Origin of the sequence: Salmonella sp. SAL03688 (assembly GCF_046551895.1) — a bacterium.
GTDB classification, from domain to species: domain Bacteria; phylum Pseudomonadota; class Gammaproteobacteria; order Enterobacterales; family Enterobacteriaceae; genus Salmonella; species Salmonella enterica.
Genome location: NZ_JBGDVI010000006.1, coordinates 77,227 through 134,897, shown reverse-complemented (window position 1 = coordinate 134,897; position 57,671 = coordinate 77,227). Strand labels below are relative to the sequence as shown.

General features: G+C 52.8%; 48 protein-coding genes, 2 other RNA genes and 1 pseudogene (1 of these 51 running past the window's edge). 21 read left to right on the top strand and 30 right to left on the bottom strand.

The annotated features are described in order from the left end of the window. Both dsbB and nhaB read right to left on the bottom strand, forming a co-directional pair. A protein-coding gene (dsbB, locus tag ACLJR2_RS08450; protein WP_000943475.1) for a disulfide bond formation protein DsbB crosses the window boundary here: on the bottom strand, positions 1–497 show its 5' portion. It extends 34 nt beyond the left edge of the window; only the first 497 of its 531 coding nucleotides appear in the window; it begins with the start codon at positions 495–497; its stop codon lies off the left edge, out of view. A gap of 141 nt (positions 498–638) precedes the next feature. Further along, positions 639–2,183 (bottom strand): Na(+)/H(+) antiporter NhaB, encoded by a 1,545-nt coding sequence (gene nhaB / locus ACLJR2_RS08445; RefSeq protein WP_000406436.1) that lies wholly within the window; start codon positions 2,181–2,183, stop codon positions 639–641. 219 nt (positions 2,184–2,402) lie between these two features. Between nhaB and fadR the strand changes: the two genes are divergently transcribed. Further along, positions 2,403–3,122 (top strand): fatty acid metabolism transcriptional regulator FadR, encoded by a 720-nt coding sequence (gene fadR, locus ACLJR2_RS08440; protein WP_000234826.1) that lies wholly within the window; start codon positions 2,403–2,405, stop codon positions 3,120–3,122. Positions 3,123–3,168: 46 nt separating this feature from the next. On the opposite strand, the gene ACLJR2_RS08435 is transcribed toward fadR, so the two are convergent. Next, on the bottom strand, positions 3,169–4,701 hold the full coding sequence (locus ACLJR2_RS08435) for a SpoVR family protein (protein WP_000190832.1): 1,533 nt from the start codon (positions 4,699–4,701) through the stop codon (positions 3,169–3,171). Between the two features lie 322 nt (positions 4,702–5,023). On the opposite strand from ACLJR2_RS08435, the gene ACLJR2_RS08430 reads away from it, so the two are divergent. Together ACLJR2_RS08430 and dadX are read left to right on the top strand one after the other, a co-directional pair. After that, on the top strand, positions 5,024–6,322 hold the full coding sequence (locus ACLJR2_RS08430) for a D-amino acid dehydrogenase (protein ID WP_001266935.1): 1,299 nt from the start codon (positions 5,024–5,026) through the stop codon (positions 6,320–6,322). A 13-nt stretch (positions 6,323–6,335) separates the two neighbouring features. Next, complete coding sequence (gene dadX / locus ACLJR2_RS08425) at positions 6,336–7,406, top strand: catabolic alanine racemase DadX (protein WP_000197909.1); 1,071 nt, start codon at positions 6,336–6,338, stop codon at positions 7,404–7,406. A gap of 61 nt (positions 7,407–7,467) precedes the next feature. Here the strand turns inward: dadX and ACLJR2_RS08420 are convergent, their stop codons facing one another. Both ACLJR2_RS08420 and ldcA read right to left on the bottom strand, forming a co-directional pair. Next, on the bottom strand, positions 7,468–9,201 hold the full coding sequence (locus tag ACLJR2_RS08420; protein ID WP_000338376.1) for a potassium/proton antiporter: 1,734 nt from the start codon (positions 9,199–9,201) through the stop codon (positions 7,468–7,470). 96 nt (positions 9,202–9,297) lie between these two features. After that, positions 9,298–10,212 carry a muramoyltetrapeptide carboxypeptidase gene (gene ldcA / locus ACLJR2_RS08415; RefSeq protein ID WP_000051613.1) on the bottom strand — a complete coding sequence of 305 codons (915 nt, stop codon included), beginning with the start codon at positions 10,210–10,212 and terminating at the stop codon, positions 9,298–9,300. 170 nt (positions 10,213–10,382) lie between these two features. Between ldcA and emtA the strand changes: the two genes are divergently transcribed. Continuing rightward, a complete protein-coding gene (emtA, locus tag ACLJR2_RS08410) occupies positions 10,383–10,994 on the top strand; it encodes a membrane-bound lytic murein transglycosylase EmtA (RefSeq protein WP_000776974.1) in 612 nt (203 codons plus the stop codon). Between the two features lie 13 nt (positions 10,995–11,007). On the opposite strand, the gene ycgR is transcribed toward emtA, so the two are convergent. Further along, positions 11,008–11,742, bottom strand: a complete 735-nt coding sequence (gene ycgR, locus ACLJR2_RS08405; RefSeq protein WP_000017423.1) for a flagellar brake protein YcgR — start codon at positions 11,740–11,742, stop codon at positions 11,008–11,010. A 168-nt stretch (positions 11,743–11,910) separates the two neighbouring features. On the opposite strand from ycgR, the gene ACLJR2_RS08400 reads away from it, so the two are divergent. Next, positions 11,911–12,165: a GlsB/YeaQ/YmgE family stress response membrane protein gene (locus tag ACLJR2_RS08400; protein WP_000511323.1), complete on the top strand. Its 255-nt coding sequence runs from the start codon at positions 11,911–11,913 to the stop codon at positions 12,163–12,165. 62 nt (positions 12,166–12,227) lie between these two features. On the opposite strand, the gene ACLJR2_RS08395 is transcribed toward ACLJR2_RS08400, so the two are convergent. From ACLJR2_RS08395 to hyaA, 11 genes are all read right to left on the bottom strand, one after another. Then, complete coding sequence (locus ACLJR2_RS08395; protein ID WP_000612830.1) at positions 12,228–13,940, bottom strand: alpha,alpha-trehalase; 1,713 nt, start codon at positions 13,938–13,940, stop codon at positions 12,228–12,230. A gap of 213 nt (positions 13,941–14,153) precedes the next feature. Beyond that, positions 14,154–15,428 (bottom strand): Glu/Leu/Phe/Val family dehydrogenase, encoded by a 1,275-nt coding sequence (locus ACLJR2_RS08390; RefSeq protein WP_001534310.1) that lies wholly within the window; start codon positions 15,426–15,428, stop codon positions 14,154–14,156. A 394-nt stretch (positions 15,429–15,822) separates the two neighbouring features. Next, complete coding sequence (gene cbdX / locus ACLJR2_RS08385) at positions 15,823–15,912, bottom strand: cytochrome bd-II oxidase subunit CbdX (RefSeq protein ID WP_000270301.1); 90 nt, start codon at positions 15,910–15,912, stop codon at positions 15,823–15,825. 12 nt (positions 15,913–15,924) lie between these two features. Further along, on the bottom strand, positions 15,925–17,061 hold the full coding sequence (appB, locus tag ACLJR2_RS08380) for a cytochrome d ubiquinol oxidase subunit II (protein WP_000888108.1): 1,137 nt from the start codon (positions 17,059–17,061) through the stop codon (positions 15,925–15,927). Between the two features lie 11 nt (positions 17,062–17,072). Next, complete coding sequence (appC, locus tag ACLJR2_RS08375) at positions 17,073–18,617, bottom strand: cytochrome bd-II oxidase subunit 1 (protein WP_000263617.1); 1,545 nt, start codon at positions 18,615–18,617, stop codon at positions 17,073–17,075. A 74-nt stretch (positions 18,618–18,691) separates the two neighbouring features. After that, positions 18,692–19,540 (bottom strand): hydrogenase expression/formation protein, encoded by an 849-nt coding sequence (locus ACLJR2_RS08370; protein ID WP_000063377.1) that lies wholly within the window; start codon positions 19,538–19,540, stop codon positions 18,692–18,694. Continuing rightward, the gene (gene hyaE, locus ACLJR2_RS08365) at positions 19,537–19,941 is read right to left on the bottom strand and encodes a hydrogenase-1 operon protein HyaE (RefSeq protein ID WP_001262580.1); all 405 of its coding nucleotides are present in this window, start codon (positions 19,939–19,941) and stop codon (positions 19,537–19,539) included. Before hyaE ends, ACLJR2_RS08370 begins: the two co-directional genes overlap by 4 nt. Then, positions 19,931–20,527 carry a hydrogenase 1 maturation protease gene (gene hyaD / locus ACLJR2_RS08360; RefSeq protein ID WP_000993806.1) on the bottom strand — a complete coding sequence of 199 codons (597 nt, stop codon included), beginning with the start codon at positions 20,525–20,527 and terminating at the stop codon, positions 19,931–19,933. The genes hyaE and hyaD overlap by 11 nt, the downstream gene beginning before the upstream one ends. Beyond that, positions 20,524–21,255 carry a Ni/Fe-hydrogenase b-type cytochrome subunit gene (gene hyaC / locus ACLJR2_RS08355; RefSeq protein WP_000147031.1) on the bottom strand — a complete coding sequence of 244 codons (732 nt, stop codon included), beginning with the start codon at positions 21,253–21,255 and terminating at the stop codon, positions 20,524–20,526. Before hyaC ends, hyaD begins: the two co-directional genes overlap by 4 nt. Before the next feature lie 18 nt (positions 21,256–21,273). After that, a complete protein-coding gene (hyaB, locus tag ACLJR2_RS08350; protein ID WP_000070982.1) occupies positions 21,274–23,067 on the bottom strand; it encodes a Ni/Fe-hydrogenase large subunit in 1,794 nt (597 codons plus the stop codon). Further along, the gene (gene hyaA, locus ACLJR2_RS08345) at positions 23,064–24,182 is read right to left on the bottom strand and encodes a hydrogenase 1 small subunit (RefSeq protein WP_001058307.1); all 1,119 of its coding nucleotides are present in this window, start codon (positions 24,180–24,182) and stop codon (positions 23,064–23,066) included. The genes hyaB and hyaA overlap by 4 nt, the downstream gene beginning before the upstream one ends. Positions 24,183–24,676: 494 nt before the next feature. On the opposite strand from hyaA, the pseudogene ACLJR2_RS08340 reads away from it, so the two are divergent. Beyond that, positions 24,677–25,941, top strand: a pseudogene (locus tag ACLJR2_RS08340) (DUF4427 domain-containing protein). Positions 25,942–26,430: 489 nt separating this feature from the next. Here ACLJR2_RS08340 and ACLJR2_RS08335 read toward each other — a convergent pair. The 3 genes from ACLJR2_RS08335 to pth all read right to left on the bottom strand — a co-directional run bounded on the left by ACLJR2_RS08335 (position 26,431) and on the right by pth (position 29,877). After that, positions 26,431–27,198, bottom strand: a complete 768-nt coding sequence (locus tag ACLJR2_RS08335) for a hypothetical protein (RefSeq protein ID WP_001137289.1) — start codon at positions 27,196–27,198, stop codon at positions 26,431–26,433. A gap of 886 nt (positions 27,199–28,084) precedes the next feature. Beyond that, positions 28,085–29,176 carry a redox-regulated ATPase YchF gene (ychF, locus tag ACLJR2_RS08330; RefSeq protein ID WP_000505850.1) on the bottom strand — a complete coding sequence of 364 codons (1,092 nt, stop codon included), beginning with the start codon at positions 29,174–29,176 and terminating at the stop codon, positions 28,085–28,087. 116 nt (positions 29,177–29,292) lie between these two features. Next, positions 29,293–29,877 (bottom strand): aminoacyl-tRNA hydrolase, encoded by a 585-nt coding sequence (pth, locus tag ACLJR2_RS08325; RefSeq protein ID WP_000985595.1) that lies wholly within the window; start codon positions 29,875–29,877, stop codon positions 29,293–29,295. A 275-nt stretch (positions 29,878–30,152) separates the two neighbouring features. Between pth and ychH the strand changes: the two genes are divergently transcribed. After that, positions 30,153–30,431, top strand: a complete 279-nt coding sequence (ychH, locus tag ACLJR2_RS08320) for a stress-induced protein YchH (RefSeq protein WP_000823879.1) — start codon at positions 30,153–30,155, stop codon at positions 30,429–30,431. 44 nt (positions 30,432–30,475) lie between these two features. Here the strand turns inward: ychH and dauA are convergent, their stop codons facing one another. The 4 genes from dauA to lolB form a co-directional block, all read right to left on the bottom strand. Beyond that, positions 30,476–32,161: a C4-dicarboxylic acid transporter DauA gene (dauA, locus tag ACLJR2_RS08315; protein ID WP_001037180.1), complete on the bottom strand. Its 1,686-nt coding sequence runs from the start codon at positions 32,159–32,161 to the stop codon at positions 30,476–30,478. 124 nt (positions 32,162–32,285) lie between these two features. Continuing rightward, complete coding sequence (gene prs, locus ACLJR2_RS08310) at positions 32,286–33,233, bottom strand: ribose-phosphate diphosphokinase (RefSeq protein ID WP_001518537.1); 948 nt, start codon at positions 33,231–33,233, stop codon at positions 32,286–32,288. A gap of 265 nt (positions 33,234–33,498) precedes the next feature. Continuing rightward, positions 33,499–34,350, bottom strand: a complete 852-nt coding sequence (gene ispE, locus ACLJR2_RS08305) for a 4-(cytidine 5'-diphospho)-2-C-methyl-D-erythritol kinase (protein WP_000988253.1) — start codon at positions 34,348–34,350, stop codon at positions 33,499–33,501. Further along, positions 34,347–34,970 (bottom strand): lipoprotein insertase outer membrane protein LolB, encoded by a 624-nt coding sequence (gene lolB, locus ACLJR2_RS08300; protein WP_000174484.1) that lies wholly within the window; start codon positions 34,968–34,970, stop codon positions 34,347–34,349. The genes ispE and lolB overlap by 4 nt, the downstream gene beginning before the upstream one ends. Positions 34,971–35,283: 313 nt before the next feature. Between lolB and hemA the strand changes: the two genes are divergently transcribed. Genes hemA through kdsA form a run of 6 tightly spaced genes read left to right on the top strand, consistent with a single transcriptional unit; the run spans position 35,284 to position 40,587 of the window. After that, positions 35,284–36,540: a glutamyl-tRNA reductase gene (gene hemA / locus ACLJR2_RS08295; protein WP_000173208.1), complete on the top strand. Its 1,257-nt coding sequence runs from the start codon at positions 35,284–35,286 to the stop codon at positions 36,538–36,540. Positions 36,541–36,580: 40 nt separating this feature from the next. After that, a complete protein-coding gene (gene prfA / locus ACLJR2_RS08290; protein ID WP_000804703.1) occupies positions 36,581–37,663 on the top strand; it encodes a peptide chain release factor 1 in 1,083 nt (360 codons plus the stop codon). Beyond that, a complete protein-coding gene (gene prmC / locus ACLJR2_RS08285; RefSeq protein ID WP_000347310.1) occupies positions 37,663–38,496 on the top strand; it encodes a peptide chain release factor N(5)-glutamine methyltransferase in 834 nt (277 codons plus the stop codon). Before prfA ends, prmC begins: the two co-directional genes overlap by 1 nt. Then, complete coding sequence (sirB2, locus tag ACLJR2_RS08280; protein ID WP_000150667.1) at positions 38,493–38,882, top strand: invasion regulator SirB2; 390 nt, start codon at positions 38,493–38,495, stop codon at positions 38,880–38,882. The genes prmC and sirB2 overlap by 4 nt, the downstream gene beginning before the upstream one ends. A 3-nt stretch (positions 38,883–38,885) precedes the next feature. Continuing rightward, the gene (sirB1, locus tag ACLJR2_RS08275; protein WP_001257065.1) at positions 38,886–39,695 is read left to right on the top strand and encodes an invasion regulator SirB1; all 810 of its coding nucleotides are present in this window, start codon (positions 38,886–38,888) and stop codon (positions 39,693–39,695) included. 37 nt (positions 39,696–39,732) lie between these two features. After that, complete coding sequence (gene kdsA / locus ACLJR2_RS08270) at positions 39,733–40,587, top strand: 3-deoxy-8-phosphooctulonate synthase (RefSeq protein ID WP_000811046.1); 855 nt, start codon at positions 39,733–39,735, stop codon at positions 40,585–40,587. A gap of 53 nt (positions 40,588–40,640) precedes the next feature. Here the strand turns inward: kdsA and chaA are convergent, their stop codons facing one another. After that, positions 40,641–41,741: a sodium-potassium/proton antiporter ChaA gene (gene chaA / locus ACLJR2_RS08265; protein WP_000148418.1), complete on the bottom strand. Its 1,101-nt coding sequence runs from the start codon at positions 41,739–41,741 to the stop codon at positions 40,641–40,643. A gap of 266 nt (positions 41,742–42,007) precedes the next feature. On the opposite strand from chaA, the gene chaB reads away from it, so the two are divergent. Then, positions 42,008–42,238 carry a putative cation transport regulator ChaB gene (chaB, locus tag ACLJR2_RS08260; RefSeq protein WP_001146392.1) on the top strand — a complete coding sequence of 77 codons (231 nt, stop codon included), beginning with the start codon at positions 42,008–42,010 and terminating at the stop codon, positions 42,236–42,238. Positions 42,239–42,317: 79 nt separating this feature from the next. Here the strand turns inward: chaB and ACLJR2_RS08255 are convergent, their stop codons facing one another. Next, positions 42,318–42,671, bottom strand: coding sequence for a DsrE/DsrF/TusD sulfur relay family protein (locus ACLJR2_RS08255; protein WP_001179794.1), 354 nt, complete (start codon positions 42,669–42,671; stop codon positions 42,318–42,320). Positions 42,672–42,847: 176 nt separating this feature from the next. Here ACLJR2_RS08255 and ACLJR2_RS08250 point away from each other — a divergent pair, with 176 nt between their 5' ends. Continuing rightward, positions 42,848–44,272, top strand: a complete 1,425-nt coding sequence (locus tag ACLJR2_RS08250) for a YchO/YchP family invasin (protein ID WP_001116346.1) — start codon at positions 42,848–42,850, stop codon at positions 44,270–44,272. On the opposite strand, the gene narL is transcribed toward ACLJR2_RS08250, so the two are convergent. Both narL and narX read right to left on the bottom strand, forming a co-directional pair. Further along, positions 44,273–44,923, bottom strand: a complete 651-nt coding sequence (gene narL, locus ACLJR2_RS08245; protein ID WP_001064598.1) for a two-component system response regulator NarL — start codon at positions 44,921–44,923, stop codon at positions 44,273–44,275. Next, a complete protein-coding gene (gene narX, locus ACLJR2_RS08240) occupies positions 44,916–46,712 on the bottom strand; it encodes a nitrate/nitrite two-component system sensor histidine kinase NarX (protein WP_000476244.1) in 1,797 nt (598 codons plus the stop codon). The genes narL and narX overlap by 8 nt, the downstream gene beginning before the upstream one ends. A 340-nt stretch (positions 46,713–47,052) precedes the next feature. Here narX and narK point away from each other — a divergent pair, with 340 nt between their 5' ends. The 6 genes from narK to ACLJR2_RS08210 all read left to right on the top strand — a co-directional run bounded on the left by narK (position 47,053) and on the right by ACLJR2_RS08210 (position 57,268). Next, a complete protein-coding gene (gene narK / locus ACLJR2_RS08235; RefSeq protein ID WP_000019848.1) occupies positions 47,053–48,450 on the top strand; it encodes a nitrate transporter NarK in 1,398 nt (465 codons plus the stop codon). 387 nt (positions 48,451–48,837) lie between these two features. After that, complete coding sequence (locus tag ACLJR2_RS08230) at positions 48,838–52,581, top strand: nitrate reductase subunit alpha (protein ID WP_000032871.1); 3,744 nt, start codon at positions 48,838–48,840, stop codon at positions 52,579–52,581. Continuing rightward, complete coding sequence (gene narH, locus ACLJR2_RS08225; RefSeq protein WP_000702629.1) at positions 52,578–54,113, top strand: nitrate reductase subunit beta; 1,536 nt, start codon at positions 52,578–52,580, stop codon at positions 54,111–54,113. The genes ACLJR2_RS08230 and narH overlap by 4 nt, the downstream gene beginning before the upstream one ends. Continuing rightward, complete coding sequence (gene narJ, locus ACLJR2_RS08220; protein ID WP_000571667.1) at positions 54,110–54,820, top strand: nitrate reductase molybdenum cofactor assembly chaperone; 711 nt, start codon at positions 54,110–54,112, stop codon at positions 54,818–54,820. The genes narH and narJ overlap by 4 nt, the downstream gene beginning before the upstream one ends. Next, positions 54,820–55,497 carry a respiratory nitrate reductase subunit gamma gene (gene narI, locus ACLJR2_RS08215; RefSeq protein WP_000545594.1) on the top strand — a complete coding sequence of 226 codons (678 nt, stop codon included), beginning with the start codon at positions 54,820–54,822 and terminating at the stop codon, positions 55,495–55,497. Before narJ ends, narI begins: the two co-directional genes overlap by 1 nt. Positions 55,498–55,738: 241 nt before the next feature. Then, complete coding sequence (locus tag ACLJR2_RS08210) at positions 55,739–57,268, top strand: tetratricopeptide repeat protein (protein WP_001212708.1); 1,530 nt, start codon at positions 55,739–55,741, stop codon at positions 57,266–57,268. Between the two features lie 102 nt (positions 57,269–57,370). Here ACLJR2_RS08210 and ACLJR2_RS08205 read toward each other — a convergent pair. Both ACLJR2_RS08205 and ACLJR2_RS08200 read right to left on the bottom strand, forming a co-directional pair. Beyond that, positions 57,371–57,501: non-coding RNA, RtT sRNA (locus ACLJR2_RS08205), on the bottom strand. A gap of 50 nt (positions 57,502–57,551) precedes the next feature. Continuing rightward, a non-coding RNA gene (locus tag ACLJR2_RS08200) (RtT sRNA) lies at positions 57,552–57,671 on the bottom strand.

Sequence of the window (57,671 nt, the reverse complement as noted above, 5' to 3'; positions counted from 1 at the left end):
AATGCCTGGGCTATGACGACGGCTATCGCCACCACAAGGTAAGCGGCAAAGATCCCCAACAGCCATTGCGGCATCTCCAGCGTTAAAAACGACCACTGGCGCTCGGCGCAATCACCGGATGCCACAAACACCTGCGGCAGCCATTTACCCAACGGTAACCAGTCTGGAAAGCGCGCCATAAAGTCACAGGTCATGAACGGCGAGGGATGCAACTGAATCATCGTATGTTCATACGCCAGTTGTAGACCCCGCCAGGCGCTGTAAATCCAGATAACCATTGCCACGTATCGCAGCGGCGTTTTCGGCGCTATTGCGCCGACCAGACCCGCGCCCATCACGCCAAACAGGGCGCAACGTTCGTAAATACATAGCACGCAAGGTTTAAGTAACATGACGTGCTGGAACCACAGCGCCACCATTTCCAGCGCCAGGGCGGTAAACGCCATCAGTAACCATGCGCCCCGACCCCGTGAGCACTGGTTTAAAAATCGCAACATAATAATTTCCCTGCAACATGCGTAGAGACCGCAGTGTAAACCAATTCAATTCGTGCGCCACTAGCGGGAAATGAAATAATGTGTAATTGGATAATTATCAGGCAAAAATCGGAGCCGGGCGGTGTATTGCCCGGCCAAACGTTACGAAAGCGTTGCTAACCATCCTGCCTGAGTCATCCATTCGGTGGCCGGCGCAAGAGTGAATTCGACGCACAGTAGCCCTATCAGGGTCAGTACGATAGTGTACGGTAACGCCATCCAGACCATACGGCCATAGGAGAGACGGATTAACGGCGCCAGCGCGGAGGTCAGCAGGAATAAGAATGCCGCCTGACCATTTGGCGTCGCTACCGATGGCAGGTTAGTACCGGTATTGATGGCCACGGCTAAAAGCTCAAACTGTTTTAAGCTGATAGCGCCGTTTTCCATTGCCGCCTTCGCTTCGTTGATATAAATGGTGCCGACAAAGACGTTATCTGAGATGGAGGACAACAGGCCGTTAAAGAGATAGAACAGCGTTAGCTGCGCGTGTTCAGAGGCTTGCAAGACGAACTGAATAATCGGCGCGAAAAGATGTTGATCGATAATAACCGCCACAATAGAGAAGAAAACGGTTAACAGCGCAGTAAACGGCAGCGACTCGGTAAACGCTTTGCCGATGGCGTGTTCATCGGTGACACCCGTTAACGCGGTGGTCAGAATAATGACCGACAGACCAATCAGTCCCACCTCCGCGAGATGGAGGGCGAGGGCGGTAACCAGCCAGACGCCAATAATCGCCTGGACTATTAGTTTAATTTTATCCTGGCGGGTGCGCTTCTTACGGCTTTGATCGTCGAATTGCTGCAAGACGTCGCGGACTTTTTCGGGCAACGTTTCGCCATAGCCAAACCAGCGCATTTTCTCGACCAGCATACAGGTTAACAGTCCACATACCAGTACCGGGACGGTGACAGGCGACATCCGTAAAAAGAAGTCGCCGAAATGCCAGCCAGCCGCTTTAGCGATGATCAGGTTTTGCGGCTCCCCGACCATGGTCATGACGCCGCCCAGCGCCGTCCCCACGCCTGCATGCATCATCAGACTACGCAAGAATCCGCGGAATTGCTCCAGCACCGTTTTGTAATGCGGATCGATATGGCTGTCGTCCAGCATATCGTTCTCTTCGCCGCGCGATGAGGCCACACGATGGTAAATCCCGTAAAAACCGACGGCGACGCTGATCACCACCGCAACGACGGTAAGCGCGTCAAGGAAAGCCGACAAGAATGCAGCGGCGACGCAAAAGGCCAGCGACAGAACCATCTTCGAGCGGATACTGAGTAACAGACGGGTAAAAATAAACAGCAATAACTGCTTCATAAAGTAGATGCCTGCCACCATAAACATCAGCAGCAGCAAGACTTCCAGGTTGGCGGCAACCTCTTCACGTACATGGGCGGCGCTGGTCATGCCGATGATAACGGCTTCAATGGCCAGTAACCCGCCGGGCAGCAGGGGGTAACACTTTAACGCCATCGCCAGAGTGAAGATAAACTCTGCCACCAGCAGCCAACCGGCAATAAAGGGATTAGCTAAGAAAATGAATGGGTTAACAATTAAAAAGACAAGTAGTGCCAGTTTGTACCAGTCGGGCGACTGGCCTAAAAAGTTGCGCCACATGGCGCGACCCCATGAGATCTCCATGAAATTTTTCCTTACCTAGAAAAATGAAATAGCGTTTTTATGTTTAAACACAGAGAGTAGCGAGCGCGACGAATGCAAGCAAGTCCTTAACGATATTGGCAGGCGATATCAGAAATGGTGCCTTGATCCCCTTTTTCTTCATTGCGTCCGCTATCAGGTGTTACGCCCGTCTGGTATGATGAGTCCAACTATGTTTTGCTGTGTAATGGAAATCTCACTATGGTCATTAAGGCGCAGAGCCCGGCGGGTTTCGCGGAAGAGTATATTATTGAAAGTATCTGGAATAACCGCTTTCCTCCTGGCACGATCTTACCGGCAGAACGAGAACTCTCCGAACTGATCGGCGTGACGCGCACGACATTACGCGAGGTGTTACAGCGGCTAGCGCGAGATGGCTGGCTGACCATTCAGCATGGCAAACCGACAAAGGTTAATAATTTTTGGGAAACGTCAGGGCTGAATATCCTTGAAACGCTGGCCCGCCTTGATCATGAAAGCGTTCCGCAACTGATTGACAATTTGTTGTCGGTGCGTACCAATATTTCTACTATCTTTATTCGTACCGCGTTGCGTCAACACCCGGATAAGGCGCAGGAAGTGCTGGCCACTGCCCACGAAGTGGCCGACCATGCCGATGCATTCGCCGATCTGGACTATAACATCTTTCGTGGTCTGGCATTTGCCTCCGGCAATCCTATTTACGGCTTGATCCTGAACGGCATGAAAGGGTTATACACCCGCATTGGTCGCCACTATTTCGCCAATCCGGAAGCGCGCAGTCTGGCACTGGGTTTCTATCATAAATTATCGTCGTTATGCGAACAGGGCGCGCACGACCAGGTGTATGAAACGGTGCGGCGTTATGGGCATGACAGCGGCGAGATTTGGCATCGGATGCAGAAAAATCTGCCCGGTGATTTAGCGATTCAGGGACGATAATCCCGCGATGCCCGGTAGACGCAAACACTACCGGGCAGCATCTCGATTACAGCGTGTTCATGCGCGGCGGACAACGCTCCAGCAGTTCTACGCTGCCATCCTCATTTTGTTGCTCCAGCATCACATCAAAGCCCCATAACCGATGCACATGTTTCAGCACCTCTTTGCGGCCTTTATCCAGCGGCGCGCGGTTATGCGGGATATAACGCAACGTCAGCGATCTGTCGCCGCGTAAATCCACATTCCAGACCTGAATATTCGGCTCCAGGTTGCTCAGGTTATACTGTGACGACAGTTTTGATCGAATCTCCCGATAACCTTCTTCGTTATGAATGGCGGAGATCTCCAGATAATTATGCCTGTCATCATCAAGTACCGTGAAGAAACGGAAATCACGCATCACTTTTGGCGACAGGAACTGGCTGATAAAGCTTTCATCTTTAAAATCGCGCATGGCGAAGTGCAGCGTTTCCAGCCAGTCGGAACCGGCAATATCCGGAAACCAGTATTTATCTTCATCCGTGGGCGACTGACAAATACGTTTGATATCCTGGAACATGGCAAAGCCGAGCGCATAGGGGTTAATTCCGCTATACCAGGGGCTATTATAGGGTGGCTGAAATACGACATTGGTATGGCTGTGTAAAAACTCCAGCATAAAGCGTTCCGTCACTTTGCCTTCATCATACAGATGGTTCAGGATGGTGTAGTGCCAGAAGGTCGCCCAGCCCTCGTTCATGACCTGCGTCTGTTTCTGCGGATAAAAATACTGGCTGACTTTACGCACGATGCGCAGAATTTCGCGCTGCCACGGCTCGAGCAACGGGGCGTTTTTCTCCATAAAATAGAGCAGGTTTTCCTGCGGTTCAGCGGGAAAGCGGCGTGCTTCGGCGACAGTTTTTTCTTCCTCGCGTTTTGGCAGCGTGCGCCACAGCATATTCACCTGGCTTTGTAGATACTCCTCCCGGCTTTTTTGTCGCGCTTTCTCTTCCTGCAACGAGATTTTCTGCGGGCGCTTATAGCGATCGACGCCGTAATTCATCAGCGCGTGGCAGGAGTCGAGCAGTTTTTCTACTTCATCCACTCCGTAGCGTTCTTCACAGCGGGTAATGTAATTTCGGGCGAAAATCAGGTAGTCGACGATAGAGCTGGCATCCGTCCAGCTCCGGAAGAGATAATTATTTTTAAAAAAGGAGTTGTGGCCGTAACAGGCGTGCGCCATGACCAGCGCCTGCATGGTGATGGTGTTTTCTTCCATCAGGTAGGCAATGCAGGGATTAGAGTTGATCACAATTTCATAAGCCAGTCCTTGTTGACCATGCTTATACAGACGTTCCGTCTCAATGAACTTTTTGCCAAACGACCAGTGCGGATAGTTGATCGGCATCCCGACGCTGGAGTAGGCGTCCATCATCTGTTCGGAAGTGATGACTTCAATTTGGTGCGGGTAAGTATCCAGTTGGTAGAGTTTCGCCACGCGGTCTATCTCTGCCAGATAGACATCCAGCAGATCAAATGTCCAGTCGGGTCCATCGCTCAAACGTGTGGTGTCCTTGTTCATGGAATCAATCGTTGCCATTCGCGCACCCTCATTGTTGGCGACGCTCTCTGTATGGAGCGCCTCCTTTCAAGCATAGAACACCATGTTAAAAAACGACTTGATCGTGAAAACTTTTCTTTGCGATTTCCTCCACTCTGAACGGCAAAAAAACGGGTATTGGCATCATTTTATGCTGTATAGCCATGCCGCGTAGCAGGAGATCCCAAACCAGTGGGATCGCTTGTCTTTAGGGTATATGTGAAGCACGTCACCATAAAAAAGTCATATGTTGAATAATATTTTCATCTGGGTTATCAAGATGTAATCAGAAGATTGTTCTTTTACTATTAACGGAGTGGCTATGCGAGTTGTCATCCTGGGGAGTGGCGTAGTTGGCGTGACCAGCGCCTGGTATTTGAGTCAGGCGGGGCATGATGTCACCGTCATCGATCGCGAATCCGGCCCGGCGCAAGAAACCAGCGCGGCGAATGCCGGACAAATTTCACCGGGATATGCGGCGCCCTGGGCGGCCCCTGGCGTACCGCTGAAGGCGATAAAATGGATGTTCCAGCGCCATGCGCCGCTGGCGGTGCGTCTGGATGGCACCCCGTTTCAACTGAAGTGGATGTGGCAAATGCTGCGTAACTGCGATACCCGGCATTATATGGAAAATAAAGGCCGCATGGTGCGTCTGGCGGAATATAGTCGCGACTGTCTGAAAACGCTACGCGCCGCGACCGGTATCGAATATGAAGGCCGCCAGGGGGGAACGCTGCAACTCTTCCGCACCGCGCAACAGTATGAGAACGCCACCCGTGATATCGCCGTGCTGGAAGATGCCGGGGTGCCGTATCAGCTCCTGGAAGCCAGCCGACTGGCGGAAGTTGAACCCGCTCTGGCTGAGGTTGCGCATAAATTAACCGGCGGACTGCGCTTACCGAATGATGAAACCGGGGACTGTCAGCTCTTTACCCAGCGTCTGGCGCGCATGGCGGAGCAGGCGGGCGTAACCTTTCGCTTTAATACTCCCGTGGAAAAATTACTGTACGAAAATGATCAGATTTACGGCGTGAAATGCGCCGATGAGATCATTAAAGCAGATGCGTATGTCATGGCGTTTGGATCGTATTCGACGGCGATGCTTAAAGGCATTGTTGATATCCCGGTGTATCCGCTGAAAGGCTATTCATTAACCATCCCAATCGTCGAGCCAGACGGCGCGCCGGTATCGACGATTCTTGATGAAACCTACAAAATCGCTATTACGCGTTTTGATAAGCGTATTCGCGTGGGGGGAATGGCGGAAATCGTGGGCTTTAATACCGACTTACTGCAACCACGCCGCGAGACGCTGGAGATGGTTGTGCGCGATCTTTTTCCGCGCGGCGGTCATATTGAGCAGGCCACATTCTGGACCGGCCTGCGCCCCATGACGCCGGACGGCACGCCGGTAGTAGGACGCACCCGTTATAAAAATCTGTGGCTTAATACTGGACACGGTACCTTAGGCTGGACGATGGCCTGCGGTTCAGGCCAGTTGTTAAGCGATATCTTGTCGGGTCGTACGCCAGCGATACCCTACGACGATCTGAGCGTGGCGCGATACCGTTCCGATTTTACGCCCACCCGCCCGCAACGTTTGCATAGCGCGCATAACTGATAAAGGAAGTGAAATGACCCGCCCTATACAGGCCAGCCTTGATTTACAGGTAATGAAACAAAATTTGGCTATTGTGCGCCGGGCGGCCCCAGAGGCGCGCGTCTGGTCGGTAGTGAAAGCCAACGCCTACGGCCACGGTATTGAACGCGTCTGGAGCGCGCTGGGCGCCACAGATGGTTTCGCTATGCTCAACCTTGAAGAGGCGATTACCCTGCGTGAGCGCGGGTGGAAAGGGCCGATATTAATGCTGGAGGGGTTTTTCCATGCGCAAGACCTGGAGGCGTATGACACTTATCGGCTGACCACCTGCATCCACAGTAACTGGCAGTTGAAAGCGCTGCAAAATGCGCGGCTTAACGCGCCGCTGGATATCTATGTCAAAGTCAACAGCGGCATGAACCGACTCGGTTTTCAGCCTGAGCGGGCGCAGACCGTCTGGCAGCAATTGCGGGCAATGCGCAATGTCGGTGAAATGACCCTGATGTCACATTTTGCTCAGGCCGATCATCCGGAAGGTATCGGGGAGGCGATGAGGCGTATTGCGCTGGCGACGGAAGGCCTTCAATGTTCATACTCGTTATCAAATTCGGCAGCGACGCTGTGGCATCCCCAGGCGCATTATGACTGGGTCAGGCCGGGCATTATTTTGTACGGCGCGTCGCCGTCAGGACAATGGCGGGATATTGCCGATACCGGGCTAAAACCCGTGATGACGCTGAGTAGCGAAATTATTGGCGTGCAGACGCTGAGCGCGGGTGAAAGAGTAGGCTATGGCGGAGGGTATTCTGTGACTCAGGAACAACGCATTGGCATCGTCGCGGCGGGTTATGCCGATGGCTATCCACGCCATGCGCCGACCGGGACGCCTGTGCTGGTGGACGGTATCCGTACCAGAACAGTAGGCACCGTTTCAATGGATATGCTGGCGGTGGATTTGACGCCGTGTCCGCAGGCGGGAATCGGCACGCCGGTTGAATTATGGGGCAAAGAAATTAAGGTCGATGATGTCGCCTCTGCGGCAGGCACGCTGGGCTATGAGCTACTGTGCGCCGTAGCGCCGCGCGTGCCGTTTGTGACAACGTAACCTAACTCAGGCTAAGGCGTCGACCGGTCCACCGGGGGCGGGTCGACGTTGTCCGGCGACCTTATTCTGCTTCGTCTTCGGCGACGCGTACCCCAATCTTGCGTACCACGTTATCTTCTTTTTCAGCTACCGTCCAAATCATGCCGCCAAACTCCACCTGATCGCCAACGACCGGCGCAGCACCCAGCAGCTGCTGTATGATTTCACCCAGAGTTTGTTGTTTATCCCGGTATTCCGTTCCTTCTTCCAGCCCGTAGATAAGCGCCACGTCGGCGAATTTCGCATTCGCTTCGAGGATAAAATCGCCAAAGAAACGCTGATCTAACGAAACCGGCGGCGACTGGCTAAACAATTTGCCCAGCGCTGGCAGATCGCGCTCCCGGCCAATCACGCAGAGTACGTCGCCTTCCTGCAGGCGAGTGCTACCCGTGGGGTGAAACAGTTCATTATTGCGAAATAGCGCGGCAATGCGGGTTTCGTTCGGCATATGCAGGTCGCGCAACGCCGCGCCGACGCACCATTTGTCGGCGCTCAACTGATAGATGAATTGCTCCCACGGATTATCAGGATGGATGTCAAGCCCCACGCGCGATACTGGCCAGCCAACCGGAGGCACGACCACTTTGGCTCTTTTCGCCGCCCATGACAGCGATGTTCCCTGCAGGAGCAGCGACACCAGTACCACAAAGAAAGCGACATTAAAGAACAGGCGAGCGTTTTCAAGCCCGGCCATCATCGGGAAAACGGCGAGAATAATCGGCACCGCACCGCGCAGTCCGACCCAACTGATGAAAATGCGCTCCCGAAGATTGAAGCCGCGAAATGGCAGCAGGCCGGTAAACACCGACAGCGGGCGGGCGAAGAAAATCATCCAGATAGAGAGAATAAGCGCAGGGACGGCAATCGGCCACAGATCGGAAGGCGTCACCAGCAGCCCCAGGACCAGGAACATCGCGATCTGCGCCAGCCAGGCCAGTCCGTCAAAGTTTTGCAGGATGCCGTAACGGTTGCGAATCGGGCGGTTTCCTAACAGGAATCCGCACAGATAGACCGCGAGAATGCCGCTGCCTTCAAGCGCGGTCGTCAAGGCAAAAATCAGAATACCGCCGCTGAGCGCCAGCATCGGATACAGGCCGCTGGGCAGAGAAATACGGTTGATCATCTGCTGTAGCAGGTAACCGCCGCCCAGGCCAAAAACAATACCAAGACCGAACTGCTGGATAATATGGACGGCAAACATCCAGTCCAGGCCGGTTTCATGTTTCTGGATCATCTCAATTAATGTAATGGTCAGAAAAACGGCCATCGGGTCGTTACTTCCCGATTCGATCTCCAGCGTGGAGCCTACACGTTCGTTTAGCCCTTTGCCGCCAAGCAGAGAAAAGACCGCTGCGGCGTCAGTGGAACCGACTATCGCGCCGATAAGCAGACCTTCGATAAGATCCAGATGAAACAGCCAGGCGGCCATCATACCTGTTAACCCCGACGTGATCAGTACGCCGAGCGTCGCCAGCGACAGCGCGGGGCCCAGCGCTACCCGGAAAGAGCTGGCCTGGGTGCGCATGCCGCCATCGAGTAAAATAATCGCCAGCGCCAGGTTACTGACCATATAAGCGAAAGGATAATTATCGAAAGGAATACCGCCAATGCCATCCACACCCGCTAACATCCCAATGGCGAGGAAAATGACCAGAATCGGGATACCCAGTCGCGATGAGAATGAACTTAACAGGATACTGCTGGTTACAAGGATGGAACCTAAAATAAATAGACTAATAATTGTTGCAGCATCCAACGTTTTATATCTCCTGACTCACACGACTTCGTATTATTTAACATTAACATAATAACGGCCAGGGCAGCGTTTTACTTAGCCTGTCGGGGACTTTTTTTACAATTGCAGCGTAGGATGTCCAGATAAAGTGAGTTGAGTCCCCTGGCGCGTATTTTTAAGCGTCGCGTTTGCCCCGATAGGGAGCGTTACCGTACGCTGTTCATGCCCGAAGTCGAGACCGGTAATCAGCGGAACGGACAGACGGGAACGTAAAAACGCGTAGACGCTCTCCAGAGAATAGCCGGCGTCATACTCGTTGGGCGCCGCGCCGCTAAAGCTGCCGAGAACGATGGCGCTCTGACGGTTTAGAATTCCGGCGTACTCCAGTTGCAAAAGCATACGCTCCACCCGGAAAGGATGCTCATTGACATCTTCCAGCACTAAAATTCCTTTATCGATAGTCGGCATCCAGGGCGTACCGATAAGGGAAATCAACATCGCCAGATTTCCGCCCCATAAGGTGCCCTGTACGTCGCACTGAGGGCCGTCGCCTTGCCACTCTACGGTAAATTGCGCCTTGCGTAGCGCCAGCCAGAAATGTTGCTCGGTGAACGTATTCAGCGTTTCGGCGCCAAAATTTGCCGCCAGCATAGGACCGCTAAAGGTGATGACATTGGCCTGCGCCAGGAGTCCAGCCTGAATCGCCGTAAAATCGCTATGACCGCAAATCAGTAAGGGATCGCGCTGTTGCCGGGAGGCGAGCGCCTGCCAGTCGATACGATCCAGCAAGCGGCTGGCGCCATAGCCGCCGCGAACCGGCATGACGATCGTATCCGGCGAAGTTAGCGAGGCCAGCGAATTAACATCGGCCAGCCGTTCCGCGTCCGTACCGGCAAAACGCTGATAGCGGCGACGAATCACCTCGTCATTCTCCACCTGATGACCCGCGTCAGTCAGGCGCTGAACGCCGCGTAACGCGGCCTGTTGGTTAATACAGTAGCCCGAGGGGGCGATTAAATGAAACAGAGACATGGTAATTCCTTGCTGACAATAGAATGCAAATGTATATCATGCCGCATATATTAGGCGATGTCCCTCGTTGTGCGACGTTTCTGGATGCGTACCAGGGAGGCAACCTAAGTACCTGGCCGGGGCGGTATGACCTCTTCGGCAGATAAGTTACGGCTATAAGGATAGATGACGTGAAATTAAGATGGTTTGCTTTTTTGGTAGTAATACTGGCTGGCTGTAGCTCAAAACAGGATTACAGGAATCCACCGTGGAATGCCGAAGTGCCTGTAAAGCGTGCGATGCAGTGGATGCCCATCAGTGAAAAAGCCGGGGCGGCATGGGGGGTTGATCCGCATTTAATCACCGCGATTATCGCCATTGAATCCGGCGGCAACCCTAACGCGGTCAGTAAGTCCAATGCGATTGGCCTGATGCAGTTAAAGGCGTCGACCTCCGGGCGCGACGTTTACCGTCGTATGGGCTGGCGTGGCGAACCGACCACCAGCGAGCTGAAAAACCCTGAGCGTAACATCTCAATGGGCGCGGCGTATCTGAGCATTCTGGAAAATGGGCCGCTGGCCGGCATCAAAGATCCGCAGGTGATGCAATATGCGCTGGTCGTCTCTTATGCTAACGGCGCAGGCGCGTTATTGCGTACTTTTTCATCCGACAGGAAGAAGGCGATAGAAAAAATTAACGATCTGGATGCGGACGAGTTTTTTGAGCATGTTGTTGATAATCATCCCGCGCCGCAGGCGCCGCGCTATATCTGGAAGCTTCAGCAGGCGCTGGACGCCATGTAGTTTAGCGTGAAGATTATTCTCGCACTTTATTCGCTCTTTCTCGGGCCTCGCGCTCAAGCGAAAAAATAATCCGCTGCAACTCCCGCTCCACCGCCGGGCTAACGTTAAGGAAACGAAAGCTCAGGCGGGGAGTGGTGATCGTTTCATTTTTCCCATCAATCACCTTACGCTCGCTGATGGCGATAAGCTGGGCGTCAACGTGAAAAATCCCCCATTGCCCCATGTTCAGTTCAACCTGCGAAAAGCGCGCGCCTTCTGTTAGCCCGTCGGGGATGGCGGATTCCAGTAGCGCGCCCATGCCGCCCAGGGAAAGATCAAACAGGCGAAAACGTAACGTACGGGTGTCCGGTAGCGTGGTGACGCCGTAATAAGGCGGATACAGCGGCGCGCCAATGCGAAAATACTCCCGGCGCTGGACAAACCACAGTGACGACGGCAGGGGCGTGATAAAGGCCGGCAGCCGCTGATATTCGCCTGTAACGAGTTGCGGCAACGTGAACTCGACTTTTGCGCCCTGCGTTTCTGCGATAATGGCTACCTGCCCGGCACGTAATACGGCGCTATTTTCGTATTCCTGGCTGCCGTAATCCACGATGAGTTTTTCCGGGTCTACCGCCAAAATTTTACTAATGAATTGACCATGCGCCCATGAAATACGCAGTGGAACCTGATTTTTATTTAAATCCCGTAGCACGCCTAATATCGCTAATGGATTTTTTTTCAGGAACTGCTCATTGTAACCACTCACACGAAATAACCCCTGATACGCAGACTATCGTTGGGTTATCGGCATCGGTAGAAAGAACTTAATAGCGATAAATAAATTTTTATGTCCGCGAGATAAATCAGTGTTCAGAAATGCGACGCTCGACTTTGCCTATACTTAAAACGTTTTTACTGGAAAGAGGGTTCGCAAATGGGAATTATCGCCTGGATTGTTTTTGGTTTGATTGCCGGCGTTATCGCCAAATTGCTTATGCCGGGGCGCGATGGCGGGGGATTTATCCTGACCTGTATTCTCGGTATCGTCGGGGCGGTCGTTGGCGGATGGCTGGCGACGATGTTTGGTATTGGCGGCAGTATCAGCGGCTTTAATCTGCACAGTTTCCTGGTCGCCGTGGTGGGCGCGATCGTGGTGCTGGTGATTTTCCGCCTTCTGCGACGCGGTTAACCGCTGCAAAACGTTTAAGCGTTGACCCGGTCAGCGCCGGGTCAACCTACTATAAACACGCGTTACTGCGTCGCTGCAGACGGCGTTTTTGTCGGCGTTGCGCTTAACGATGCCGGACGAGTAGACGGTACGCTATCGCACGGTTTTTCCTGCGAACAAATCAGATCGAGCATTTTCAGCGTCACGCCGTTGGTCCAGCCAAAGCCGTCCTGAAGGGGATATTCGCCGCCGCCACCGCCGGTTCCGGTACTGCTGACGTCATATTTTTCGACCAGTTTTTTCTCGCGATCGTAGGTGTGCTGCACATTGGTTAAAAAGCGCCAGGTGACTTCCATTGCCACGTCATCCTGCCCATAATTTTGCAATCCTTCGGCAGCGACCCATTGTAACGGCGCCCAGCCATTTGGCGCATCCCACTGCTGTCCGCTTTTAACCGAGGTGGTAGCCAGCCCGCCAGGCTGTAGCAGATGCGCCTGGGCCGCCGCTGCCACTTTCGCGGCGCGATCTTTCGCGGCGGCGTTTACATAGAGCGGGAACAGCGCGGCAGCGGTGAGTTGGTCACGGATTTTATTGTTCTGCAGATCGTAGTCGGCATACCAACCCTCTTTGTTATTCCACAGATGCATTTCAATGGCTTTTTGCCGCGCGTTGGCCAGCGCGTCATATTGCGAGGCTTTGGCCCGATCGCCCGCCGCAGCGCTGGCGCGGGCGAGGGTTTTCTCCAGCTGATACAGCAGAGCGTTAAGATCGACAGGGACAATCGTGGTGGTACGAATGGTACTGAGCTGCTGCGGATTATCCATCCAGCGGGAGCTGAAATCCCAGCCGGAGGCGGCGGCAGAGCGGAGGTCCCGATAGATCTCCGTTGCCGGGCGGTTGGGGTTGCTTTTGGCGGTAGCGATATCTTCAACCCAGGATTCAGGGCGGGGCGTATCCCGATCGTCCCAGTAGCGGTTGAGAACGCTACCGTCTTCCAGTTTGACGACGCGTTGGTTTTGTTGCCCTGGCTGCAATGTCTCAACGCCCTCCATCCAGTAGGCGTACTCTTTTTGCAGTTGCGGCAGGTATTCTTTCAGCGCATCGTCACCTTCATGTTGCGCCAGTAACTCAACCATAAACGCAAAGAAAGGCGGCTGCGAACGACTCAGGTAGTAGGTACGGTTGCCGTTAGGAATATGCCCCCAGGCGTCAATTTCGTAACCAAAGTTCGCCACCATATCCGCCACTTTATCCCAGTGCCCGCTTTCCGCCAGCCCCAGCATCGTAAAATAGCTGTCCCAGTAGTAAATCTCTCTGAATCGCCCACCCGGCACGACATAGGATTCAGGCAACGGCAAGAGCGAGTCCCACTTTTCGACGTTTTTAGTTGAACGGGTCAGCACCGGCCACAGGCCATCAATATGTTCACGCAATGACTGCCCGGCAGGTGGGACATATTTTTCACCCGCTTTCGGCAGGGTGAAGTTAACATCAACAAAATGACGCAAATCGAAGCCGGACTGGTTCCGCTGCATACGATAATCCGCAAGAATCATGAGCGGATCGCTATTAGGTATGGCGTCAGCAAAGGTTTTCTGGTCGGGGAAGAGTTTTGCATTCTGGACATCATTAAAGAGCGGGCCAAGCAAAATATCCGGCGGCTGCGGAGTTTCAGTGTCGGAAGACGGGTCTGCGGCAGTCGCCGAAAACGATGCAAACGTCAGCAGCGTCCCTGCCAGCGCCAGTTTTATGGCTTTCTGCAGTAGAACAGAACGGCGAATCTCTGGGGGTATCATCAAGTTATCTCCTTAGCGGTGAGCCAAAGCCAACGGCATTTACCATGACAAAACCTTAGTCTACGATGACCAGATACGCGTGATTGAACCGCTATTTTGCGAACAAACAGACATTTTATTGAGACAGAATTTATCGGCGCGCGCGTGGAAAACGGGGGATACAGACAAAAAATCCACGCCGGGACGTGGATTTTAGCGCAATAACTTGTAGCCTTAACCCGGATAGATACCGCGATCTTTACGGGCCAACAGAATGCGCTCACAGGCGACAATATAGGCTGCGGTGCGCAGAGAACAGGATTTCTCAGCCGCTTTCTCCCAGACATGGACGATAGCGTCGGTCATGATTTTGTCCATGCGCGCGTTGATCTCTTCTTCGCTCCAGAAGAAGCTGGCCATATCTTGTACCCATTCGAAGTAGCTGACGGTTACGCCGCCTGCGTTACAGACCACGTCAGGCACCACAAGGATACCACGGCTGGCCAGAACATCATCAGCATCCGGATAGGTCGGGCCGTTAGCCCCTTCCAGCACCAGCTTACACGTCAGGGCTTCCGCGCGCTGACGAGTTATCTGGCCTTCAAGCGCCGCCGGGATCAGAATATCCATCTCCAGACGCCAGAACGCATCGCTGGCGATAGTTTCCGCGCCCGGGAAACCGGCTATCTGTTTGTGTTCTGTCTGCCATGCCGTGAGCGCCTTCATGTCAATACCGGTGGCGTTAAACAGCGTCGCGGTATGATCCTGAATCGCCACGACACGGGCGCCAGCGCCGGCAAACAGACGCGCGGCTTCGCTGCCGACGTTACCAAAACCCTGAACCGCAACGCGAGCGCCTTCAACGGCGATATTCGCCCGACGCGCGGCTTCCAGCCCGCTGACGAAAACGCCGCGTCCCGTCGCTTTTTCACGGCCCAGCGAACCGCCAAGATGGATAGGCTTACCGGTGACGATGCCAGTGACCGTCGTGCCATGATTCATGGAATACGTATCCATCATCCAGGCCATCACTTTACCGTTGGTGCCGACATCCGGCGCAGGAATATCTTTCTGCGGCCCGATGATAATGCCGATCTCGCTGGTATAGCGGCGGGTCAAACGCTCCAGTTCACCTTCCGACAGCGAGAACGGATCGACGCGGATGCCGCCTTTGGCGCCGCCGTATGGCAGGTTCAGCGCGGCACATTTGATGGTCATCCATGCTGACAGGGCCATCACTTCATTGAGATCAACGTCAGGATGGTAGCGAACACCGCCTTTACCCGGACCTCGGGAGAGGTTGTGCTGCACGCGATATCCTTCGAAATGACGAATAGTGCCATCATCCATTTGTACCGGAATATCGACGATCAGAGCGCGTTTTGGGTGGCGCAGAGTATCCACCCAGGGGGATAACTCGCCCAGATAAGGGGCCACACGCTCGATTTGTTGCAGGTAGGTATTCCAGGCAGATGTGCTGCTATCTGAAGCGTAAGATAACTTATCCATGATAAACCTTAGTGATAAAAGTAATATGTTCTTTAATTGACCGTGGTACATAGTAGATCACACCATGTAGCGATAAATTTAACACTTTTTTAAACAATTAACTCAGATCAAAAATGGCAGGCAGTTGGATTTTCGTTATGATTTTGGATGGGAAGTGGTTAACTATCCGCTATAAGAGGTGATATATTGCTAATTATGCAATTAATTGCTTAAATATGCGAAATATGTGCAAGGCGGCTATTTGTCATAATTATGACGCACCTCTAAAAGTAAACGTTATGATAACGACATGTATCAATGTTATGTCGTCCTGTCGGCGGGGAAACGTCTTCGCCAGGCGCGTAAAAAGATAAAAATAACCGGAGTCAGACGGCGCTGGCCCCGGTTTACCTCTTTATTGTTGACGCGACTCAAGCCATACCAGCGCCAGTGTCGACAGTGAGCACATCAGCAGAATGCCGACAAACCACAGTAAATACCACATCGCTTCCGCTCCCTAATAAAGTTCATGATCGTTGCGGCGGAGGGTCTCCAGGTTGATACGCCCCAACATTTTGTAATAGCTCCATAGCGTATAGAGCAGTACGATCGGCAGAAAAATCAGCACAATCACCAGCATGATTTCGAGCGTCATCTGGCTGGAGGTGCTGTCCCACACCGTCAGGCTGGAGAGAGGACTAACACTCGACGGCATCACAAAAGGAAATAGCGTTATTCCGGCGGTAAAGATGACGCAGGCCTGGGTCAGGGAAGCGAACAGAAATCCACGAATAGTCTGACCGCGAAGGCAGGCATAGAAAGCCAGAATCGGCAGGATCATACCGAGCAACGGGATGATGAGCAGTAGCGGCGAGCCTATAAAGTGGTTCATCCATGCGCCAGGGAGTATCGCCACGCCTTTTAAGAGTGGGTTGGAAGGACCATTGGCATCCTGCGTGAGTAAGACAAAGCCATCAACGCCGGCCCACAGCCAGTAACCGGCCAGCAGGAAGCAGATCACGATCAGCAGCGCGCTGTGGCGGGTGGCCGACAGAGCCCGTTGACGAATAACGCCCTCCGTTTTCAACTGTAACCAGACGCCTCCTTGCATAATCACCAACGACAGACTCAATAATCCACACAGTAGGGCAAAGGGCGAGAGTAACTGCCAAAAGGTGCCAAAATAGTCAACATGAAGCTGCGGCGTGAAGGCAAACGGCACGCCTAAAAACAGGTTGCCGAACGCGATACCGAATACGACTGGGGGAACCAGGCTGCCAATAACCAGACCGGTATCCCACAGCGCGCGCCAGCGGGCATTGGCGATTTTTCCCCGATAATCAAAGGCCAGCGGGCGAAAGAAGAGGGCACACAGCACCAGGATCATCGCCACATAAAAACCGGAAAACGCGGCGGCATAGACCCGTGGCCAGGCGGCGAATAATGCCCCGCCCGCGAGAATCAACCATACCTGGTTTCCTTCCCAGTGGGCGCCCACGCTATTGATCAACACCCGGCGTTCGTCATCGTTGCGCGCTATCAGCGGGAGCAGGCAACCGACACCCATATCAAACCCGTCAGTTACCATAAATGCCACCAGGATGACGCCGATCAGCAGCCACCAAATGAACCGCAACGTTTCATAATCCAACATGATTGTCTCCTTTATCCCTGTTGTTGCGCTTGTTGTTGATGTTGCATGGCGCTCGGCCCAAGACGCGCGTACTTCTGCATCAGATAGACTTCCGCGATTAAAAACAGGGTGTAAAGTCCGAGGATAAGCCCCATTGAGAAGGCCAACTGGCCCGGCGTCAGCGCGGAGTGAGCGTACCAGGTCGGCAGAATGTCCTGAATCGCCCAGGGCTGACGGCCAAACTCCGTCATAAACCAACCGGCTTCAATGGCAATCCACGGTAACGGCAGGCTCCACAGCGTCATACGCAATACCCAGCGATGCTGGTCGATACGCATTCGCAGCGTCTGTATCAACGCAATCAACATCACCACTAACAGCAGCGAACCGCAGCCGACCATAATACGGAAACTCCAGAACACCGGCGCCACCTGAGGAATAGCGCCACGCTGGGCCGCACGATACTGCTCCGGCGTCACATGGTTCATATCCGGGGCATATTTCGCCAGCAGAATGCCGTACCCCAGATCGCCCTCAACGGCGTGAAACGCATTCAGTACCTGCGGCGAGCGATTGCCTTGCGCTATCTCCTGCATGAGTAGCCAGGCCTCCCGGCCACGCTTCAGGCGCGGCAGAGCGTCGTCCATCAGGTTTTTTAACCCCGGAACCGGCGTATCCAGCGAATGGGTGGCCAGAATACCCAGCAGAGCAGGGATCTTCACGGCAAATGCATTACGCTCCTGTTCCTGCTGCGGCCAGGCAATCAGATGAAACGGCGCGGGCGCGGGTTCGGTTTGCCATTCGCCTTCCATCGCCGCCAGTTTCACCGGCTGAATTCGGGCGACTTCGTAGGCCGAACTGTCCCCCAGTTGCAGGGTTCCCAGAATGGCCAGGGTGCCGAATACTGAGCCGATAGCAAACGAGCGCAAGGCCACCTCACGCTCGCGGCCACGTAGCAGATACCAGGCGCTGATGGACATAATAAACATGGCGCCGGTGACATAACCGGACATGACGGTATGGACGAATTTCACCTGGCTCACCGGGTTAAAGACCAGATCGCTGAAGCTGCTCATTTCCATCCGTAACGTATCGATGTTGAAATGAGCGCCGGTAGGATACTGCATCCAGCCATTGGCATTCAGAATCCATAATGCTGAAATATTGGAGCCGAAGGCCACCAGCCAGGTGACCAGCAGGTGTTGGTATTTATTCAGCCGCTGCCAGCCGAAAAAGAACAGACCGACAAAAGTGGATTCGAGAAAAAAGGCCAGTAACGCTTCCATCGCCAGCGGCGCGCCGAAAATATCGCCCACATAGTTGGAATAGAGCGACCAGTTAGTCCCGAACTGAAACTCCATGGTCAGGCCGGTAGCCACACCGAGAGCAAAATTGATCCCGAAGAGCTTGCCCCAGAAACGCGTCATATCGCGGTAGACGGTTTTCCCCGTCACCACATAGATCGTCTCCATGACGGCCAGCAAAAAAATCAGCCCAAGCGTAAGAGGAACAAATAAAAAGTGATACAGCGCGGTCAGCGCAAACTGCCAGCGCGATAAGTCAATGACATCCCACATGCTAACTCCTGTAGGCAGAAAGAGAGTAAAAAGCTAATCAGTACCGGACACCGGTGACGTTCCTGTTGAGAGCGTTAGCGCGTCTCCAGCCATCGGCAGACTTCATCCAGGCGCTGGCGCGAATCGGCCAGATCTTCCGGGGCCGCCAGTACCAGCTCCGGCAAAGGACAAATCTCATAGCTATCGAGCAACGGCCCTTTAAGGGCGTCCAGACAGCGCACATGCCAGAGATGGCGCAATGCTGTGGCGTTGATTTGGCTTTCGCCATACCCGGAGATGCGAATCTGGATGTTCCCGTGTCCGCATAAACGCGCCAGAAAAAGACGATCGGCCTCGCTGAGCGGCAGTTGGGTCAAATTGATGCTGTGAGGTTGCAACGCCGGATCGCGTACGTGCGCCAATAACTCATGGGCCAGCGGCAGTCCATTCATCAGACCAGCGACAGGCGGAGGCAGCAGAGAGTCGTCAGGCAGCGTATCGGCGGTAGCCGCTTGCCATAATGTCAGGGGCGCGCTACCCGCTTCCAGACGATCCGTCAGCAGACGTCGGTTATGCAGATGGCGTACCCGCCACAGGCCGCAGAAGATGGTCTCCTGGATCTCGCTTTCACTCCCGTCCGGATGCTGAATGCGTACCGAGACTTCGCCTTCGCCCAATAGCGTATTGAGGAATGAGAGATCATCGGCATTCAGGGGAGATAACTCCCATCCCAGCACGTCGCCGACTTCCGGAATGCGCCGGGCAAGCTGACCTCGCAGATCGGTCAACAATGCCATCACCGCCGGGCTGTGAGCGCAGCGCTCCAGCGCCGCCATACTTGGGTCGCCATTGACCTGACAGGTGAGCGGTAAGGGATTCATCGAGAAACTGGCGTCATCAGGCTGCGTACCTGGCCCCAGCAGATGAAAAAAGGCGTTGCTCATTGTACTGTCTCCTGCGCTGCGGGAGTGTCAACCATCGAACGCATCAGCGTGAGCAGTTCAGCCCAGGGATGAATGCCGCTGAGCGCGCCGCGTAGCTCGCCGTCTGTAAAAACCAACGTCGCCGGAAACCGACGTACATTAAAGCGATCGCCGATAGCTTCGCTTTGTTCAAGGTCGGCCACCGCCACCTGCCAGTCAAACTGCGGGAACTCACGCAGGAGTTCGGCAATCATCACCGGGTTATCGCTGACTTCCGGCGTACGCCGCGGATCGCTACTTAACAGGATGACGCCATCTCCAACCCGTTTGATCCAGTCGTCTACCGTGGAAGCCTCTACCGGTTGCCATCCACGGGTTAACAGGCGTTGCCATAGCGCAGAGAACGGGGTGTCATTCGCCACTTCTTTTGCCCTCCAGACGTGTCTGATACTGACGTATGCGCACTCCCTCATAATTTTCCATCGACAGGCATTTATAGTTCAGGCAGCGTGCGACCTCGTTTGCCTGCGGTACGATCCCCCAGGCGGCCAGTTGCGCCAGGGCGGCCTGTTCCGCCGCCGGTAGCTGGTCGCGAGCTATTTCGCTCAGGCTACCGCCATAGTCGTCCAGTTGCGCCGGTTGCAGACCGACCAGCGCTATGTGACAGGGCAGATGCCCGCGGATGTCGGCCAGCGCCAGAACTTCGGAAAAACTGTTTTGATGCAGGCTCATTTTTTTGGCGCTGAGATACGCGGGGATTTTCTCGCCGGCATAGGTTCGCAGGCTGCCCGGCGCCAGGCCGTAATCGATCGCGTCAAGGAGCAGGAGATGGCTGGCTTGCTCAACATAACCTAACAGGTTTAGCCCTTGCGTACCGCCGTCCACAATTTCTACCTCTTCAGGCCAGTGATATCGGGCATACAAACGCTCCGCGACCCGGATACCGAATCCTTCATCGGCCCACAGCAGGTTTCCTAACCCCATCACCACTACGCGTTGCGCATTCATGAGGGCTCCTTGTCGTGCGGTTTGGGGAATTTGTGGCTGCGATAGCCATTGATCATGGTGGAGATCACCGTATCGTCGGACATAATGTCTTCCCGGATAGCAAGGTAAACGTGCCCGACGATGAAGGCGGCGATCAGCCACATGCCCAGTCGGTGCCAGCTGTGAATATCGATGGAGTTGCCGCCGGTCCAGTAGAAAAATTCAACCACATAGCGGAACGGCGCAAAGATGGCGTACTGGCTATGCTCGCCAAACAGAGCGAAACCGGTGAGGATCATAAATACCGACAACAGGAAATAGCCGAACATCGCGGCCTGCGCGACAGGGTTATGTCCGATGTCGCTCCCCGGTTTTTTCTCCAGAAACAGATACCAGCGGACCACGGAGAAAGCGCCTTGCCACCAACTGCGACGCCAGACCGGGACGATAAACAGCTCTCGCGAATAGCGGTTGCCGACACAGGCCCAATAAATCCGCCCCAGCAGTAACACGGTAAAGATCATCGCGGCGGCAAAGTGGATCAGCCGGATATAGCCCATGTAAAACAGATAGGTCGCCTCGCCACTCACCGAGGGCAGCGGTCGGCCAATAAAGTAGCCTGTTACCATCAGTACCAACATGCAGGCCACCGTTAGCCAGTGCCACAGGCGTACCGGCGCTTCAAACACATAGTGGCTGACGGCAGTATCACGCGCCTCCCCGACGCGTGGAGATAGCTTTCCAGTCATCGTTCTTTTCCTTAACGCTTAGCGTACCTGGACGGCAATCAGTTCGCTGCCGTCGTCGCCGAGCACGTGGGTTGAGCAGGCGAGGCAGGGGTCGAAGCTGTGCAGCGTCCTCAGGATTTCTAACGGTTGGTCGGGAATCGCCATTTGCGTTCCCATCAATGCCGCTTCATAGGCGCCGATCTGTTTTTTAGGATCGCGCGGGCTGGCGTTCCAGGTGGTGGGAACCACGCACTGATAGAGTTCAATCTTCTGATCGCGTATTGACGCCCAGTGTCCCAACGCTCCGCGAGGCGCTTCGGTAAAACCGATGCCGCGGCAGTGCTGCGGCCAACTGGCCGGTTCCCATTTCTCGGTATTGGCGGTGGCCAGGTCGCCGTTTTTCAGGTTGGTCATAAGCCTGTCGAAAAAATACTGCAGCTTACCGACGGCCCATTGCGCTTCGTGCGCGCGGCATAAAATACGGCCAAGCGTAGACTGGATACCGGAGAGCGGCAGTTTAAGGGCGGACATCATGCGATCTACCGACTCTATGGTGGCGGCATCCCCTTTGTGATACGCGATAAGCGTTCGGGCAAGCGGGCCGACTTCCATGGCATGACCCCGCCAGCGCGGCGCTTTAATCCAGGAGTAGCGTTCCTGCTCGTTGAGCTGCTGGATATGCGTATCGCTGCCTTTGACATCACCGGGGTTGTACCAGGGATCGGTAATGCCGTCAAAAGGATGACGCCCCAGCCGATCGTCCGGATAGCGGTACCAGGCGTGATCCACAAACTCCTGTATCTGCTGCGGATCGGCCAAATCTACCGGCATGACATTTTTAAAATCGCCATTGACCACCGCGCCGCCCGGCATTAACAGGCTTTGCTGGCTGAAGTCGTTGGCAATGTCCGGAAATGCGCCGTAGCTCAGCACGCATTTATCCGACAGACCGGTGCCAATTTGACTCCATGCTTTATTGAACTGGCCGATAGCCAGCGCGTCCGGAACCATCACGTTGTTAATGAAGTCGGCGGTGCGGGTGATGATCGACTGCACCAGGTTGAGGCGCTCCATATTGATAGCCCCGACCGCGCCGCTTTGATCGAGATTGATCGCGCACGGCATCCCGCCGACGATCCAGTTAGGATGGGGGTTCTTACCGCCAAATATGGTATGGATTTTGACGATCTCTCGCTGGAAGTCGAGGGCTTCAAGATAGTGGGCAAAACCCATCAGATTAGCCTCTGGCGACAGTTTGTACTGTGGATGTCCCCAATAGCCGTTACGGAATATCCCAAGCTGGCCGCCATCGACAAATTTCTTCAATCGATTTTGTACGTCAAAGAAGTAGCCCGGCGATGACATCGGCCAGGCGGAAAGGCTTTGCGCCAACTGCGAGGTGGCGCGCGGATCGGCTTTCAGCGCATTCAGAACATCAATCCAGTCCATACCGGCTAACTGATAAAAATGGACCAGATGATCGTGACACCACAACGTAGCCAGCATGATGTTACGTATAATATTGGCGTTATCCGGCACCTGGATACCAATCGCATCTTCGATAGCGTACACCGATGCCAGAGCATGTACCCCGGTACATACACCACAAATACGTTCAACAAACGCCCAGGCGTCACGCGGGTCACGGCCTTGCAGAATGATCTCCAGCCCGCGGAACATCGTGCCGCAGGAAACGGCATTGGTAATGACGTTTTGCTCATCAATGTTCACTTCGCAGCGCATATGCCCTTCGATGCGGGTAATCGGGTCCACGATCAGACGACGGCCGGCGTCGTTAACGGTATAACCCTGGGTTTGATACTGGTTACTCATGCCTGTTTATCCTCATTGTCCGGCTGTTGTTCGGCTTGCGCTAACTGTTGTTTGTGGCGTTTACGTTGGTTGAGCGCGCTGGCGACAGCGTGACCGCCAACGCCCGCCGCGACCACGCCCAGCGCGGTCAGCCCCACCGTATCGGCGGTTGAATGGGTACCCATCTGGGGAATATCCACCACGCGGCTATAAAACGAGCCGCGATCCCAGAAACCATTTTCTGAACATCCCAGACATCCGTGACCGGACTGGATAGGAAAGGAGACGCCGTCATTCCAGCGTGTGGAGGAGCAGGCGTTATAGGTGGTTGGCCCTTTACAGCCCATCTTGTACAGGCAGTATCCCTTGCGGGCGGCGGCGTCATCCCAGCTCTCGACAAATTCACCGGCGTCAAAATGGGCGCGACGGTAGCATTTATCGTGGATACGCTGACCGTAGAACATCAGTGGACGGCCCATGCGATCGAGTTCCGGCAGACGATCAAACGTCACCATATAGGTGATAATGGCGCTCATGACATCCGGGATTGGTGGACATCCAGGGACTTTCACGATCGGCTTGTCGGTGATCACTTTATCGATAGGCGTTGCCTGGGTCGGATTGGGGCGGGCGGCCTGGACGCAACCCCAGGAGGCGCAGTTTCCCCAGGCGATAATAGCGCTGGCGCCCGCGGCGGCTTTCTTCAGTTTTTCAATAAACGGGCGGCCGCCGCTGATACAGAACATTCCTTGCTCTCCTAACGGCGGATTGCCTTCCACCGCCAGAATGTATTTCCCGGCGTAGCGAGTGGTAATATCGTCAAAGACTTCTTCGGCCTGTGCGCCGGCGGCGGCCATCAGGGTGTCGTCATAATCAAGGGAAATCAGCGAGAGGATCACATCTTTGGCTAGCGGGTGCGAGGAACGGATAAAGGATTCGGTACAGCAGGTGCATTCCAGTCCATGAATCCAGACCACCGGAATCCGCGGTTTATTCTCCAGCGCCCAGGCGATCTTTGGCGTCATTCCGGCGCCCAGCCCCAGCGATGTGGCGGCAAGGCTACAGAATTTGAGAAAGCTGCGTCGGGTCACTCCCTTACGACGCATGGCTTGATAAAAGGTCTCCTCGTTATTCATAACGCGTATTTTTTCTCCTTTTTGCACCACGCTCCGCCAGGGGCATAAGGCGCTTTTGCGGGTCCGTTGACGTTCCGCCAGCAAGGTAAATCATTGTGTTACGCGCGAGCGCGGAAACGAGCCCGATTCACTTTGCACCGGCGTATACCGTCAGAAATAATGTGAAAAAAGCGTATCGGATTAATGATAAGAAACAATGTGAAGTGTGTGGGTATAGCTTATAGCGGTATATTTATACCCATTATCGATTTTTCGGCGAAAGGGCCGTGGCGGAGAAGGGCGGTTGAGCTTGTTCCAGGATGAGGTTTTCAGCGAGTGACCTCGGGTAGATTTAGCCTGGTCTCGCCATTTCAGGGATACGTAAGTTGATGCAAAAGGAGGGAGGATTTGATGTCATCGTTAAAAGAAGCATACTTCGTGATGATTTTTATATAAAATAATAGTGCTGGTTTTAAAGGAATGCAAAAAAGAGACCGTTTGAAAGAGGGCGTCCCATGAAAAATAACATCAGATTTGACTTGTCCGATTATTTGATTCATTTTTTTCGGGACGTTAATTTAGAGACCGGTAGCCATATTTATTTGCCTGAACACTGTGGTTTTAATAATCAGCACCACGCCTGTTTCATTGATGCTAAATATTTACTTCGATTATCTTTACGCAGTCATAAAATTTTCTCGTCCTGGTCATACCGAAATGGGCAACGAACCGTATATGGTGACTCCCCGGTGGTATGCTTTACAGATATGCCGATTGCAGCTTATTTAGAAACTGGTGTTCGCCGATTAGAACGAAATGAAAAAATCGGTTTATATGCAATCGTTTTACCTAAAGAGCAAATGTTTAATTATGGGGCAAGGCCAGTCATATATGGGTTGGATGAGCATAACAATGCTCGATGCTCGCAAGGCAGAAACGGGGAACGTATTCTTGATGAAACGGCTCTTCCTTTGATTGAACAATATAGATATGTTACTTATGTTCCAGGTAAGATTGACTGGACACATGAACGCGAATGGCGATGGCCATATCGTGGCGATATTAAAAGTTTCCTTAATCATATTAAAGAGTATGGTATTCCGGAAAACATTGAAAGCACCCCAGGGTTTGATTTTAAATCAAGCGAAATAAGTGGTGCGGGAATAATTGTCCCATTTGTAGAAGATATTCCTACCGTAGCTCACGATATTTTAACTTTAATTGACCGGGGTATCATTGGAAGAAATACTTTCAAATTCATTATAGCTGTAGAGAGTTTACAATCATGGACCCAGCTCTCGGAACCGGGCGCGTTACTGACTTGTATTAATGATAATACTTTCGGATTTGAATCTTTTTTTGATTTATCTGCATCTAAAGTAAAAAATTATGCTGATTCTATCAATGATTATGTAAATGAATTATACTCAAAAAAGATTTTCTAAATGATAGCTATGCAATGGAATTTGGAAATGCCTGGGTCTGGATTCATGATAACCAATCCCAGGTGGTACGGGCGTTACTGCAGGTTGGAATGATCGAGGTTAATAAAGAAGGGCGGTACTTATTAGATGTTAATTTGGCTTCTGTTGATTGGCCATTAAGAAGGAAACAAGCTTTCGCAAGTCATGTTGCGGGATGGCTCAAACATCGTTTTAATATCGAAGCGGGAGGGTATTCCGTTCAGGGAAAAGATGATTATGATGCCATCCCAGGTTATGAGACGCCGCTAAAGGATCAGCATCCTTTTTATAATCATACAGTGAATGTCGACTGGTAATTAAGAAAAGAACTTACCCTGTTAGATCTGCGTTAATTTAACGCATTGATTTTTATAGATGAATGAAAGGCATTAGAGTCTATTATAAAATAGACTGTAATTAAAATTGCACATCTGTCTGTTTTTGATATGTGTATTCCAACAACAGAGTCAGGCAGCTTGTGGACGAATTAAAATTCTGCGGCTCGCTACGAAAGTTGCTACAGCCCTTAAAAACTATAGGCGCTGTCGAATCGCTATGGACAGCCTTTGAGAAACGCAAAGTATTTCTGACGAAGGCAAGATTATTTATCCGGCGATCAAGGATGCGTCGAAAAATGGAGTGTGTTGCTCTGGAGTGCTGGCGAAGAACCGTTTTATTATCGGAGTTTGGTGACCGTCTGACGATCACCTTCAAGAAAGCAGGCAGTTACAGAGAATTACTAGTAACCTCTGATAACAGGCACTTTTCATACTCTTTTATGCATCATAAAATGCTGTCTGAACTTGTTAAGCTCTTTCCATAGCATTTGTAAAATAACTATTTTCAAGATATTGATACCAGTGCTCGAAAGATTCATCTTCACCTTTTGGTGCATAGCAATTACCATTCTTATAGAGTTGACCACCAATTAGATAGTGAGATACTCTTAATGTCAATATACCATTTTTAATAGAAAGACTATTTAGTTTTGATTTTTTGTTTCCTTCATCTATAAAATAAAAATAAACGTGGTGATTTGTTTTTGAAAGCTCAAGGAGTTTCTGAAAGGTATCCCTTTCTGGGTAGTGAGTACGAATTACTTCAATGATAATGTTTGGATAGGCTGAGCGGGGGAAAAATTTGTTTCTATCCCTTCCTCCAATATCGGGTTGAATATAAGAATCCTCATGAAATGCAATACGTGCGTCCTTTTCTTTATACCACCCAAAATCACTATCTTTCAGCGGACTAAAAATTACTTGCTCTTCATATGTTCGATTCTCTGCAAAAACATATGTAGAGAACTTAACAGCTTCAATATTTTTATTATTTAACTCATCATATAAATAATTTACGCAATTATCGTGAGTTGGATTATCTTCGGCTCTACCTAACCTTTTGCCGAAAGATGGATTTCCTACTCTTCTGAAATGGGGAGTAATCTCATTTCTTACAGGGACAACAATACAGTCATCTTCATTAAGAAGAGGTTCCTCCTTCATTCTTGGATATAAAGTATGGTCAAAGATATCGCATTCCGAATAGTCTCGGCCTGAGATTAGTCCTCTTGGCATATGTGCTCCTTAAGCTTAGATGTTTAAACCTTGTAATAAAATTTATCTGAAAAATTAAATGTTCTTTTATGATATATTATAATGAACATATGAAGTTTACCACAGGATATTACTGTAGCTTGATAATAATCAATATAATTATCGTTAATCCGCACTCAGTGGTGATTAGATTGCTTGAATTAATCTATTCTCAGCTTGCATAAAATTGATGAATAATATCAATCTGGATAGTTATAAATGATATCTTTAAAGTACTTTATGGTTTCGCAACGCTGTGATAGCTATTATGGTTGGTTGTTAAATTCGTGACCAAATTTTAATATTTACCAATGCTGATATGCGAAAATCGAATGAAGTTTCCCTTTCAACGGACAGTAAATTCTTCGGGGACCTAAAGAATGCAGGGGCGGACACCGTTTTGAAGCCTGTTAGAAGGCGCTTTTAGAAATCTACCGATACTGAAGTTCCTAATATTTATAATATGGGTGATAATGGTGGTAAAAATTCACCTCATAGATATTCCATTGATAGAAAATATCGTATCATTTTGGTGTAAATATACAATTCGTGAACATTATTCCCTAAATTATGTAGTCGTTGGTGGCGAGTCTATCTGTTCTGGAACCAGTCATTCAGACAATTCACTGCCATTTTGAAAACGTTAACTGTAGTGAGCTTCTGGATGCTCAGCTAATTTGAGTGGGCGGACTTATCATGTGTGAAAATAGCTGCTTATTGTACTCACTGGAATGCTCAGTTTTAGTCGCGTTTCTACGCTCTCATCTGAGATACTATAAAAGATAAAATCCACGCAATGGCGTGGATTTTATAGGGTTTTACCGCTGTCATGAGATTCAGCGAAACCTCATGAGGCAACAGAAACTAATTAGACGTTGAACAGGAAGTTCATTATATCGCCATCTTTAACGATGTAATCTTTGCCTTCCGCTCGCATCTTACCGGCTTCTTTCGCGCCTTGTTCACCTTTATACGTAATAAAGTCGTCAAAGGCGATAGTTTGGGCGCGGATAAAGCCTTTTTCGAAGTCGGTATGGATTTTACCTGCTGCCTGCGGCGCGGTTGCGCCAACCGGAATGGTCCATGCGCGAACTTCTTTCACCCCGGCGGTAAAGTAGGTCTGGAGGTTCAGCAGGCGATAACCTGCGCGAATAACGCGGTTCAGCCCCGGCTCTTCCAGACCCAGTTCAGCCATAAATTCGTCGCGCTCGTCATCATCCAGCTCAGCAATATCAGCTTCGACGGCGGCACACACCGGAACCACGACCGAACCTTCTTTCGCGGCGATTTCGCGAACCTGGTCCAGATACGGGTTATTTTCAAAACCGTCTTCATTGACGTTAGCGATATACATTGTCGGCTTCAGCGTCAGGAAGCTTAAATAACGGATAGCCGCTTTATCTTCGTCCGTTAGGTCCAGCGAACGCAGCATCCCCGCTTCGGCCAGGTGCGGCAGGCATTTTTCCAGCGCGGCCAGTTCCGCTTTGGCGTCTTTATCGCCGCCTTTGGCTTTCTTCTGTACGCGATGGATCGCGCGCTCGCAGGTATCGAGGTCAGCCAGCGCCAGTTCGGTATTGATAACATCAATATCTTCTGCCGGATTTACTTTACCCGCCACGTGGATGATATTGTCGTTCTCAAAGCAGCGAACCACGTGACCGATAGCTTCGGTTTCACGGATATTGGTCAGGAACTGGTTGCCCAACCCTTCGCCTTTGGACGCGCCTTTTACCAGACCGGCGATATCCACGAACTCCATCGTGGTTGGTAGAATGCGTTGCGGTTTAACAATCTCAGCCAACTGGTCCAGACGCGGATCGGGCATCGGCACGACACCGGTATTCGGTTCGATAGTGCAGAACGGAAAGTTTGCCGCTTCAATACCGGCTTTTGTCAGCGCGTTGAACAGGGTGGATTTCCCGACGTTGGGCAGACCGACGATACCGCATTTGAATCCCATGATTTAACTCACCTTAATATCTTAATAATCAACCTGTTATAGAAAACAGATTGCAGAAATGGAAATAACTTCGCCTATTATACACGGCGTGCGGCAAAAATGCCGCACATCACTGGTTATTGCGCCTTAAAGGTATGCAAACGGCTTGTTGCTTTGGCCAGACCCTCTTTGAACCACAATTCCGTACAGCGCGCCGCTTCGTCAATGGCCTCATCAATTAATTTTTGTTCAGAAACAGGGGGTTTACCCAGCACGAAACCAACAACTTTATTTTTATCGCCTGGATGACCAATTCCAACGCGTAAGCGGTGAAAGTTGGGATTATTGCCCAGCTTGCTGATGATGTCTTTCAGACCATTGTGGCCGCCGTGGCCGCCGCCAAGTTTAAATTTCGCCACGCCCGGAGGGAGATCCAGCTCGTCGTGAGCGACCAAAATTTCGTCCGGCTGAATACGGTAAAAACTGGCCATTGCACCAACTGCTTTACCACTGAGGTTCATGAACGTGGTGGGTACCAGCAGGCGAACATCTTCCCCTTCCAGCGTGATGCGTGAGGTATAGCCAAAGAATTTAGGCTCTTCACGCAACGGCGCGCGCAGGCGCTCCGCCAGTAAATCGACGTACCATGCGCCTGCATTGTGTCGCGTCGCGGCATATTCCGCACCGGGATTCGCCAGACCAACAATCAATTTAATTGCCACGTTTTTTGTCCTGAGTAGATCCATAACTGGCGCGTAGTTTACTGTCTGTCTGCCCGCTTGACAAAACACAGCGGCACTCTGAAGTAAATTAAATAATTTCCAGCATTGATTATTAAAAATGTAAACTGTTCAGTGTGTTATTTGTAAAGTTTTGTTAAATGAAACTTTACATTTGTGATCACAGCCGCACTTACAAATGGAAGTGTTGTCTATACTTTACACATAAAGTTTAGGGGGATTTCCTAAAAACAACCCAAAAGTTCCGGAGGTGACATATGAAACGCAAAAACGCTTCGTTATTCGGTAACGTGCTGATGGGGTTGGGGCTGGTCGTGATGGTTGTCGGCGTGGGTTACTCTATTTTAAACCAACTGCCGCAGTTTAATTTGCCGCAATTTTTTGCGCATGGCGCAATACTGAGCATTTTTGTCGGTGCAGTTCTTTGGCTGGCGGGGGCTCGTGTAGGGGGGCATGAGCAGGTGAGCGACAAATATTGGTGGGTACGTCACTATGACAAACGTTGCCGCCGTAGCGACAATCGTCGTCATAGCTAACCGGTTCAGGCCCGGTAAGCGTTATCGCCACCGGGCATTGTCCATTAACTGAGTAAATCCGCTAACGCCTCCGTCCTGTTCGGGAAGAAGGTCAGACGCCCAGGAATAGGTTTGATACCGGCACGCGCCATTGTGCGCAGCGGTTGGAACTCCAGATTACTGATACGCAATTCGCAACCCTCCGGCAGACGCTTCACAAAACGCTGAAAAGCATCAAGCCCGCCTGCATCCAGCACTGGTACTGCGTCCCATTTCAGAACGACGATACGTTTGCCCTTAATACGTGACTCAAGGTCAGTAAACAGCCCTTCCGCCGCGGCGAAAAAGAGCGGACCGATAACACGCAGCACCAGCACATCATCAGGCACATCGACATTGACCGGCGCAAGTCGAGTCATTCGCGCAATACGGCGCATAAACAGCAGGGAAGCAAGGACAATCCCCACGCTGATGGCGATGACCATATCAAACAGAACCGTTAATGACATGCACAGCAGCATAACGATGATGTCGTCTTTCGGCGCATGGCGTAACAGATCTACCACTTTATGGGCTTCACTCATATTCCATGCCACTATCAGCAGTAGCGCCGCCATCGCGGAAAGCGGCAGCCAGGAGAGTAGCGGGGCCAAGACCAGTAGCGCCAGAATGACCAGGATAGCGTGAATTACCGCCGAGATGGGAGAGGTCGCGCCAGCGCGGACGTTGGCGGCAGAGCGGGCAATCGCGGCGGTGGCGGTGATGCCGCCAAAGAACGGCGCGACCATATTCCCCAGTCCCTGGCCGATAAGTTCGCTGTTAGCTTTATGTTTGGTGCCGGTCATGCCGTCCAGCACGACGGCGCAGAGCAATGATTCGATTGCCCCCAGCATTGCCATCGAGAAGGCCGCTGGCAGCAGCGCGCGCAGTGAATCCCAGCTTAGCGTGAAATCGGAGCCAGGAAGACTCCACGGCAGCATCAGTTGCGGCAGGAGCTGCGGGATGCCGTTGCCCTGAGTGCCGTCAGCCAGAACATAATGGAACTGTGAGCCGATAGTCGCCACATTGCCGCCCAGCAGATTAACGATCCCCATCACGGCGCAACCAGCCAGCAGCGCGGGAAGATGTCCTGGCAGACGAATACCGAGACGCGGCCAGAAAATCAACGTTCCCAGCGTTACTACGCCAATGGCGGCATCGCCAATATTGACGGTGGGCAACGCCATAAACAGCGCGCCGACTTTCTGCAAATAGTGCTCTGGCACATGGGCCATCTGCAGACCAAGAAAATCTTTAATCTGCATGGTACCGATGGTAATACCAATCCCTGAGGTAAAACCCAACGTGACCGACACCGGGATATATTCAATCAATCGCCCCAGTCTCGCCAGGCCGAAAAGGATCAGGAAGAAGCCCGACATCAGCGTGGCGACCAGTAGGCCCGCCAGACCAAACTGTTGCGATACCGGATACAAAATCACCACAAACGCGGCGGTAGGGCCGGAAACGCTAAAGCGCGAGCCGCCGGTTAGCGCGATCACGATCCCGGCGACAGCGGAGGTATAGAGGCCATACTGCGGCGCAACGCCACTGCCAATTGCCAGCGCCATCGCCAGCGGGATAGCAATAATCCCGACGGTGATCCCGGCTATCACATCACGGGTGAACCGGGAGGCGGTATATTTTTCTTTCCAGCAAGCATCGATGAGAGCGCGGAAAGGCATCACATGTGAGGAAAATAATTTGTTCACAATAATGTTTCATCCATGAGCGCATCATCTGTCAACTAAATGGCAGGTGAAGGAGGCATAAGTCATACAAAAGGGTGTTACAGACAAAAAAACCCGCCGCAGCGGGTTTCAGAACCGGGTTCGATCAATGCTCGAACATGGCGGAAATCGATTCTTCGTTGCTGATACGGCGAATCGCTTCGGCCAGCATACCTGACAGGGTCAAAGTACGCACGTTCGGCAGCGCTTTGATTTCGTCGGTCAGCGGAATGGTGTCGCAGACAACGACTTCATCAATGACGGAGTTGCGCAGGTTGTTTGCCGCATTGCCTGAGAAGATCGGGTGCGTCGCGTAGGCAAACACGCGTTTAGCGCCACGTTCTTTCAATGCTTCTGCTGCTTTGCACAGAGTACCGCCGGTATCGATCATATCATCAACCAGCACGCAGTCACGGCCAGCGACGTCGCCGATGATGTGCATCACCTGAGAAACGTTCGCGCGCGGACGACGTTTATCAATGATAGCCATATCGGTATCGTTCAGCAGCTTAGCGATAGCGCGGGCACGAACCACGCCGCCAATATCCGGAGAAACCACGATCGGGTTATCCAGATTCAGTTGCAGCATATCTTCGAGCAGGATTGGGCTACCGAACACGTTATCAACCGGAACGTCAAAGAAGCCCTGGATCTGTTCAGCATGCAGATCTACGGTGAGAACGCGGTCAACGCCGACGCTGGACAGGAAGTCAGCGACAACTTTTGCGGTAATCGGCACACGGGCGGAACGTACGCGACGGTCCTGACGTGCATAGCCAAAGTAGGGGATAACGGCGGTGATACGACCTGCGGAAGCACGACGCAGGGCATCAACCATAACGACCAATTCCATCAGGTTGTCGTTGGTTGGGGCACAAGTGGACTGGATGATGAAAATATCACCACCGCGTACATTTTCGTTGATTTGTACGCTGACTTCGCCGTCGCTAAAGCGACCTACGGCGGCGTCGCCGAGAGAAGTGTACAGGCGGTTGGCAATACGTTGTGCTAGTTCCGGGGTGGCGTTACCAGCAAAAAGCTTCATATCAGGCACGAGAAGAACCTCAGGCATGCGTCCATTGGTGGAAAGAATCTGCCGAAAACTGTGCGGGCCAGGCAAAATCCTATCCAGGCGGTGTATTAAAGAGCGCGATGCAACGTCTGGAACAAGGTGACGTTGTCACCGAAGCTCAGCTTGCCCGGCTTACTCGTCTTCATTCACGTTTCATGTGCGCTGGTATCGATGCCTCACACCGGTCAAATACGGCATATATGACCGGCGATTCGTCATTTCGCCATCTTCCTGAAACCCGAATGCGTTAGAGTAACTCTCGATGCAATGGGGAGAGGTTGACACCCTTCGCCACAAAAGCATTGAGCCATTCCGGGGCTTGCTCAAGCACCTGGCGAGCACAAGACTCTGTATCGAATTCAGCAAAGACACAGGCCCCTGTCCCAGTCAGGCGCGACGGCGCGTATTCTAACAGCCAGGAAAGCGCCGCATCAACCTCGCGAAAACGTTTTCTTGCGATAACCTCGCAATCATTGCTGAATTCACATTTTAGTAACGTATCTATTGACCTTTTTGGCGTATTACGCGGCAATTGGGGATCTTTAAAGATAACCGGCGTCGGAATGCTTACGCCAGGGTGCGCGACCAGATACCATTTTTCCGGCGGATTCACCGGCGTTAATATTTCGCCTACGCCTTCGGCAAACGCGGCGTGGCCACGAACAAAGACCGGGACGTCGGCGCCGAGCGTCAGGCCGAGCGTCGCCAGTTCATCAATGGAAAGCCCGCATTGCCAAAGATGATTGAGCGCCACCAGAACGGTCGCGGCGTTAGACGAGCCGCCACCCAGACCGCCGCCCATGGGAAGGCGCTTCTCAATGCTGATATCCGCACCGCTTCCGGCGGGCAGGCGTCCACTCTCCGAGGCGACTTTCATCAACAGCCGCGCGGCGCGGACGATCAGATTGTCTTCATTTTCAACGCCGGTAACCGGCGTTAATAAATGGATTTCGCCATCGTGACGCGGTTCGATGTGGAGTGTGTCGCCATAATCCAGAAACTGAAACAGCGTCTGCAGCGTGTGGTAGCCGTCTGCACGCTGTCCGGTGATATATAAAAACAGGTTTAATTTTGCCGGAGAAGGCCAATGGGTCATCATTTCACAATCCAGTTATCCATTTTCAGCTTAATGCGCTGACTGCCGTCTGAAAGCTCCATATTGGCAGGCATGGCAGGCTGCGTTTTGCTGTCATAGCCACCGTAAACCACTTTCCAGTTTTTACCATCCTGGCGATAGTTCACTTCGCTCAGGCGATACTGGTCGTCCAGTTTGTAGTCGGTGGCATCGCCAGGCAGACCAAGGATCCACTGCCGCAGGCTGTTTAACGGAATCGGCATCCCGGTGAGTTTGCCGATCATCTCTTCGGCGTCATCGGCGGTATAACGCTGGCCTTTGTTATCCACCAACTGGACGTTGCCCGGCTGGGCGTTAAGCTCCAGCTCGGTGCTGCCCAATGGGTTGGTAAGCAGCAGACGGTAGCGATCCTGTCCGGTCTGTTGCCAGAAGAAGCGCGCATAGACTTTCTGATCATCTGAGATGTAAGCAAAGGCGCCGCGCGTCTGGTATTGATTCAGATGACGCACCTCTTGCTGATGCTGGCGCCACTGAGGGGAATCCGGGCTCTTGCCCGGGCCTTTATGCCCAGGAAGCGTACAGGCGGTGAGAACCAGGCTTGCTAACGGCAGTAGACGAATCAGGCGAAAATCGGGCAGGGTCATAGTGATGACGAATCCTTGTGATACGGTGCAATAATTGCCTGATGGCGTTACGCTTATCAGGCCTGAAAACTGAACCTGCAGGCTGTAAAAACGTTCGCGCCGCGATTCGGCAAATTTTTGCTATCGGTTACAGTTATAGCCTTTAATGCTAGCGCCGCCTGGTGACATCGTCTACTTTCAAGTTGTCTTAAATCATCAAATTAGCGAGCACTGCCAATTACTCCAAAAGGGGGCTCTCTCTTTTATTGACCACGCGCATCCTGTATGATGCAAGCAGACTAACCATATCAACGCTGGTACTACTCCCGCAGACATGACCCTTTTAGCGCTCGGTATTAACCATAAAACGGCACCTGTATCGCTGCGAGAACGCGTAACGTTTTCGCCGGACACGCTTGATCAGGCGCTGGACAGCCTGCTTGCGCAGCCAATGGTGCAGGGCGGGGTCGTGCTGTCAACCTGTAACCGTACAGAACTGTATTTGAGCGTGGAAGAGCAGGATAACCTGCAAGAAGCGCTGATCCGCTGGTTATGCGATTACCATAACCTGAATGAGGACGATCTGCGCAACAGTCTGTACTGGCATCAGGACAATGACGCCGTCAGCCACCTGATGCGCGTCGCCAGCGGTCTGGATTCACTGGTGCTGGGCGAACCGCAAATCCTCGGTCAGGTGAAAAAAGCGTTTGCGGATTCGCAAAAAGGCCACCTTAACGCCAGCGCGCTGGAGCGAATGTTTCAGAAGTCGTTTTCCGTCGCCAAGCGAGTGCGGACTGAAACCGATATCGGCGCCAGCGCCGTCTCCGTCGCGTTTGCCGCCTGTACGCTCGCCCGCCAAATCTTCGAATCGCTCTCGACGGTCACTGTACTGTTAGTTGGCGCGGGCGAAACTATTGAACTGGTGGCGCGTCACCTGCGCGAGCATAAAGTACAAAAGATGATTATCGCCAACCGAACCCGCGAGCGCGCGCAAGCCCTGGCGGATGAGGTTGGCGCTGAGGTTATCTCGCTCAGCGATATCGACGCCCGCTTGCAGGATGCCGATATTATCATCAGTTCGACCGCCAGCCCGCTGCCGATTATCGGTAAAGGCATGGTGGAGCGCGCATTAAAAAGCCGTCGCAACCAGCCGATGCTGCTGGTGGATATCGCCGTACCGCGCGACGTTGAGCCGGAAGTCGGCAAACTGGCGAACGCTTATCTTTATAGCGTCGATGATTTACAGAGCATCATTTCGCATAATCTGGCGCAGCGTCAGGCTGCGGCGGTAGAAGCGGAAACGATTGTTGAGCAGGAAGCCAGCGAGTTTATGGCCTGGCTACGCGCCCAGGGGGCTAGCGAGACCATTCGGGAATACCGTAGTCAGTCGGAGCAGATTCGTGACGAACTGACTACCAAAGCGCTGTCGGCCCTTCAACAGGGCGGCGATGCGCAAGCCATCTTGCAGGATCTGGCATGGAAACTGACCAACCGCCTGATTCATGCGCCAACGAAATCACTTCAACAGGCTGCCCGTGACGGGGATGACGAACGCCTGAATATTCTGCGCGACAGCCTCGGGCTGGAGTAGCAGCACACACCACACTTTTTTACAGGGTGAATTTACGCCTATGAAGCCTTCTATCGTTGCCAAACTGGAAGCCCTGCACGAACGCCATGAGGAAGTTCAGGCGTTGCTGGGCGATGCGGGAATTATCGCCGACCAGGACCGCTTTCGCGCATTGTCGCGCGAATATGCGCAATTAAGCGACGTTTCTCGCTGTTTTACGGACTGGCAACAGGTTCAGGACGATATCGAGACGGCTCAGATGATGCTCGACGATCCTGAAATGCGGGAAATGGCGCAGGAAGAACTGCGCGAAGCGAAAGAAAAAAGCGAACAACTGGAGCAACAGTTACAGGTACTGCTGCTGCCGAAAGATCCGGACGATGAACGAAACGCGTTCCTTGAGGTTCGCGCCGGCACAGGCGGCGACGAAGCCGCGCTGTTTGCCGGCGATCTGTTCCGCATGTACAGCCGTTATGCCGAAGCGCGCCGCTGGCGCGTGGAGATCATGAGCATGAGCGAAGGCGAGCATGGCGGTTATAAAGAGATCATCGCCAAAATCAGCGGCGACGGCGTGTATGGCCGACTGAAATTTGAGTCCGGCGGACACCGCGTACAGCGTGTTCCGGCGACCGAGTCGCAGGGGCGTATCCATACCTCCGCCTGTACCGTCGCCGTGATGCCGGAGCTGCCGGAAGCCGAGCTGCCGGATATTAACCCGGCGGATCTGCGCATTGATACGTTTCGTTCTTCCGGCGCGGGCGGTCAGCACGTTAACACCACCGACTCCGCTATCCGTATTACCCACTTGCCGACCGGCATCGTGGTGGAATGCCAGGACGAGCGTTCGCAGCATAAAAACAAAGCGAAAGCGCTTTCGGTGCTCGGGGCGCGCATTCACGCCGCCGAAACGGCAAAACGCCAGCAGGCCGAGGCGTCAACGCGCCGCAACCTGCTTGGCAGCGGCGATCGCAGCGATCGTAACCGGACCTATAATTTCCCGCAGGGGCGCGTGACCGATCATCGTATTAATCTGACGTTATATCGCCTTGATGAAACGATGGAAGGTAAGCTGGATATGCTGATTGAGCCGATTGTTCAGGAACACCAGGCTGACCTGTTAGCCGCCTTATCCGAGCAGGAATAATGGATTTTCAGCACTGGCTGCATGAGGCGGTAAACCAGCTCCGGGACAGCGACAGCCCCCGGCGCGACGCCGAGATCCTGCTAGAGTACGTTACGGGCAAGGGGCGGACGTATATCATGGCCTTTGGCGAAACGCCGCTTACCGACGTCCAGCAACAACAGCTCGCGGACCTGCTGCAGCGGCGTAAACAGGGCGAACCTATTGCGTACCTGACGGGCTTACGCGAATTCTGGTCGCTGCCGCTCTTCGTTTCTCCCGCCACGCTAATCCCGCGCCCGGATACCGAATGTCTGGTTGAACAGGCGTTGGCGCGATTGCCGGTAAAAACCTGTCGTATTCTGGATTTAGGCACCGGAACCGGCGCGATTGCGCTGGCGCTGGCCTGCGAGCGACCGGATTGCGAGGTGACTGCGGTCGATCGTATGCCTGATGCGGTTGCGCTGGCGATACGCAACGCGGAACATTTGGCTATCCGGAATGTGCGTATACTGCAAAGTTGTTGGTTCAGCGCGCTATCGGGGCAGCAGTTCGACATGATTGTCAGCAATCCGCCCTACATTGACGCGCAGGACCCGCACCTTAGCGAAGGCGATGTACGCTTTGAACCGCGCTCGGCGTTGGTGGCGGACGAAAACGGTATGGCGGATCTTACGCATATTATCGATAACGCCCGCCAGATGTTAACGCCCGGCGGCTTCCTGCTGCTGGAACACGGTTGGCAGCAGGGCGAAGCGGTAAGAGCGGTTTTCAGGCGGTCTGGTTACTCGGATGTAGAAACGTGTCGTGATTATGGTGGTAATGAACGCGTGACCTGCGGACGTTTTACGCCATGACAATTGCAATGTTGCTCACGCTTCATCTTATCTGTGTTGCGCTCTCCGTCAGTTTGTTTGTCGCTCGTTACTGGTGGCGCTATTGCGGCCATGCGTTGGCCGCCGCGCGCTGGACACGAATCGTGCCTCCCGTCATAGATACCCTGTTACTGCTTAGCGGTATTGGGTTAATCGTTAAAACGCACATCCTGCCATTCACGGAGTCGGGCTCATGGCTGACTGAAAAACTGTTTGGCGTTATCATCTACATCGTTTTGGGTTTTATTGCGCTTGATTATCGTCAGGCGCGCAGCCAGCAGGCGCGTTTTATCGCTTTCCCGCTGGCGCTGGTGGTGCTGTACATCATCATTAAACTCGCCACCACAAAAATACCGTTACTGGGGTAAGTCATGAGGTCGTTAGCTGATTTCGAATTTAACAATGCGCCGCTGTGTGATGGCATGATCCTGGCATCAGAGATGATTCGCCTGGATTTTCCCACGCAGTTTGTCTACGACGAACTGGAACGTCTGGTCAGTCTGGCGCAGGAAGAAATTAGCCAGCTCCTGTCTCAGGATGAGCAACTGGAAAAATTGCTGGCACTTTTTTACGGCGAGTGGGGGTTCACGGATTCCCGCGGCGTCTACCGTCTTTCTGATGCTTTATGGCTCGATAAAGTCCTGAAAAAACGCCAGGGGAGCGCGGTATCGTTGGGCGCTATTTTATTATGGATAGCAAACCGTCTTGATTTGCCGTTGGTGCCCGTTATCTTCCCAACGCAGTTGATTTTGCGTATTGAATCGCTGGAAGGGGAAATGTGGCTGATTAACCCGTTCAACGGTGAAACGCTTGATGAACATACTCTGGAAGTCTGGTTAAAAGGCAATATTAGTCCGGTCGCCGAGTTGTTTAATGAAGATTTGGACGAAGCGGATAACGCCGAAGTGATTCGTAAGCTACTGGATACGCTGAAATCCTCGCTGATGGAGGAACGGCAAATGGAGCTGGCGCTGCGCGTTAGCGAAGCATTGTTGCAATTTAACCCGGAAGATCCTTACGAAATCCGTGACCGCGGGTTGATCTACGCGCAGCTTGAGTGTGAACACGTTGCGCTGACTGATTTAAGCTACTTCGTTGAACAGTGTCCGGAAGACCCGATCAGCGAAATGATTCGTGCGCAGATCAACACCATTGCGCACAAGCAAATTGTTCTACATTAATTAACCGACATTTTACCTATAAGTGTAAGGCGATCCTATGAAACAAAAAGTGGTTAACATTGGCGACATTAAGGTGGCAAATGACCTGCCGTTTGTGCTGTTTGGCGGTATGAACGTGCTGGAGTCACGCGATCTGGCAATGCGCATTTGTGAGCACTACGTAACCGTTACCCAGAAGCTGGGTATTCCTTACGTGTTCAAGGCCTCTTTTGATAAAGCCAACCGTTCCTCTATTCACTCTTACCGTGGGCCGGGTCTGGAAGAAGGGATGAAAATCTTCCAGGAACTCAAGCAGACATTTGGCGTAAAAGTGATCACTGACGTCCATGAAGCCAGCCAGGCGCAGCCTGTTGCTGATGTGGTTGACGTGATTCAGCTCCCGGCGTTTCTGGCGCGCCAGACCGACCTGGTGGAAGCGATGGCGAAAACCGGCGCTGTGATTAACGTGAAAAAGCCGCAGTTCGTAAGCCCGGGTCAGATGGGCAATATCGTGGATAAGTTCCATGAGGGTGGTAACGATAAGGTGATTCTGTGCGATCGCGGCGCGAACTTCGGTTATGACAACCTGGTGGTGGATATGCTGGGCTTTAGCGTGATGAAAAAGGTCTCCGGCAACTCGCCAGTGATTTTCGACGTCACCCACGCGCTGCAATGCCGCGACCCATTTGGCGCCGCCTCTGGTGGTCGTCGAGGTCAGGTGACCGAGCTGGCGCGCGCCGGTATGGCTGTCGGTCTGGCGGGCCTGTTCCTGGAGTCGCATCCGGACCCGGCTAACGCGAAGTGCGACGGTCCTTCCGCGCTGCCGCTGGCGAAACTGGAGCAGTTCCTGACCCAGATAAAAGCGATTGATGATTTGGTGAAAAGCTTCGACGAGCTGGATACCGAGAACTGATTGCGGTTTTTAGCTTGTGTAGGCCGGATAAGATACTATCCGGCTTTTTTATATCAGGCAAAAATCGTCATCAGATAGGCGGCAAATAAAGCCAGATGCGCCGCGCCGTTTAGCACGTTGGTGCGTCCGGTAGAGAACGAAATATGGCACAGCACTAACGAGGCCACCATCACTACCATTTCCGGCGCGCCTAAACCAAATACCAGATCATTACCTGTCGCCCAGGCGATGAGCGTGACGACCGGCACGGTTAATGAAATCGTCGCCAACACCGATCCGAAGAACAGATTCATTGCCCGCTGAACCTGATTATTCAGTACCGCCTTCAGCGCACCCAGTCCTTCCGGCGAGAGAATTAACAGCGCGACCAGGAAACCGGTAAAGGCGACCGGGGCGTTCATGCTGGTCAGCAACGCCTCCAGCGGGCTGGCATTCATTTTGGTAACGGCAATGACCGCAATTAAATGAATGAGTAACCAGACCGTATGCCAACCGCTACTGTGCGCGGAGGGTTTACCGTGGTGTGGATTGTCATCATCGCCTTCATCTTCATGTTCATAGATAAATAAGCTCTGGTGCGTTTTGGTTTGAATCAACAAAAATACGCCGTACATCGCGGCGGAAATTAACGCGACCAATAATGCCTGACCGGTAGAGAAATTGGCTTGCGGCAATGCCATTGGAAAAACCAGCACAATAATCGCCAGCGGAAACAGCGCGATAAGATACTGCTTAATCCCAAATAAATTCATATATTGCGTTGCGAATTTACGCCCGCCCAACAACAACGAGAAACCGACCAGTCCCCCGGTGACAATCATAATAATAGAGTAGAGCGTATCGCGCATAAGCGTTGGCGCAGCATCGCCGGTAGCCATCAGCGCTGAAATTAAACTCACCTCAAGAATAACGACGGACAGGCTTAAAATAAGCGATCCATAGGGTTCGCCGAGTCGATGCGCTAATACATCGGCATGACGGACCACGCTAAATGCGCTGCTTAAAATACCAATAAGTGCAAGGATATTGATGCCAATAACCACTGGTAGTGACTGGCTGCTTCCCCAAAGGAACAGCACTACCAGCGCAAGAACCGGGAAAATAAGCGAAGTCTCCTTATGGCGGGTTTTCACCGCCTCACAGGCATGTGTCATGAGGGTCTCCCTTGTGCAGGTGTTAATATTTTGGAAAGAGTAAAGAAGGTAAAAATAGCAGAAATTTGTATTTTTTTAGTGGTTTTTTACGTAGTTTTACGGCGTAGACGATTTTTTTCTTTCAAGGTCAGTAAAACAACGATCTTGTTTTAACAGTGTTTAAATAACAAAAAGTTAATTTCCGTAAAAAGCAAAAATCCTCCTCGACTGGCGTAATAACGCATTGTTTACCACACTTAATGTTTTCCCTGAAGACGGAGGCGCTGATGCCGTATAAAGCCAAAAGTGATTTACCCGATAATGTGCGGAATGTTCTTCCAGCCCATGCCCAGGACATTTACAAAGAAGCCTTTAATAGCGCCTGGGAGCAATATAAAGATAAAGCCGATCGTCGTGATGACGCCAGCCGCGAGGAAACCGCACACAAAGTCGCCTGGGCGGCGGTTAAAAACGATTATGAAAAAGGCGAGGATGATAAATGGCATAAGAAAAAATAAACGCGGTATTACTCGCATGTTAGCCTGATTTTCTTGCTGGAAGTCTATCCTGACGCGGGAGCTTTTCCCGCGTACAGATTTAAAATGTCAGCACTTTGTCCGCCGCCAGCGTCCATTGCGCCAGCTCGACCAGCGTTCCGATTTCCACACCGTCAATCAGCGGCAGGGGAGTGATACCACGTCCGTCCGCACAGGTTTTGCATAATTTTACCGGTACGTTTTGCGCGGTCAGAATTTCCAGCATTTGCTGAATATTGTAGCCTTCGGCTGGTTTTTGACCGCGTAACCCTGCGGTTACGGCATCTGACATCAAAAACAGGCGTAAATCGAGATGGCTTTCCTGCTCGCGCAGCGCAATGGCCAGACGCAGGCTATTAAATAATGATTCGCTGCCGTAGGCGGCGCCGTTAGCGATAATGACGATATTTTGCATGGATAACCCTTCTCCTTGAGAAATTTTGTCGGCAATGGCGTTATGTTACCTCGGGAACCGGGTACCGCCAAATGCGTGGATAAAATCCCGGGACGCTCTGCGGAAAAAATAAGGATATTCCTGGAAGCACGAGAAAAGGCTGCAAAACCTGTCCGGACACGTTATGGTTTACTCTGATGCCATTCCTCTTATCTTTTGTTGTAGAAGTTGCCGACACGTTGAGCCGTATTGTTTTTCGTTCATTCTCACTCTCGCTTCTCTTGCTGGCTGCCAGCGGTACGATCCATGCGCAGGCGCAAGACCCTTTCACGCAAAACCGTCTGCCGGATTTAGGCATGATGCCGGAATCCCACGAAGGGGAAAAGCATTTTGCCGAGATGGCCAAAGCGTTTGGCGAAGCCAGCATGAAAAATAACGATCTGGATACCGGTGAACAGGCGCGGCAATTCGCTTTCGGACAGGTACGCGATGTGGTCAGCGAGCAGGTTAACCAGCAGCTTGAAAGCTGGCTATCAGCCTGGGGCAGCGCCAGCGTGGATATTAACGTCGATAACGAAGGTCATTTTAACGGCAGTCGCGGAAGCTGGTTTATCCCTTTACAGGATAAACAGCGCTATCTGACCTGGAGCCAGCTTGGTCTTACGCAACAGACTGACGGACTGGTAAGCAACGTTGGCATAGGACAGCGCTGGGCGCAGGATGGCTGGCTTCTTGGCTATAATACCTTTTACGATAATCTGCTGGATGAAAATCTGCAGCGCGCCGGCTTTGGCGCGGAGGCGTGGGGAGAATATTTGCGTTTATCCGCCAACTATTATCAGCCTTTTGCCGACTGGCAGACGCATACGGCGACCTTAGAACAGCGAATGGCGCGCGGATATGATATCAACGCGCAAGTGCGGCTGCCGTTTTACCAGCATATCAATACCAGCGTTAGTCTGGAGCAGTACTTTGGCGATAGCGTGGATCTGTTTGACTCCGGAACGGGGTATCACAATCCTGTCGCGTTAAAACTGGGTCTCAACTATACGCCAGTACCTTTGCTTACCGTGACCGCCCAGCACAAACAGGGCGAGAGCGGGGTCAGTCAGAATAACCTGGGACTGACGCTGAACTACCGCTTCGGCGTGCCGCTCAAAAAGCAGCTTGCCGCCAGTGAAGTGGCGCAAAGCCAGTCATTACGCGGTAGCCGCTATGATACGCCGCAACGTAACTCGCTGCCGACAATGGAGTATCGGCAGCGTAAAACGTTAACGGTTTTTCTGGCGACGCCGCCCTGGGATCTTACGCCTGGTGAGACGGTTGCGTTAAAATTGCAGGTGCGCAGCGTGCACGGTATTCGTCATTTGAGCTGGCAGGGCGATACACAGGCATTAAGTTTGACGGCAGGAACGGACACCCGCAGTACCGAGGGCTGGACAATCATTATGCCGGCCTGGGATCACCGCGAAGGCGCGGCAAATCGCTGGCGTTTATCGGTGGTGGTTGAAGATGAAAAAGGTCAGCGTGTCTCTTCCAATGAGATCACGCTCGCGCTGACTGAACCGTTTATCACGATGCCGGACGATAATCCGCATTGGCAACCGTTCCAGGAGCAATAATTAAAAGATGCGTTCCTGATGTACCCAGACGGCGGCCTCCACGCGCGATTTCAGCTTCATTTTCTTGAGCATATGTTTCACGTGCACTTTGACCGTACTTTCGGTGATATCCAGACGTCGGGCAATCATCTTATTCGGCAATCCCTGCGCGATGAGCTTCAGAATATCGCGCTCACGCGGGGTGAGTTGCGTTACATCGCGATCGGTGGTGGCGCGGTTGGCCCGCAGGCTGGCCGCCAGTACCGGCGTTAACGCTTCACTTAATACCATTTCGCCGGCGGCGGCCTGTTGTAACGCTTTGAGCAAGTCCTCCGGCTCCATGTCTTTCAACAGATAACCGTCCGCGCCGCGCTTTAGCGCCGTGACGACATCTTCTTCATGGTTGGATACGCTGAAAACGACAATACGTCCTGACAGCGCTTTTTCGCGTAATTTATCCAGCGTTTCGAGACCATTCATTCCCGGCATATTCAAATCAAGGAGGATCAGATCGGGATCGAGCGATTCCGCCAGGTCAATACCCTGCTCACCGTTGCTGGCTTCTCCGACCACGCTGATATCGGGCGCCATACTCACAAGCTGCTTTACACCCGTGCGTAGCATCGGATGGTCGTCAATTAACAGGATGGTTGCCGGTTCCTGATTATTCATGGGTATCTCCCTGGGTTTCTGTGAAGTTTGTTTCTGGAATAAAAGTAACAGTGACCTCTGTTCCGCCAGTCTCGCGTCGGCGTACCTGGCAATCGCCGCGCAAACTTTGCGCCCGATCGCGCATGATGATCATGCCGTAGTGATTACTGCGTTCGGCGTTTTCCGGGACGCCGCAGCCATTATCCTGCACTTTTAGTTTGACCTGTTTGCCACATTGCGTCACTGTCACCACCACATCGTCGGCATGAGAGTGTTTAAGGGCGTTGCTGAGGGCTTCCCTGGCAATTTGCAACAGGTGTATCGCCTGGTGTGAAGGCACCAGGCGGGGGGGAAGCTGATAATCCAGTTTTACCGTAAAGCCAAACCGGGCGCTGAACTCCTGGCAGCTTGCCTCCAGCGCCGGACGTAGCCCGGGTTCCGTCAACTGTAATCGGAAAGTGGTTAACAGTTCGCGCAGTTGCGCCCAGGAGCAGTTTAGCTCATTGCGAATTTGGCTGAGTAACTCACGGCTGCTTTCCGGTAACACGTCGCCCTGCATTTGCAGGCAGCTCACCTGCATCTTCATACAAGAGAGCGACTGGGCAATAGAATCATGCAGTTCGCGGGCAATGGTGGCACGCTCTTCCATGACAATCAACTGCTGCTGGCGCTCCTGATGCCTGTCGAGCGCCAGAGTCGCGGTAAGCTGTTCAACCAGCGTGTCCACCAACTGTTGCTGATCGTGGCTGAGATGGCGTCCATAGGGCAGCGTCGCCAGCAAAATACCGTATTGGGTGTGAGAGTCGGTGAGCCGCCATTTTAAGGTGGTGCCGCCGTTAATCATCGGCAGGGCGCTACGTGGGCAAAGGTGGCAGCCTTTATCATCGCAACTGATGTCCGACTGACAGGTAAATTCCTGGTGATTATCTTCATCTTCCAGGTCATAGACTCGCAGCTCAATATCATGCAACTGGGTTAAATTTTGCAGGCCATTCAGTACCGGTGAAAGACGCTCACATAGCGGAGCCTGTGAATGCAGTCGGCGGTTGGCTTGCCACAAAAACGAGAGAATCTGGTTTTTATGTTCCAGACCGGCTGTTTTTTCCTGTACGCGCTGTTCCAGTACCGCATAACTTTCGGCCAGTTCTTCAGACATATTATTGAGCGCAGAACCCAACGCGGCCATCTCATTGCGTCCACTGATATTGGCACGTTGGGTAAAGTCGCGCTGACTGACGGCGCGCGCCATTGATAATAACTGTTTCCAGGGCTGCAAAAGGCGAACACGTAGCCAGATAATCGTAAATACCAGCAATAGCGCCATAAAGATCGCCATTACCCGGTGAACTAATACCACGCGTTCGATACGCAATTCAGTAGTATGGTCGAACGACGTCACCAGGCGATCCAGGCCCGCCACAAAGCGCGTGACATCTTCTGCGACCGCGTGCGCGTTTTGCGCGTGCTGTAGTCCTGGCGAGAGTTCGTTATGCCAGTAATCCTGCAACGCTTTAAGCTGCTTTTGCTGCCCGTCTCGCTCAGCGGCGCGGGTCAGTTCCGGGCTGAATGCCGTTTGCTCCATCTCATCCAGCAGCTTTTGATCTTTAGCATCCAGCGGGACAGCGGCCAGTAGTCGATAGCTTTGCATACGCAATGAGCCCGCTTTATTAATCGCATGAGCGCTACCCTGTACGCCCTGAACCAGCCAGCCGGAAACCGCCATCCCCGCCACGCCGATAGCGGTAGAGAGCATGACAATCAGCGCCAGTTGGTTAACCAGCGTAAGAGGAGAGAAACACCGTTTAAACATGTTACCTTCTTTCTTCGGGGTAATGTCGCCGAAAAAACGTAGCAAAAAAGAGGGGCGTCAATCGGCTGTGCCGCTATTCTCAACGATACAGCGGAGTATACCCATACCTATAACGAGTTACTCCTTAATTGCCGCCGTAGAGAGGTATCTGCGACGGGAAGGAGTAGACAGACACAGCATGGTGAAAAACCACAGCTTTTTTACCAAAATAGCCTACTCATTAAGGATAATAACGCTTTTTAGTCGCCGGTGATGACGACTTTTCCTTTGATTTATATCAACTTACCTTCGGCAGTAAACCCTAATGTGGCAGACATCAAATCAAGAATCAGAGGTGTCTATGAGTCACTCATCCGCCCCGGAAAGGGCAACTGGCGCTGTTATCACGGAATGGCGTCCGGAAGATCCGGCGTTCTGGCAGCAGCGCGGCCATCGTGTCGCCAGCCGTAATTTGTGGATTTCTGTCCCGTGTTTACTGCTGGCGTTTTGCGTCTGGATGCTATTTAGCGCAGTGGCGGTAAATCTGCCGAAAGTGGGATTTAATTTTACGACCGATCAGCTCTTTATGTTGACTGCGCTGCCATCTGTTTCCGGCGCGCTGCTACGGGTGCCTTACTCCTTTATGGTGCCGCTATTTGGCGGACGTCGCTGGACAGCGTTCAGTACCGGTATCCTCATCGTGCCTTGCGTATGGTTAGGCTTTGCCGTTCAGGATACCAGTACGCCATTTAGCACTTTCATTATTATTTCCTTGCTGTGTGGTTTTGCCGGCGCGAACTTTGCCTCCAGTATGGCGAACATCAGCTTTTTCTTTCCTAAACAAAAGCAGGGCGGCGCGCTGGGTCTGAACGGTGGTCTGGGCAATATGGGCGTGAGCGTGATGCAGCTGGTTGCGCCGCTGGTGGTTTCGCTCTCTATCTTTGCCGCCTTTGGCAGCCACGGTGTAGAGCAGCCGGACGGTTCTCAGCTCTATCTGGCGAACGCAGCCTGGATTTGGGTGCCTTTCCTGGCCATTTTTACGCTGGCGGCGTGGTTCGGCATGAACGAACTGGCGACGTCTAAGGCCTCGCTAAAAGAGCAACTGCCGGTGCTCAAACGTGGTCATCTGTGGATCATGAGTCTGCTGTATCTGGCGACCTTCGGATCGTTTATCGGTTTCTCCGCGGGGTTCGCTATGCTGTCTAAAACGCAATTCCCGGATGTGCAAATCCTGCATTATGCGTTTTTCGGTCCGTTTATCGGCGCGCTGGCGCGTTCGGCAGGCGGCGCAATTTCTGACCGTCTGGGGGGGACTCGCGTCACGCTTATCAACTTTGTCCTGATGGCGATTTTCAGCGGTCTGCTGTTCCTGACATTACCTACTGGCGGCGTTGGCGGTAGCTTTATCGCGTTCTACGGGGTATTTCTGGCGCTGTTCCTGACGGCTGGGCTGGGGAGTGGTTCTACCTTCCAGATGATCTCCGTTATCTTCCGTAAACTGACGATGGACCGGGTTAAAGCGGAAGGCGGGTCGGACGAAAGAGCCATGCGTGAAGCGGCGACCGATACGGCGGCGGCGCTGGGCTTTATTTCCGCGATTGGCGCGATTGGCGGCTTTTTTATTCCGAAAGCGTTTGGTTCATCTTTAGCATTAACCGGTTCGCCAGTCGGCGCGATGAAGGTCTTTCTTATTTTCTATATCGCCTGCGTCGTTATTACCTGGGCGGTATATGGACGTCATTCTAAAAATAAAAAGTAACTTTTGATTATCCTTTGCGCGGCGTTAGACCGCGCTTTTTTTTACCTGCATTTAGTTACAACATACTTATAGTCAAAAAGAGAGGCTCGACAGGGCTGACCACGCTCATCTTTATCGGTCATCCAGGGGGATACCCCTTAATACCCACTTGTTGAAAATTTAACATTCATATCGTGCGTAAATTTAATTTTATGTAATTAAATCAGTAATATATATAAATAAAACTCATCCTCCAAAAGGAGTATGCAGGAGGTTTGCGCGCCATTTGCATCCCTGTCAGCCTTGATCGTTATCAATTCTCACGCCCATTCAGCGCGTTACCTTCGCCCTTAGTTAAGCAATGTCGATTTATCAGAGAGCCGTAAGGTTCCACACAGGAGAAACCCGATGAGTAAATTCCTGGACCGGTTTCGCTACTTCAAGCAGAAGGGCGAAACCTTTGCCGATGGGCACGGCCAGCTTCTCGAAACAAACCGGGACTGGGAGGACGGATACCGCCAACGTTGGCAGCATGACAAAATTGTGCGCTCAACCCATGGGGTGAACTGCACCGGTTCTTGTAGCTGGAAAATTTATGTCAAAAATGGTCTGGTGACCTGGGAAACACAGCAAACCGATTACCCGCGCACCCGTCCTGATATGCCAAACCATGAACCTCGCGGCTGCCCGCGCGGGGCAAGTTACTCCTGGTATCTCTACAGCGCTAACCGACTGAAATATCCGCTGATGCGCAAACGTCTGATGAAGATGTGGCGCGAGGCGAAAAAACTGCATCGCGATCCGGTAGAGGCATGGGCCTCCATCATTGAAGATGCCGATAAAGCCAAAAGCTTCAAACAGGCGCGAGGTCGTGGCGGCTTTGTTCGCTCCTCATGGCAGGAAGTGAACGAGCTGATCGCCGCTTCCAACGTGTACACAGTGAAAACCTATGGCCCTGACCGCGTCGCGGGCTTCTCACCCATCCCGGCGATGTCGATGGTCTCCTACGCTTCCGGCGCACGTTATCTTTCACTGATTGGCGGTACCTGCCTGAGCTTCTACGACTGGTACTGCGACCTGCCGCCAGCCTCCCCGCAAACTTGGGGCGAGCAGACCGACGTGCCGGAATCCGCTGACTGGTACAACTCCAGCTATATTATCGCCTGGGGCTCTAACGTGCCGCAAACCCGTACGCCGGATGCCCACTTCTTTACCGAAGTACGTTACAAAGGCACTAAAACCGTCGCGGTGACGCCGGACTATGCCGAAATCGCCAAACTGTGCGATCTGTGGCTGGCGCCGAAGCAGGGGACCGATGCGGCGATGGCGCTGGCGATGGGCCACGTCATGCTGCGCGAATTCCACCTCGACAACCCGCGCCAGTACTTCAGCGATTATGTCCGTCGCTATACCGACATGCCAATGCTGGTGATGCTTGAAGAGCGTGATGGTTATTATGCCGCAGGTCGTATGCTGCGCGCTGCCGATCTCGTTGATTCGCTGGGGCAGGAAAATAACCCGGAATGGAAAACCGTCGCCATTAACAGCAACGGTGAAATGGTGGCGCCAAACGGTTCAATTGGTTTCCGCTGGGGCGAAAAAGGCAAATGGAACCTCGAACAGCGCGACGGGACTACCGGTGCAGAAACTGAATTGCAGCTCAGCTTGCTGGGCAGCCAGGATGAGATTGCTGACGTGGGCTTCCCGTATTTCGGCGGCGAAGGTTCAGAGTACTTTAATCATGTGGCGCTGGATAACGTCCTGCTGCACAAATTGCCGGTTAAACGTCTGCAACTGGCCGATGGTTCTACCGCGTTAGTCACCACCGTGTATGACCTGACCATGGCGAACTATGGTCTGGAACGCGGCCTGAACGATGAAAATTGTGCCGCCAGTTATGATGATACCAAAGCATATACGCCAGCATGGGCCGAGCAGATCACCGGCGTGCCGCGGGCGCAGATCATCCGTATCGCACGGGAGTTCGCCGATAACGCGGACAAAACGCACGGGCGTTCAATGATTATCGTTGGCGCCGGTCTGAACCACTGGTATCACCTCGATATGAACTATCGCGGGCTGATCAATATGTTGGTGTTCTGTGGTTGCGTTGGTCAGAGCGGCGGCGGCTGGGCGCACTACGTCGGCCAGGAAAAACTGCGCCCGCAAACCGGCTGGCAGCCGCTGGCGTTTGCCCTTGACTGGCAGCGTCCGGCGCGTCACATGAATAGCACCTCTTACTTCTATAACCACTCCAGCCAGTGGCGCTACGAGACGGTGACCGCCGAGGAATTACTGTCGCCGATGGCGGACAAATCCCGCTATAGCGGCCATCTGATTGACTTCAATGTGCGCGCCGAACGTATGGGCTGGTTGCCGTCGGCACCGCAGTTAGGCACTAACCCGCTGTACATTGCGCGTGAAGCGGAAAAAGCCGGTATGACGCCGGTAGATTATACCGTCAAATCCCTGAAAGAGGGTTCGATTCGCTTTGCCGCCGAGCAGCCGGAAAACGGTAAAAACCACCCGCGTAACCTGTTCATCTGGCGTTCTAACCTGCTTGGGTCTTCCGGTAAGGGCCATGAGTACATGCTGAAATATCTGCTGGGTACTGAGCATGGTATTCAGGGGCTGGATCTGGGGAAACAGGGCGGTGTGAAGCCGGAAGAAGTGGAGTGGCGTGACAATGGCCTGGACGGCAAACTGGATCTGGTGGTGACGCTGGACTTCCGCCTGTCGAGCACCTGCCTGTACTCCGATATCGTACTGCCGACCGCCACCTGGTATGAAAAAGACGATATGAATACCTCGGATATGCATCCGTTTATTCATCCGCTGTCTGCCGCCGTAGATCCGGCCTGGGAATCGAAAAGCGACTGGGAAATCTACAAAGGCATTGCGAAGAAATTCTCCGAAGTCTGTGTAGGCCACCTGGGTAAAGAGACTGACGTCGTGACGTTGCCGATCCAGCACGATTCTGCCGCTGAACTGGCGCAGCCGCTGGACGTGAAAGACTGGAAAAAAGGCGAATGCGATCTGATTCCAGGGAAAACCGCGCCGCACATCATGACCGTCGAGCGCGATTACCCGGCGACTTACGAACGCTTTACCTCTATCGGCCCGCTGATGGAGAAAATCGGCAACGGCGGGAAAGGGATTGCCTGGAACACGCAAAGCGAAATGGACTTGCTGCGTAAGCTCAATTACACCAAAGCGGACGGTCCGGCGAAAGGCCAGCCGATGCTCAACACGGCGATTGACGCGGCAGAAATGATCCTGACGTTAGCGCCGGAAACCAACGGTCAGGTGGCGGTGAAAGCCTGGGCGGCGCTGAGCGAGTTTACCGGTCGCGACCATACGCATCTGGCGACCAATAAAGAAGAAGAGAAAATCCGCTTCCGCGATATTCAGGCCCAGCCGCGCAAAATTATCTCCAGCCCGACCTGGTCTGGTCTGGAAGATGAGCACGTTTCTTATAACGCCGGTTATACCAACGTTCACGAGCTGATCCCGTGGCGTACGCTGTCTGGTCGCCAACAGTTGTATCAGGATCACCAGTGGATGCGCGACTTCGGCGAAAGTCTGCTGGTGTATCGCCCACCGATCGACACCCGCTCGGTGAAAGCGGTGATGGGGCGTAAATCCAACGGTAATCCGGAGAAGGCGCTCAACTTCCTGACGCCGCACCAGAAATGGGGTATCCACTCGACCTACAGCGATAACCTGTTGATGCTGACCTTGTCGCGTGGCGGCCCGATTGTATGGATGAGCGAAACCGACGCCAAAGATCTGGGCATTGAAGATAACGACTGGATCGAAGTCTTCAACAGCAACGGCGCATTGACCGCACGCGCAGTGGTCAGCCAGCGTGTACCGGCGGGCATGACCATGATGTACCACGCGCAGGAACGTATCGTAAACCTGCCGGGGTCGGAAATTACCCAGCAGCGCGGCGGTATTCATAACTCGGTGACGCGCATTACGCCGAAACCGACCCATATGATCGGCGGCTATGCGCAGTTAGCCTACGGCTTTAACTACTACGGTACCGTCGGCTCCAACCGCGATGAGTTTGTGGTGGTACGTAAGATGAAGAACATTAACTGGTTGGATGGCGAAGGCAATGACCAGGTACAGGAGAGCGTAAAATGAAAATTCGTTCACAAGTCGGCATGGTGCTGAATCTCGATAAGTGCATCGGCTGTCATACCTGTTCAGTGACCTGTAAAAACGTCTGGACCAGTCGCGAAGGTATGGAATACGCGTGGTTCAACAACGTAGAAAGTAAGCCTGGCGTTGGTTTTCCGAATGACTGGGAAAATCAGGAAAAATGGAAAGGCGGCTGGATCCGCAAAATCAACGGCAAACTACAGCCGCGCATGGGCAACCGGGCGCTGCTGCTGGGTAAAATCTTCGCTAACCCGCATCTGCCGGGTATCGACGACTACTACGAGCCGTTTGATTACGACTACCAGAACCTGCATACCGCGCCGGAAAGCAAACATCAGCCGATCGCGCGTCCACGCTCGCTGATTACCGGCCAGCGGATGGACAAAATTACCAGCGGGCCAAACTGGGAAGAGATTCTGGGCGGCGAGTTCGAAAAACGCGCTAAAGACCAGAACTTCGAAAACATGCAGAAGGCGATGTACGGCCAGTTCGAAAACACCTTCATGATGTACCTGCCGCGCCTGTGCGAGCACTGTCTCAACCCGGCGTGCGTGGCGACCTGCCCGAGCGGTGCTATCTACAAGCGTGAAGAAGATGGCATCGTGCTGATCGACCAGGACAAGTGCCGCGGCTGGCGGATGTGCATCACCGGTTGCCCGTACAAGAAAATTTACTTCAACTGGAAGAGCGGCAAGTCCGAGAAGTGCATCTTCTGCTACCCGCGTATCGAAGCCGGTCAGCCGACCGTTTGCTCGGAAACCTGCGTGGGCCGTATCCGTTATCTTGGCGTACTGCTGTATGACGCCGATGCCATTGAAAGCGCCGCCAGTACGGAAAACGAAAAAGATCTGTACCAGCGTCAACTGGACGTGTTCCTCGATCCGAACGATCCGGCTGTCATTGAGCAGGCGCTGAAGGACGGCGTGCCGCAGAGCGTGATCGATGCGGCGCAACAATCGCCAGTGTACAAAATGGCGATGGACTGGAAGCTGGCGCTGCCGCTGCATCCGGAATACCGCACGCTGCCGATGGTCTGGTACGTGCCGCCTTTGTCACCGATTCAGTCTGCCGCCGACGCGGGTGAACTGGGCAGCAACGGTATTCTGCCGGATGTAGACAGTCTGCGTATCCCGGTGCAGTACCTGGCGAACCTGTTGACCGCTGGCGACACTCAGCCGGTACTGTTGGCGCTGAAACGGATGCTGGCGATGCGTCACTACAAACGTGCGGAAACCGTAGACGGTAAAGTGGATACCCGCGCGCTGGAAGAGGTGGGTTTAAGCGAAGCCCAGGCGCAGGAAATGTATCGTTACCTGGCAATTGCCAACTATGAAGATCGCTTCGTGGTACCAAGCAGCCATCGTGAACTGGCGCGTGACGCATTCCCGGAGAAAAGCGGTTGTGGTTTTACCTTCGGCGATGGTTGCCACGGGTCTGATACCAAATTCAATCTGTTCAACAGCCGCCGCATCGACGCTGTTGATGTGACCAGCAAAACGGAGCCGCACGCATGATTGAACTCGTCATTGTTTCGCGTCTGCTCGAGTACCCGGATGCTGCCCTGTGGCAGCATCAGCAGGAGTTGTTCGATGCGCTCGCGTCATCTGAGAACCTGGATAAAGAGGATGCCCAGACTCTGGGCGTTTTCCTGCGCGATTTAACCGCGCAGGACCTGCTGGATGTACAGGCCGCTTATAGCGAACTGTTTGACCGTGGCCGTGCCACATCGCTGCTGCTGTTTGAACATGTTCACGGGGAATCCCGCGATCGCGGTCAGGCGATGGTTGACCTGATGGCACAGTATGAGCAGCACGGTTTGCAGCTCGACAGCCGCGAACTTCCCGATCATCTGCCGCTGTATCTGGAATACCTTGCGCAATTGCCGAAAAGCGAAGCGTTAGGGGGTTTACAGGATATCGCGCCGATTCTGGCGCTGCTCAGCGCACGTTTGCAACAGCGTGACAGCCGTTATGCGGTGCTGTTCGATCTGCTGTTAAAACTGGCGAATACCGTTATCGACAGCGATAAAGTGGCTGAAAAAATTGCGAATGAAGCACGTGATGATACCCCGCAGGCGTTGGATGCGGTCTGGGAAGAAGAGCAGGTGAAATTCTTCGCCGATCAAGGGTGTGGCGAGTCGGAAATCTCCGCTCACCAGCGTCGTTTTGCCGGGGCCGTGGCGCCGCAATATCTGAATATCACCACCGGAGGACAGCACTAATGCACTTCCTGAATATGTTCTTCTTTGATATCTACCCGTACATTGCCGGATCGGTATTTCTGATCGGTAGCTGGTTACGTTACGACTACGGCCAGTACACCTGGCGGGCGGCTTCCAGTCAGATGCTGGATCGCAAAGGAATGAACCTGGCGTCAAACCTGTTCCACATTGGGATTCTGGGTATTTTCGCCGGTCACTTCCTGGGCATGTTAACGCCGCACTGGATGTATGAAGCTTTTCTGCCGGTCGACGTGAAGCAGAAGATGGCGATGATTGCCGGCGGCGCCTGCGGCGTGCTGACGCTGGTTGGCGGTATTTTACTGCTCAAGCGTCGTCTGTTCAGCCCACGTGTCCGCGCCACCACTACCGGTGCAGATATTTTGATTCTCTCATTGCTGGTGATTCAGTGCGCGCTGGGTCTGCTGACCATTCCGTTCTCCGCCCAGCATATGGACGGGAGTGAAATGATGAAGCTGGTCGGGTGGGCGCAGTCAGTTGTGACCTTCCACGGTGGCGCATCCGCACATCTGGACGGTGTGGCCTTTATCTTCCGTATGCACCTGGTACTGGGGATGACGCTGTTCCTGCTATTCCCATTCTCGCGCCTGGTGCATATCTGGAGCGTGCCGGTCGAGTATCTGACCCGCAAATACCAGATTGTACGTGCGCGTCACTGATTTTCTCTCGATGCCCTAAACTCCGCTTCGGCGGAGTTTTTTTATGGCTGTTTGCCGGAGTGCGGCATAAATGCCTTATCGACCGCCGCCTTGTTTCGTTTACAGCGGATCTGCCATGTCTGGCATCTGAATCCGTACTCTTTGTTTTTGGGTTTATTCAGCATCTGTGCGAGTTTTTTGTAAGCAGAAAAAGGATGATGCAGCATATAATCACGCCATAAACGACAATAAGGATAGTTGTATGCGTTTTTCATCAATTTTCAAAATAATAATATTAAATATATTTATTTCAAAAATGGCTCACGCTGCTGTCTGCGAGGAGCGCTATCCCGCCGACTCAGAAGAATGCCAGTACGTTCAGGAATTAGAGCAAAAAGCGGAACAAGGGGATGAAAGCGCGCAGTTCGCGCTTGGAAGCTGGTATGCGGAGGGGCGATATGTTAAGCCTGATTATAAACTAGCCATAAAATGGCTGGAGAAAGCGGGTAAACAAGGTTCTGATTTTTCCTATTTTATCCTTGGCTATCATTACAACTATGGTGAAAATTTTCCACTTAGTCGACAAAAAGCGCTGGAGTGGTATCGCAAGGCGGCAGAACTAGGGGATAGTAGTACGCAAGAAATCCTCGGTGACGCCTATATGTATGGCGATGGGTTTCCCCAAAATACCCAGCTAGCGCTGGAGTGGTATCGAAAAGCCGCCTCTCCAACCAATGATGCGGGCGTTGTCCGCGGCCAGGGTTCAGCTTCGTCAGCACAATTTAAGCTTGGAGTAATGTACGCCCACGGTCAGGGCGTCCCTCAGGATTATCAGCAAACGGCGATCTTGATGCGTAAAGCGGCGGAAAATATGTACTACCCCGCGCAACTTTATCTCGGCGTTGCCTATTTTTATGGTGAAGGCGTGCCTCAGGATTATCGTCAGGCAGTTTACTGGCTTAATGAAGGTATACCAAGCAGCTATACGCCAGGCCACATTCCGCTGAATGCGCTCTATGATAAAGCGCATCCCGCTGACCGGGTTCACTCTCAGACGTGGTATCGAAAAACAGCGCAACGCGTGATGGCAAAGGTACAGTACAATTTTGGCGTATGGTATTACAACGGTTATCACTTATTGAAAGATCACAACCTGGCGCTGGAGTGGTATCGCAGAGCCGCAGCGCAAGGATTGGCCGAGGCGCAGGATGCGATCGGCGTGATGTTTATGCAGGGTGAGGGCGTTTCTCAGGACTACCAACAGGCGCTGGCGTGGTATCGCAAAGCCGCTCGCCAGGGGCTGCCTGCTGCGCAAACGCATCTGGGCATCATGTCTGCATTTGGTCGCGGCGTCGCGCAAAGCGACAGACAGGCTATCGCATGGTATCGAAAAGCAGCAAAACAGGATTTTGCGAAAGCGCAATATCAGCTTGGCGTAGCATATAGCACGGGAAGAGGCGTGCCTGAAAATAGCCGGAATGCGCTGAAGTGGTACCTCAAAGCGGCAGAGCAGGGGTTTACTCCGGCACAATCAGCGCTTGGGGAAATTTATGCTCATGGGCGCCAGGGTGTGCCTAAAGATAATAAGCAGGCCTATATTTGGTATTACATGGCAAGTATATATACGGAAAAATCTAAGGATGATTGTTCAGCGCTCATTGCCGAAAGAAACCGACTCAAGGGAACGCTCACCCCAGATCAACTTAGCGAGACATATGCTGCCTTTGATCTCATCAGGCGAAAAATCAACCAATCAAAGGAGGCGAAAAAGATTGCCAGGAAGAAGTATTGATAAGATAGCCAATAAGCCATGGCGCCATGGAGCGCAGTCTGCCTGTGGGGTAAGGATACGGGGCAGTGCTGATTGATTTGAAATTGGTGCCTTATGAAGTAATGGTGGTGGGGGAAGGATGACTCAGCGCTGCGCGCTTCGCCCTTCGGGTCGTTGCCTGCGGCAACGCTTTCTCGCTGCGCTCGAATCGAACCTTAGTCGAAGCTTCTCATCCTTCCCCACATGGGTAGAATTATGACAAACCGATGTCGAATGAAGGTTAGATGCTTTCTGAAGATCATGATGGTGGTGGGGGAAGGATTACTCAGCGCTGCGCGCTTCGCCCTTCGGGTCGTTGCCTGCGGCAACGCTTTCTCGCTGCGCTCGAATCGAACCTTAGTCGAAGCTTCTCATCCTTCCCCAC

Excerpts from the sequence above, each read along its gene's own strand:
- nhaB (WP_000406436.1), bottom strand. The coding sequence starts at position 2,183 with ATGGAGATCTCATGGGGTCGCGCCATGTGGCGCAACTTTTTAGGCCAG.
- fadR (WP_000234826.1), top strand. The coding sequence starts at position 2,403 with ATGGTCATTAAGGCGCAGAGCCCGGCGGGTTTCGCGGAAGAGTATATT.
- ACLJR2_RS08435 (WP_000190832.1), bottom strand. The coding sequence starts at position 4,701 with ATGGCAACGATTGATTCCATGAACAAGGACACCACACGTTTGAGCGAT.
- ACLJR2_RS08430 (WP_001266935.1), top strand. The coding sequence starts at position 5,024 with ATGCGAGTTGTCATCCTGGGGAGTGGCGTAGTTGGCGTGACCAGCGCC.
- dadX (WP_000197909.1), top strand. The coding sequence starts at position 6,336 with ATGACCCGCCCTATACAGGCCAGCCTTGATTTACAGGTAATGAAACAA.
- ldcA (WP_000051613.1), bottom strand. The coding sequence starts at position 10,212 with ATGTCTCTGTTTCATTTAATCGCCCCCTCGGGCTACTGTATTAACCAA.
- ACLJR2_RS08400 (WP_000511323.1), top strand. The coding sequence starts at position 11,911 with ATGGGAATTATCGCCTGGATTGTTTTTGGTTTGATTGCCGGCGTTATC.
- ACLJR2_RS08395 (WP_000612830.1), bottom strand. The coding sequence starts at position 13,940 with ATGATACCCCCAGAGATTCGCCGTTCTGTTCTACTGCAGAAAGCCATA.
- ACLJR2_RS08390 (WP_001534310.1), bottom strand. The coding sequence starts at position 15,428 with ATGGATAAGTTATCTTACGCTTCAGATAGCAGCACATCTGCCTGGAAT.
- cbdX (WP_000270301.1), bottom strand. The coding sequence starts at position 15,912 with ATGTGGTATTTACTGTGGTTTGTCGGCATTCTGCTGATGTGCTCACTG.
- appB (WP_000888108.1), bottom strand. The coding sequence starts at position 17,061 with ATGTTGGATTATGAAACGTTGCGGTTCATTTGGTGGCTGCTGATCGGC.
- appC (WP_000263617.1), bottom strand. The coding sequence starts at position 18,617 with ATGTGGGATGTCATTGACTTATCGCGCTGGCAGTTTGCGCTGACCGCG.
- ACLJR2_RS08370 (WP_000063377.1), bottom strand. The coding sequence starts at position 19,540 with ATGAGCAACGCCTTTTTTCATCTGCTGGGGCCAGGTACGCAGCCTGAT.
- hyaD (WP_000993806.1), bottom strand. The coding sequence starts at position 20,527 with ATGAATGCGCAACGCGTAGTGGTGATGGGGTTAGGAAACCTGCTGTGG.
- hyaC (WP_000147031.1), bottom strand. The coding sequence starts at position 21,255 with ATGACTGGAAAGCTATCTCCACGCGTCGGGGAGGCGCGTGATACTGCC.
- hyaB (WP_000070982.1), bottom strand. The coding sequence starts at position 23,067 with ATGAGTAACCAGTATCAAACCCAGGGTTATACCGTTAACGACGCCGGC.
- hyaA (WP_001058307.1), bottom strand. The coding sequence starts at position 24,182 with ATGAATAACGAGGAGACCTTTTATCAAGCCATGCGTCGTAAGGGAGTG.
- ACLJR2_RS08335 (WP_001137289.1), bottom strand. The coding sequence starts at position 27,198 with ATGCCAAGAGGACTAATCTCAGGCCGAGACTATTCGGAATGCGATATC.
- ychF (WP_000505850.1), bottom strand. The coding sequence starts at position 29,176 with ATGGGATTCAAATGCGGTATCGTCGGTCTGCCCAACGTCGGGAAATCC.
- ychH (WP_000823879.1), top strand. The coding sequence starts at position 30,153 with ATGAAACGCAAAAACGCTTCGTTATTCGGTAACGTGCTGATGGGGTTG.
- ispE (WP_000988253.1), bottom strand. The coding sequence starts at position 34,350 with ATGATGACCCATTGGCCTTCTCCGGCAAAATTAAACCTGTTTTTATAT.
- lolB (WP_000174484.1), bottom strand. The coding sequence starts at position 34,970 with ATGACCCTGCCCGATTTTCGCCTGATTCGTCTACTGCCGTTAGCAAGC.
- hemA (WP_000173208.1), top strand. The coding sequence starts at position 35,284 with ATGACCCTTTTAGCGCTCGGTATTAACCATAAAACGGCACCTGTATCG.
- prfA (WP_000804703.1), top strand. The coding sequence starts at position 36,581 with ATGAAGCCTTCTATCGTTGCCAAACTGGAAGCCCTGCACGAACGCCAT.
- prmC (WP_000347310.1), top strand. The coding sequence starts at position 37,663 with ATGGATTTTCAGCACTGGCTGCATGAGGCGGTAAACCAGCTCCGGGAC.
- sirB2 (WP_000150667.1), top strand. The coding sequence starts at position 38,493 with ATGACAATTGCAATGTTGCTCACGCTTCATCTTATCTGTGTTGCGCTC.
- sirB1 (WP_001257065.1), top strand. The coding sequence starts at position 38,886 with ATGAGGTCGTTAGCTGATTTCGAATTTAACAATGCGCCGCTGTGTGAT.
- kdsA (WP_000811046.1), top strand. The coding sequence starts at position 39,733 with ATGAAACAAAAAGTGGTTAACATTGGCGACATTAAGGTGGCAAATGAC.
- chaA (WP_000148418.1), bottom strand. The coding sequence starts at position 41,741 with ATGACACATGCCTGTGAGGCGGTGAAAACCCGCCATAAGGAGACTTCG.
- chaB (WP_001146392.1), top strand. The coding sequence starts at position 42,008 with ATGCCGTATAAAGCCAAAAGTGATTTACCCGATAATGTGCGGAATGTT.
- ACLJR2_RS08255 (WP_001179794.1), bottom strand. The coding sequence starts at position 42,671 with ATGCAAAATATCGTCATTATCGCTAACGGCGCCGCCTACGGCAGCGAA.
- ACLJR2_RS08250 (WP_001116346.1), top strand. The coding sequence starts at position 42,848 with ATGCCATTCCTCTTATCTTTTGTTGTAGAAGTTGCCGACACGTTGAGC.
- narL (WP_001064598.1), bottom strand. The coding sequence starts at position 44,923 with ATGAATAATCAGGAACCGGCAACCATCCTGTTAATTGACGACCATCCG.
- narX (WP_000476244.1), bottom strand. The coding sequence starts at position 46,712 with ATGTTTAAACGGTGTTTCTCTCCTCTTACGCTGGTTAACCAACTGGCG.
- narK (WP_000019848.1), top strand. The coding sequence starts at position 47,053 with ATGAGTCACTCATCCGCCCCGGAAAGGGCAACTGGCGCTGTTATCACG.
- ACLJR2_RS08230 (WP_000032871.1), top strand. The coding sequence starts at position 48,838 with ATGAGTAAATTCCTGGACCGGTTTCGCTACTTCAAGCAGAAGGGCGAA.
- narH (WP_000702629.1), top strand. The coding sequence starts at position 52,578 with ATGAAAATTCGTTCACAAGTCGGCATGGTGCTGAATCTCGATAAGTGC.
- narJ (WP_000571667.1), top strand. The coding sequence starts at position 54,110 with ATGATTGAACTCGTCATTGTTTCGCGTCTGCTCGAGTACCCGGATGCT.
- narI (WP_000545594.1), top strand. The coding sequence starts at position 54,820 with ATGCACTTCCTGAATATGTTCTTCTTTGATATCTACCCGTACATTGCC.
- ACLJR2_RS08210 (WP_001212708.1), top strand. The coding sequence starts at position 55,739 with ATGCGTTTTTCATCAATTTTCAAAATAATAATATTAAATATATTTATT.